This is a genomic window from Pseudomonas sp. ICMP22404 (genome assembly GCF_006227205.1).
Taxonomy (GTDB): domain Bacteria; phylum Pseudomonadota; class Gammaproteobacteria; order Pseudomonadales; family Pseudomonadaceae; genus Aquipseudomonas.
Genome location: NZ_VCNG01000007.1, coordinates 228,824 through 286,281 on the forward strand (window position 1 = coordinate 228,824; position 57,458 = coordinate 286,281).

52 protein-coding genes (1 of these 52 cut by a window edge) are annotated in these 57,458 nt (G+C 61.6%); 36 read left to right on the top strand and 16 right to left on the bottom strand.

Features of this window, described 5'->3' with window-relative positions; genetic code table 11:
• The 9 genes from treC to tadA form a co-directional block, all read left to right on the top strand.
• On the top strand, positions 1 to 1,042 hold the 3' portion of the coding sequence (gene treC / locus FGE05_RS14790; protein WP_139646003.1) for an alpha,alpha-phosphotrehalase. Its footprint begins 602 nt before the window's first position; the window shows 1,042 of its 1,644 coding nt (coding positions 603-1,644); its start codon lies beyond the left edge, outside the window; its stop codon occupies positions 1,040 to 1,042.
• A gap of 139 nt (positions 1,043 to 1,181) precedes the next feature.
• Positions 1,182 to 2,405: a carbohydrate porin gene (locus FGE05_RS14795; RefSeq protein WP_139646005.1), complete on the top strand. Its 1,224-nt coding sequence runs from the start codon at positions 1,182 to 1,184 to the stop codon at positions 2,403 to 2,405.
• Between the two features lie 72 nt (positions 2,406 to 2,477).
• Positions 2,478 to 5,012, top strand: a complete 2,535-nt coding sequence (gene ptsP, locus FGE05_RS14800) for a phosphoenolpyruvate--protein phosphotransferase (RefSeq protein ID WP_139646007.1) — start codon at positions 2,478 to 2,480, stop codon at positions 5,010 to 5,012.
• Between the two features lie 2 nt (positions 5,013 to 5,014).
• Positions 5,015 to 5,302 carry a PTS transporter subunit EIIB gene (locus tag FGE05_RS14805; protein WP_139646009.1) on the top strand — a complete coding sequence of 96 codons (288 nt, stop codon included), beginning with the start codon at positions 5,015 to 5,017 and terminating at the stop codon, positions 5,300 to 5,302.
• Between the two features lie 105 nt (positions 5,303 to 5,407).
• A complete protein-coding gene (locus FGE05_RS14810) occupies positions 5,408 to 5,815 on the top strand; it encodes a DUF6632 domain-containing protein (protein WP_139646011.1) in 408 nt (135 codons plus the stop codon).
• A 234-nt stretch (positions 5,816 to 6,049) separates the two neighbouring features.
• Positions 6,050 to 6,325 (top strand): hypothetical protein, encoded by a 276-nt coding sequence (locus tag FGE05_RS30120; RefSeq protein WP_139646013.1) that lies wholly within the window; start codon positions 6,050 to 6,052, stop codon positions 6,323 to 6,325.
• Positions 6,326 to 6,329: 4 nt separating this feature from the next.
• Positions 6,330 to 6,854, top strand: a complete 525-nt coding sequence (locus FGE05_RS14820) for an AlpA family transcriptional regulator (RefSeq protein WP_139646015.1) — start codon at positions 6,330 to 6,332, stop codon at positions 6,852 to 6,854.
• 153 nt (positions 6,855 to 7,007) lie between these two features.
• Complete coding sequence (locus FGE05_RS14825) at positions 7,008 to 8,384, top strand: multicopper oxidase family protein (RefSeq protein WP_139646017.1); 1,377 nt, start codon at positions 7,008 to 7,010, stop codon at positions 8,382 to 8,384.
• Entirely contained in the window at positions 8,384 to 8,881 is a 498-nt protein-coding gene (gene tadA, locus FGE05_RS14830) for a tRNA adenosine(34) deaminase TadA (protein WP_139646019.1), read from the top strand. The genes FGE05_RS14825 and tadA overlap by 1 nt, the downstream gene beginning before the upstream one ends.
• A 126-nt stretch (positions 8,882 to 9,007) precedes the next feature.
• On the opposite strand, the gene cmoB is transcribed toward tadA, so the two are convergent.
• Positions 9,008 to 9,964: a tRNA 5-methoxyuridine(34)/uridine 5-oxyacetic acid(34) synthase CmoB gene (gene cmoB / locus FGE05_RS14835; RefSeq protein WP_139646021.1), complete on the bottom strand. Its 957-nt coding sequence runs from the start codon at positions 9,962 to 9,964 to the stop codon at positions 9,008 to 9,010.
• Positions 9,961 to 10,704, bottom strand: a complete 744-nt coding sequence (gene cmoA, locus FGE05_RS14840) for a carboxy-S-adenosyl-L-methionine synthase CmoA (protein ID WP_024778935.1) — start codon at positions 10,702 to 10,704, stop codon at positions 9,961 to 9,963. Before cmoA ends, cmoB begins: the two co-directional genes overlap by 4 nt.
• A gap of 301 nt (positions 10,705 to 11,005) precedes the next feature.
• On the opposite strand from cmoA, the gene FGE05_RS14845 reads away from it, so the two are divergent.
• On the top strand, positions 11,006 to 11,965 hold the full coding sequence (locus FGE05_RS14845; protein ID WP_139646023.1) for an omptin family outer membrane protease: 960 nt from the start codon (positions 11,006 to 11,008) through the stop codon (positions 11,963 to 11,965).
• A 65-nt stretch (positions 11,966 to 12,030) separates the two neighbouring features.
• On the opposite strand, the gene FGE05_RS14850 is transcribed toward FGE05_RS14845, so the two are convergent.
• From FGE05_RS14850 to FGE05_RS14870, 5 genes are all read right to left on the bottom strand, one after another.
• Positions 12,031 to 12,423 (bottom strand): protease inhibitor I42 family protein, encoded by a 393-nt coding sequence (locus tag FGE05_RS14850; RefSeq protein WP_139646025.1) that lies wholly within the window; start codon positions 12,421 to 12,423, stop codon positions 12,031 to 12,033.
• A 204-nt stretch (positions 12,424 to 12,627) separates the two neighbouring features.
• Positions 12,628 to 15,042, bottom strand: a complete 2,415-nt coding sequence (gene lon / locus FGE05_RS14855; protein WP_139646027.1) for an endopeptidase La — start codon at positions 15,040 to 15,042, stop codon at positions 12,628 to 12,630.
• Between the two features lie 168 nt (positions 15,043 to 15,210).
• Entirely contained in the window at positions 15,211 to 16,524 is a 1,314-nt protein-coding gene (locus tag FGE05_RS14860; protein WP_139646028.1) for an MFS transporter, read from the bottom strand.
• A 208-nt stretch (positions 16,525 to 16,732) separates the two neighbouring features.
• Positions 16,733 to 17,974: a CNNM domain-containing protein gene (locus tag FGE05_RS14865; protein ID WP_139646030.1), complete on the bottom strand. Its 1,242-nt coding sequence runs from the start codon at positions 17,972 to 17,974 to the stop codon at positions 16,733 to 16,735.
• A gap of 12 nt (positions 17,975 to 17,986) precedes the next feature.
• Positions 17,987 to 18,799 carry an inner membrane protein YpjD gene (locus tag FGE05_RS14870; protein WP_139646032.1) on the bottom strand — a complete coding sequence of 271 codons (813 nt, stop codon included), beginning with the start codon at positions 18,797 to 18,799 and terminating at the stop codon, positions 17,987 to 17,989.
• Between the two features lie 196 nt (positions 18,800 to 18,995).
• On the opposite strand from FGE05_RS14870, the gene ffh reads away from it, so the two are divergent.
• The 11 genes from ffh (at position 18,996) to FGE05_RS14930 (ending at position 29,533) form a co-directional block, all read left to right on the top strand.
• Complete coding sequence (gene ffh, locus FGE05_RS14875; protein ID WP_024778942.1) at positions 18,996 to 20,372, top strand: signal recognition particle protein; 1,377 nt, start codon at positions 18,996 to 18,998, stop codon at positions 20,370 to 20,372.
• A 228-nt stretch (positions 20,373 to 20,600) separates the two neighbouring features.
• Positions 20,601 to 20,852 (top strand): 30S ribosomal protein S16, encoded by a 252-nt coding sequence (gene rpsP, locus FGE05_RS14880; protein WP_007927680.1) that lies wholly within the window; start codon positions 20,601 to 20,603, stop codon positions 20,850 to 20,852.
• A gap of 5 nt (positions 20,853 to 20,857) precedes the next feature.
• Positions 20,858 to 21,394 carry a ribosome maturation factor RimM gene (gene rimM / locus FGE05_RS14885; RefSeq protein WP_047702127.1) on the top strand — a complete coding sequence of 179 codons (537 nt, stop codon included), beginning with the start codon at positions 20,858 to 20,860 and terminating at the stop codon, positions 21,392 to 21,394.
• Complete coding sequence (gene trmD, locus FGE05_RS14890) at positions 21,376 to 22,149, top strand: tRNA (guanosine(37)-N1)-methyltransferase TrmD (protein ID WP_175385127.1); 774 nt, start codon at positions 21,376 to 21,378, stop codon at positions 22,147 to 22,149. Before rimM ends, trmD begins: the two co-directional genes overlap by 19 nt.
• A 44-nt stretch (positions 22,150 to 22,193) precedes the next feature.
• Positions 22,194 to 22,544 carry a 50S ribosomal protein L19 gene (rplS, locus tag FGE05_RS14895; RefSeq protein ID WP_003175895.1) on the top strand — a complete coding sequence of 117 codons (351 nt, stop codon included), beginning with the start codon at positions 22,194 to 22,196 and terminating at the stop codon, positions 22,542 to 22,544.
• Positions 22,545 to 22,675: 131 nt separating this feature from the next.
• On the top strand, positions 22,676 to 23,572 hold the full coding sequence (xerD, locus tag FGE05_RS14900; RefSeq protein ID WP_139646036.1) for a site-specific tyrosine recombinase XerD: 897 nt from the start codon (positions 22,676 to 22,678) through the stop codon (positions 23,570 to 23,572).
• Between the two features lie 315 nt (positions 23,573 to 23,887).
• Positions 23,888 to 24,619, top strand: a complete 732-nt coding sequence (gene dsbC, locus FGE05_RS14910; RefSeq protein ID WP_139646040.1) for a bifunctional protein-disulfide isomerase/oxidoreductase DsbC — start codon at positions 23,888 to 23,890, stop codon at positions 24,617 to 24,619.
• A 132-nt stretch (positions 24,620 to 24,751) separates the two neighbouring features.
• Entirely contained in the window at positions 24,752 to 26,056 is a 1,305-nt protein-coding gene (locus FGE05_RS14915; protein ID WP_041024826.1) for a homoserine dehydrogenase, read from the top strand.
• A 104-nt stretch (positions 26,057 to 26,160) separates the two neighbouring features.
• Complete coding sequence (gene thrC, locus FGE05_RS14920; protein WP_041024825.1) at positions 26,161 to 27,570, top strand: threonine synthase; 1,410 nt, start codon at positions 26,161 to 26,163, stop codon at positions 27,568 to 27,570.
• Between the two features lie 121 nt (positions 27,571 to 27,691).
• Positions 27,692 to 29,062 carry a transporter substrate-binding domain-containing protein gene (locus FGE05_RS14925; protein ID WP_139646042.1) on the top strand — a complete coding sequence of 457 codons (1,371 nt, stop codon included), beginning with the start codon at positions 27,692 to 27,694 and terminating at the stop codon, positions 29,060 to 29,062.
• 183 nt (positions 29,063 to 29,245) lie between these two features.
• Positions 29,246 to 29,533, top strand: a complete 288-nt coding sequence (locus tag FGE05_RS14930) for a DUF3509 domain-containing protein (RefSeq protein ID WP_139646045.1) — start codon at positions 29,246 to 29,248, stop codon at positions 29,531 to 29,533.
• Positions 29,534 to 29,749: 216 nt separating this feature from the next.
• Here the strand turns inward: FGE05_RS14930 and FGE05_RS14935 are convergent, their stop codons facing one another.
• Positions 29,750 to 30,949 carry a CaiB/BaiF CoA-transferase family protein gene (locus tag FGE05_RS14935; protein ID WP_139646047.1) on the bottom strand — a complete coding sequence of 400 codons (1,200 nt, stop codon included), beginning with the start codon at positions 30,947 to 30,949 and terminating at the stop codon, positions 29,750 to 29,752.
• A gap of 146 nt (positions 30,950 to 31,095) precedes the next feature.
• On the opposite strand from FGE05_RS14935, the gene FGE05_RS14940 reads away from it, so the two are divergent.
• From FGE05_RS14940 to FGE05_RS14950, 3 genes are all read left to right on the top strand, one after another.
• A complete protein-coding gene (locus tag FGE05_RS14940) occupies positions 31,096 to 31,638 on the top strand; it encodes a YaeQ family protein (RefSeq protein ID WP_024778953.1) in 543 nt (180 codons plus the stop codon).
• A 147-nt stretch (positions 31,639 to 31,785) separates the two neighbouring features.
• Positions 31,786 to 33,495, top strand: a complete 1,710-nt coding sequence (gene recJ / locus FGE05_RS14945; protein WP_139646049.1) for a single-stranded-DNA-specific exonuclease RecJ — start codon at positions 31,786 to 31,788, stop codon at positions 33,493 to 33,495.
• 228 nt (positions 33,496 to 33,723) lie between these two features.
• Positions 33,724 to 34,830 (top strand): NADH:flavin oxidoreductase/NADH oxidase, encoded by a 1,107-nt coding sequence (locus tag FGE05_RS14950; RefSeq protein WP_139646051.1) that lies wholly within the window; start codon positions 33,724 to 33,726, stop codon positions 34,828 to 34,830.
• A gap of 183 nt (positions 34,831 to 35,013) precedes the next feature.
• Here FGE05_RS14950 and FGE05_RS14955 read toward each other — a convergent pair whose 3' ends face one another.
• A complete protein-coding gene (locus FGE05_RS14955; RefSeq protein WP_139646053.1) occupies positions 35,014 to 36,639 on the bottom strand; it encodes a glucan biosynthesis protein D in 1,626 nt (541 codons plus the stop codon).
• Positions 36,640 to 37,006: 367 nt separating this feature from the next.
• On the opposite strand from FGE05_RS14955, the gene FGE05_RS14960 reads away from it, so the two are divergent.
• The 3 genes from FGE05_RS14960 (at position 37,007) to FGE05_RS14970 (ending at position 37,953) form a co-directional block, all read left to right on the top strand.
• The gene (locus tag FGE05_RS14960; RefSeq protein ID WP_041024818.1) at positions 37,007 to 37,192 is read left to right on the top strand and encodes a hypothetical protein; all 186 of its coding nucleotides are present in this window, start codon (positions 37,007 to 37,009) and stop codon (positions 37,190 to 37,192) included.
• A 114-nt stretch (positions 37,193 to 37,306) separates the two neighbouring features.
• Positions 37,307 to 37,552, top strand: a complete 246-nt coding sequence (locus tag FGE05_RS14965) for an AbrB/MazE/SpoVT family DNA-binding domain-containing protein (RefSeq protein ID WP_139646055.1) — start codon at positions 37,307 to 37,309, stop codon at positions 37,550 to 37,552.
• Positions 37,552 to 37,953 (top strand): type II toxin-antitoxin system VapC family toxin, encoded by a 402-nt coding sequence (locus FGE05_RS14970; RefSeq protein WP_047702114.1) that lies wholly within the window; start codon positions 37,552 to 37,554, stop codon positions 37,951 to 37,953. Before FGE05_RS14965 ends, FGE05_RS14970 begins: the two co-directional genes overlap by 1 nt.
• A 58-nt stretch (positions 37,954 to 38,011) precedes the next feature.
• On the opposite strand, the gene FGE05_RS14975 is transcribed toward FGE05_RS14970, so the two are convergent.
• The 7 genes from FGE05_RS14975 to FGE05_RS15005 form a co-directional block, all read right to left on the bottom strand.
• Positions 38,012 to 39,436 carry a gamma-aminobutyraldehyde dehydrogenase gene (locus tag FGE05_RS14975; protein ID WP_139646057.1) on the bottom strand — a complete coding sequence of 475 codons (1,425 nt, stop codon included), beginning with the start codon at positions 39,434 to 39,436 and terminating at the stop codon, positions 38,012 to 38,014.
• A gap of 129 nt (positions 39,437 to 39,565) precedes the next feature.
• Complete coding sequence (locus FGE05_RS14980; protein WP_139646059.1) at positions 39,566 to 40,384, bottom strand: ABC transporter permease; 819 nt, start codon at positions 40,382 to 40,384, stop codon at positions 39,566 to 39,568.
• A complete protein-coding gene (locus FGE05_RS14985; protein ID WP_139646061.1) occupies positions 40,374 to 41,318 on the bottom strand; it encodes an ABC transporter permease in 945 nt (314 codons plus the stop codon). Before FGE05_RS14985 ends, FGE05_RS14980 begins: the two co-directional genes overlap by 11 nt.
• Position 41,319: 1 nt before the next feature.
• Complete coding sequence (locus tag FGE05_RS14990) at positions 41,320 to 42,357, bottom strand: ABC transporter ATP-binding protein (RefSeq protein WP_139646063.1); 1,038 nt, start codon at positions 42,355 to 42,357, stop codon at positions 41,320 to 41,322.
• A 231-nt stretch (positions 42,358 to 42,588) separates the two neighbouring features.
• Complete coding sequence (gene ydcS / locus FGE05_RS14995; RefSeq protein ID WP_139646065.1) at positions 42,589 to 43,740, bottom strand: putative ABC transporter substrate-binding protein YdcS; 1,152 nt, start codon at positions 43,738 to 43,740, stop codon at positions 42,589 to 42,591.
• A gap of 85 nt (positions 43,741 to 43,825) precedes the next feature.
• Positions 43,826 to 45,283 carry a gamma-aminobutyraldehyde dehydrogenase gene (locus tag FGE05_RS15000; RefSeq protein ID WP_139646068.1) on the bottom strand — a complete coding sequence of 486 codons (1,458 nt, stop codon included), beginning with the start codon at positions 45,281 to 45,283 and terminating at the stop codon, positions 43,826 to 43,828.
• 202 nt (positions 45,284 to 45,485) lie between these two features.
• Positions 45,486 to 46,400: a LysR family transcriptional regulator gene (locus tag FGE05_RS15005; protein ID WP_139646070.1), complete on the bottom strand. Its 915-nt coding sequence runs from the start codon at positions 46,398 to 46,400 to the stop codon at positions 45,486 to 45,488.
• 186 nt (positions 46,401 to 46,586) lie between these two features.
• Between FGE05_RS15005 and FGE05_RS15010 the strand changes: the two genes are divergently transcribed.
• The 9 genes from FGE05_RS15010 to prfB all read left to right on the top strand — a co-directional run bounded on the left by FGE05_RS15010 (position 46,587) and on the right by prfB (position 57,423).
• Positions 46,587 to 47,306, top strand: coding sequence for a tellurite resistance TerB family protein (locus FGE05_RS15010; protein WP_139646072.1), 720 nt, complete (start codon positions 46,587 to 46,589; stop codon positions 47,304 to 47,306).
• 342 nt (positions 47,307 to 47,648) lie between these two features.
• Positions 47,649 to 49,271, top strand: coding sequence for a methyl-accepting chemotaxis protein (locus FGE05_RS15020; RefSeq protein ID WP_139646076.1), 1,623 nt, complete (start codon positions 47,649 to 47,651; stop codon positions 49,269 to 49,271).
• Complete coding sequence (locus tag FGE05_RS15025) at positions 49,271 to 49,807, top strand: chemotaxis protein CheW (RefSeq protein WP_139646078.1); 537 nt, start codon at positions 49,271 to 49,273, stop codon at positions 49,805 to 49,807. Before FGE05_RS15020 ends, FGE05_RS15025 begins: the two co-directional genes overlap by 1 nt.
• A complete protein-coding gene (locus FGE05_RS15030) occupies positions 49,804 to 51,066 on the top strand; it encodes a protein-glutamate O-methyltransferase CheR (protein ID WP_139646080.1) in 1,263 nt (420 codons plus the stop codon). The genes FGE05_RS15025 and FGE05_RS15030 overlap by 4 nt, the downstream gene beginning before the upstream one ends.
• Entirely contained in the window at positions 51,066 to 51,737 is a 672-nt protein-coding gene (locus FGE05_RS15035; protein WP_139646082.1) for a chemotaxis protein CheW, read from the top strand. The genes FGE05_RS15030 and FGE05_RS15035 overlap by 1 nt, the downstream gene beginning before the upstream one ends.
• Complete coding sequence (locus tag FGE05_RS15040; RefSeq protein WP_139646084.1) at positions 51,734 to 53,986, top strand: hybrid sensor histidine kinase/response regulator; 2,253 nt, start codon at positions 51,734 to 51,736, stop codon at positions 53,984 to 53,986. Before FGE05_RS15035 ends, FGE05_RS15040 begins: the two co-directional genes overlap by 4 nt.
• Positions 53,983 to 54,993: a chemotaxis response regulator protein-glutamate methylesterase gene (locus tag FGE05_RS15045; protein WP_139646086.1), complete on the top strand. Its 1,011-nt coding sequence runs from the start codon at positions 53,983 to 53,985 to the stop codon at positions 54,991 to 54,993. Before FGE05_RS15040 ends, FGE05_RS15045 begins: the two co-directional genes overlap by 4 nt.
• 45 nt (positions 54,994 to 55,038) lie before the next feature.
• Complete coding sequence (locus FGE05_RS15050; protein ID WP_139646088.1) at positions 55,039 to 56,040, top strand: PleD family two-component system response regulator; 1,002 nt, start codon at positions 55,039 to 55,041, stop codon at positions 56,038 to 56,040.
• A gap of 287 nt (positions 56,041 to 56,327) precedes the next feature.
• Positions 56,328 to 57,423 (top strand): peptide chain release factor 2 gene (prfB, locus tag FGE05_RS15055; protein ID WP_139646090.1). Its coding sequence is split into 2 segments (ribosomal slippage): positions 56,328 to 56,399 and positions 56,401 to 57,423, totalling 1,095 coding nucleotides; the frame shifts between segments, so codons are not numbered across the junction.
• Positions 57,424 to 57,458: the final 35 nt, after the last annotated feature.

Genomic DNA, 57,458 nt, shown 5'->3' on the forward strand with positions numbered 1-57,458 from the left:
GGATTTTCCTGATGACCACACCGATGGCCGGCGTTTCTATACCGACGGCCCGAACGTACATCATTATCTGCAGCAAATGCACCGGGAGGTCTTTGAAGGTTTCGACCTGATCAACGTGGGCGAGATGTCGTCCACCACTCTCGAACACTGCATTCGTTATTCGTGTCCGGATTCGCGCGAGTTGTCGATGACCTTCAATTTCCACCATCTGAAGGTGGATTATCCGAACCTGCAGAAATGGGTGCGAGCCGACTTCGATTTCTTCCAGCTCAAACGCATCTTGTCCGACTGGCAGACCGGCATGCAGGCCGGTGGCGGTTGGAACGCGTTGTTCTGGTGTAATCACGACCAGCCGCGGGTGGTCTCTCGCTTCGGAAATGACGGCGAGCACCGGGTGGCTTCGGCGAAAATGCTGGCCACCGCGTTGCACTTCCTCCAAGGCACGCCCTTCGTGTATCAGGGCGAAGAGCTGGGGATGACCAATCCGGGCTTTGATCACATCGACCAGTACCGCGACGTCGAGACCTTGAATATCTTTCGTCTCCAGCGTAACGCCGGGGTGCCCGAAGCCGAGGCCATGGCGGCGATCATGCAGAAGTCGCGGGACAACGGGCGTACACCAATGCAATGGACGGCCGGACCGAACGCGGGTTTCAGCCAGGCCGAGCCCTGGATCGGCGTGCCGGCCAATGCTGCCTTCATCAACGTTGAACACCAACTGCAAGACCCGACATCAATACTGCATTTTTATCGACAGCTGATCACCCTGCGCCGTAGCGAAGCCTTGATCCAGGAGGGCGTCTACCGCCTGTTGTTGCCCGACCACCCCTTCGTGTGGGCCTACCTGCGCGAGGGGCAGGGGGAACGTCTGCTGGTCATCAGTCATTTCCACGGCGGTGACTGCGAGGTTGAGTTGCCCGATGGGATCATCACCTCCGACATGAAGCAACGATGGGTGATCGGTAATTACGACCGAGAGCACCGTGATCGACGGTTGCGCCTGCGACCCTACGAGTCGTTCGTACTGCACCTGAGCGATTGAATCAAAACCCTTTCCGACCCAGGCATCGCCTGACAGCGACCACGTTGCGTTCGACGCACCGTGCGGCTCTCTATCGCCCATTCGTTGGCAGGGAAAGGGGAAAGCGCAGCAAAAAACAATAAAAAACAAGGAGCGGCATATGAGAACAACAATAAATCGAGGCCTCGCGGTGTCCTGCATCTGCCTGGCATTGCCATTTCCAACCCAGGCGCTGGAGTTTTCCGGTTACTTGCGCAGCGGCGTCGGCAGTGCAACCAATGGTCGATCGCAATCCTGTTTCCAGTTGCCAGGAGCGCAGAGCAAGTACCGATTAGGCAACGAATGCGAACAATATGGCGAGTTGGAGCTGCGCCAGGACCTTTTCACCCTCGATGATGGTTCGGTGTTGAGCGTGGATGGCATGGCGTCGCTGTACAACCGCTACGATCGCACGCCGACTTTCCAGGGTGACAACGGCGCCGCGCGGATGCCGCAGATGTATGCCCAGTGGTCGAACATGCCCAGCCTGAACGGCGGGTCGCTATGGGCCGGTCGGCGTTACTACAAACGTAACGACATTCATATTTCCGATTTCTACTACTGGAACCAGAGTGCCACCGGGGGCGGGATCGAGGACGTACTCATTGGCGGCCTGAAATACAGCTACGCCTTCTCGCGCAAGGACAACCTGTATCAGAAAGACCCGGTCAGTCGACATGATTTCAACGTGGCCGGTTTCAGGACCAACCCCGGTGGTGAGTTGGAACTGGGCTTGAGCTTCATCGATCAGGCGGACCGTCGTGATGCCCATCGTGGCTGGGCCCTGACCGCCCAGCATGTGCAGCAGGCCTTTGTGGGTGGCAAGAATAAACTGGCTTTGCAATATGGCGAGGGGCCCGGCACCGGGCTGGGGTATACCGGCGATACGGGCCTGGACGACAGCAACAAGAGTTATCGTCTGGTTGAATTCTTCGATTGGCAGGTCACGCCGCGTTTCGGCGGGCAGGTAGAGGCGGTTTATCAGAAGGATATCCGCCGCGATGGCGGCGACCAGGACTGGGTGTCGCTGGGGGTTCGCCCGGCCTACGCCATCACCGACCAGTTCAAGCTGGTGGCTGAACTGGGCCACGACCAAGTGCAGGCGAGTGACGGCACGCGCAAGCTGAGCAAGTTTACCTTTGCACCCACCTGGTCGCCCAAGGGGCCGGAATTCTGGGCCCGACCGGAGATACGGCTTTATTACACCTACGCCAGCTGGAACGAAGCGGCCCAGCGTGCAGCCAACCAACTGGCGGCGGGGTCGGCATTGTCCGACACCGGCGCATTTGACAGCGCGCGACATGGCTCCAACGTGGGCGTGCAGATCGAATACTGGTGGAAGTGACCCGTGTAGTGCGTGTCGGCGGGCCCTTCATAGCCGCGATGCCAACAAGAATAGACAGCAGCAGGTGAAGTCATGAACACAACGCAACCCTTGCAATTGCTCGCGCCGTTATCCGGGGTCCTGATGCCTTTGGACAATGTGCCGGATCCGGTCTTCTCCAGCCGTATAGTGGGAGATGGGATCTGCATCGACCCGACTTCCCAGACCCTCTGCGCACCGTTGGCTGGTGTCGTCGGCACGCTCCAGGGCAGCGGCCATGCGCTGAGTATCACTGGGGACCACGGCGTTGAGGTGCTGATGCACATTGGCCTGGACACGGTGAACCTGGCGGGCAAGGGCTTTACTCCCCGGGTGGAGGCGGGTCAACGCGTCGAGGCGGGGCAGCCCCTGATCGATTTTGATGCCGACTACATCGCCCTGCATGCACGGAGCCTGTTGACGTTGGTGCTGGTGGTCAGCGGCGAGCCTTTCAGCGTGTTGGCAGACCAGGCTGCCTGCGTCGAGAGTGGCGACCCGCTGCTGCAAGTCAGCCTGGATGAATCAAGACCTGCCGAGGATGCACAACAGGGCTCGGCGCTGTTTTCCAGGCCATTGATCGTGCCCAACGAATGTGGCTTGCATGCTCGCCCTGCCGCGGTGTTCGCCGAGGCGGCCAAGGGATTCGACGCAGACATCTGCCTGCATCGGCAGCAGGCCGGCGCCAATGCCAAGTCCGTGGTGGCGATCATGGCGCTGCAGACGGCCAAGGGCGACAGCGTGCAGATCAGTGCCGCCGGCCCCCAGGCCAGGCAAGCCATCGAAGCCTTGGAACACCTGTTGCTTTCGGGGTGCGGCGAAACGGTTGGCGTGCCATTGGCGCTGGTGTCGTCCCACGTCTCCGAACCGTCGATGTCGGGCCGGCTGCGAGGTGTCTGCGCTTCGCCCGGCCTGGCGTTTGGCGAGGTGGTTCAAGTTGCCTCGCAGGTGCTGGACATCGACGAGGCGGGCCTCGGGATTCAGGCTGAACAAGCGGCTCTGGACCAGGCGCTGGGCCAGGCGGCTGAAGCGTTGAGGACTTTGCAAAGCGAAGCGGCGGGCAGTGTCCAGGCGCAGATTTTTCGAGCTCATGAAGCGTTGCTGGAGGACCCCACCCTGCTGGAGCACGCCCAGGCCCTTGTCCTCGAAGGCAAGAGTGCGGCATTCGCCTGGAACGCGGCTACAGAAGCCACCGCTGCACTGTTCCAGCAATTGGGTAGCGCGTTGCTGGTCGAACGGGCAATGGACCTCGCCGATGTCGGGCAACGGGTGCTCAAGTTGATCCTGGGGGTGCAGGAACGCGCCTGGACATTGCCCGAGCGTGCGATCCTGGTGGCTGAGCAACTGACACCCTCCCAGACCGCCAGCCTGGATACCTCGCGAATAGCCGGTTTTGTCACGGTCGATGGCGGTGCGACCAGCCATGTGGCAATCCTTGCCCGAGCGCTGGGCTTGCCGTCGTTGTGTGGCATGCATGGACAGGTGCTGGCCATCGCCAATGGCACCCAGGTGTTGCTGGATGCCGACGGCGGCGAATTGCATTTGAATCCTGATCAGGCCCGGATCGAACAATTCCGCGCCCAGCGTGACGAGCAGCGTCAGCGCCGCCAGCGAGACCTCGAACAATCGGCCCTGCCGGCCCGAACCCTCGACGGTCATCGAGTGGAGATCAGCGCCAATGTCGGTTCGCTACGGGACGTGGAGCAGGCCATGACCCTGGGAGGTGAAGGGGTGGGGCTGCTTCGCTCCGAACTGCTTTACCTGGATCGCTCGCAACCACCGGGGCATGACGAACAAGCAACGCTGTACAGCGCCGTCGCCCGAGCGCTGGGCCCGGAGCGCAACCTGGTGGTGCGCACCCTGGACGTGGGTGGGGATAAGCCATTGGCCTATGTACCGATGGAGCGCGAGGCCAATCCGTTCCTGGGCATGCGCGGGATTCGCTTGTGCCTGGACCGGCCACAACTGTTGCGTGAGCAGTTCCGGGCGATACTCGCCTGCTCCGGAATGGCGCGCCTGCACATCATGCTGCCCATGGTCACCCAATTGTCGGAGTTGCGTCTGGCGCGGCGGATACTGGAGGAAGAGGTTGGCAGCCTCGGCCTGAAAGAGCAGCCGAAGCTGGGGATCATGATCGAGGTCCCGGCGGCGGCCCTGATGGCTGATCTGTTTGCCCCCGAAGTGGATTTCTTTTCCATCGGCACCAACGACCTGACCCAGTACACCATGGCCATGGACCGAGACCATCCACGCCTGGCCAGCCAGGCCGACAGCCTGCATCCCTCGGTGCTGCGGCTGATCGCTCGTACCGTCGATGCCGCGCATGCCCAGGGCAAATGGGTCGGGGTGTGTGGCGCACTGGCATCGGAACCCCTGGCGGTACCGGTGTTGCTGGGGCTTGGTGTGGATGAACTCTCGGTCAGCGTGCCGTTGATTCCGACAATAAAAGCGTGCGTGCGTGAATGGGACCTAAGTGAATGCCGCAGGCTTGCCCAACAGGCCCTGGGGCGGGAAAGCGCCGAACAGGTGCGCGCTATCCTGCGTACGCATTCATCCACGGTCGACCCGGCCACACTGGTCATGGAGCACTGAACATGTTTGACAAACTGCAGCGGACATTCTGGAAAGCCCTGACCCCGGACCTGGTGCCGGATGAGCCCAAACTGGCGACATCGGTTGCTGGTGTCGCACCGGCTATCGTCGCCGCATTGGGCGGCGCGGATAATCTCAAGCGCCATCAGGCCGTGGCATTGACGCGACTGCGAGTGGAGTTGCGGGATGTTGCCCGGATAGACCGGTCGGGGTTGAAGGCCGCCGGGGTGGCTGGGGTGTTGTCGCTGGACAACGGCGTGGTACACCTGATCACCGGTTTGCCATCCTGAGCCGCCAAGACGGCTGGCGGTAGGCTCGGGCACGTAGCCGAGGCGAGATCTATACTGACGCACGTCCAGTTTTGGCGACGGTCCCGCCGCCATAAGGAGCCCGTCATGAACGACACCCAAAGACTCGCCGCCCTGCGCATGGTTTTGATCGTGGTAGGCCTGATCTCCGTGTTTGCGATCGGGCCGCTGATGTTGCTATGGCCGTCCGGTTGGACATGGCACAGCGGTCATTCCGACTATCCGCTGATGATCGTCGGCCTCTACGCGACCCTCGGCGTGTTCCTGCTGAGAGCTTCACGGGATCCGCTGAAGCACCTGAGCCTGATCTGGTTCACGGTCTGGTCGAGCGTCGTGCATGGCGCGATCATGGCCGTGCAGTCCTTTGGTGTCGGGATGGACGGCATGAGCCATTACGGCCACTTGCTCGGCGATGTGCCTGCGCTGTTCGTGGTCGCGGCGGCGCTGGCGTTCTTCACACCCCGTGGCGAGAAGGCGCGTTTACTGGCGGGGTGATCCTTGTGTTGCGGTGTACCTGAAAAGCCCTGTGGATAACCTCTCCAGGGCTTTTTAGTGGCCGTACTGTTTTTCCACAGCGCTCTTCTGCACCTGACAGCGAAGCCGTCCGGTACCGTCACCTTTCGCTACGATTCGACCCTCATCGGTGCGCCGGGAATGCCTATCATCCAAGGGAATGATCTGGTTGTCATTTGACAACCAGGCAGGTCATGCGAATACTGGAGAGCACTGATGATTCGTCCCTCGCATCCGAAAAAGGAAGTCGAAGAAACGCTGAAGCATGCCGAAGCGTTGGGGTGGCGCATAGAGGTCGGTGGTGGTCACGCCTGGGGGCGGGCTTATTGTCCGTATAACGACGAGGAGTGTCGTTGCGGTGAGTTCTGTATCACATCGATATGGAGCACGCCGAGAAACCCTGGCAATCATGCGCGAGCATTACGACGCGTCGTGGACAATTGCACTACCCATCGCAATCGTTGCGAGGCTGATGACGATGCTGAGGAGTAAGACAATGGAATATACCTTTACCCTGAAATATCAGCTTGCTGACGATGACCGTACCTCGGATGAACTGGTGGAGCGGCTGGGGGTAGCGGGCTGCGACGATGCCCTGGTAGGCATAGGACAGCCGGGACGGTTGGCTCTCGAATTCACACGCGATGCTCCTGATGCGATTAAGGCTGTGCTCAGCGCTTTGAGCGACGTGCGCCGTGCGGTGCCATCGGCCAGGCTGATTGAGGTTGCTCCTGATCTGGTTGGGCTAACCGACGTAGCCGAGATCGTCGGCGTGTCTCGGCAGAACATGCGCAAGTTGATGTTAGCCCACCCGAGCAGCTTCCCGACGCCCGTACACGAGGGCAGCGCGTCTATCTGGCACTTGGCGGACGTTCTGACCTGGCTGCAGAGCAAGGGCAGCTATTCGCTTACCCGGAATGTGTTGGACGTGGCCCAAGCAGCCTTGCAGGTCAACGTTGCGAAAGAAGGCCGACGCTTACCAGGATTGGTTTTCAAGGACTTGGAAGCTTTGGTTGGCTGACAACCTGGGATGAGGGCGCCGTGAGGCGCCTTCATCCCATCTGGCGGGGCCGACGCGACAATCCTTCACTTAATCTTTCTCAATTGCAGGTGTATCGTATTCGCCTTTTGCGGACCTGTCGGTTCGCCGCGGATTCAATAGGTGGTTGCATTCATGTCGTTTACCCGTCGCCAAATACTCGGTGGCCTGGCCGGTCTTGTTGTCGTGGGCGTTGGCGCGGGAGGCGCATCGCGGTATTGGTTGGGCAAGCGGGCGGATGCCGAGGCTGGCCATGACTATGAATTGATTGCGGCGCCTTTGGACGTCGAGCTGGTGGCCGGGCACAAGACCCAGGCCTGGGCCTTTGGGCCATCAGCGCCGGGTACCGAGTTGCGGGTGCGACAGGGCGAGTGGTTGCGGGTGCGTTTCATCAACCACCTGCCGGTTGCCACCACCATTCACTGGCATGGGATCCGCCTGCCGCTGGAGATGGACGGTGTGCCATACGTCTCGCAACTGCCGGTGCTGCCGGGTGAATACTTCGATTACAAATTTCGCGTGCCGGACGCCGGCAGCTATTGGTACCACCCCCACGTCAACAGCAGCGAAGAGCTGGGGCGTGGATTGGTAGGGCCGCTGATCATTGAAGAGCGCGAGCCCACCGGTTTCAAATACGAAAAGACCCTGAGCCTGAAGAGCTGGCACGTGGATGAGCAGGGTGAGTTTGTAGCGTTCAGCATCCCTCGCGAGGCGGCCCGTGGCGGGACGGCCGGGCGACTGGCGACCATCAACGGCGTGCCGGAGGCGGTGATCGACCTGCCGGCCGGGCAGATCACCCGGGTGCGCCTGCTCAACCTCGACAACACGCTGACTTACCGGATCAACATTCCCGGTGTCGAAGCGCAGATCTATGCCCTGGACGGTAATCCCATCGAACCGCGCCCGCTGGGCAAGGAGTACTGGCTTGGCCCGGGCATGCGCATCTGCCTGGCGATCAAGGCCCCGCCGGCCGGGGAAGAGTTGTCGCTGCGCAACGGCCCGGTGCGCCTGGGCACCCTGCGCTCGGTGCCCAACGATGACGCGCCGACCCCATGGCCACCCGCGTTGCCGGCCAACCCGGTGTCCGAGCCGGACCTGGCCAATGCCGAGAAACTCAACTTCAATTTCGAGTGGGTCGGTTCGGTGTCGGTTGACACGGACAACGGCAAGCCGCCGAGCCTGTGGCAGATCAACGGCAAGGCCTGGGATATCACCGACAAGACCTGTGCTGACCGGCCGATTGCCACGCTGCAAAAGGGCAAGAGCTACATTTTCGAATTGAAGAACATGACCCAATACCAACATCCGATCCACTTGCACGGCATGAGCTTCAAGGTGATCGCCTCCAACCGGCACAAGGTCATTCCGTATTTCACCGACACCTACCTGCTGGGCAAGAACGAGCGGGCCCAGGTAGCGCTGGTGGCGGATAACCCGGGCGTGTGGATGTTCCACTGCCATGTGATCGACCACATGGAAACCGGCCTGATGGCCGCCATCGAGGTGGTGTGATGCGCCAGATTCGTCCTGCCCGGATCATCGACCGCAGTCGCGACCAGGACTTCATGCGCGAAGCCCTGGCGCTGGCCGCGCAAGGGGCGGCCCTGGGCGAGGTGCCGGTGGGCGCGGTGCTGGTGCAGGACGGCGAGATTATCGGGCGCGGCTTCAACTGCCCGATCAGCGGCCACGATCCCAGCGCCCACGCGGAAATGGTCGCCATCCGCGCCGCCGCCCAGGCCGTGAGCAATTATCGCCTGCCCGGCAGCACCCTCTATGTGACGCTCGAACCGTGCAGCATGTGCGCCGGCCTGATCGTCCACTCCCGCGTCGCCCGGGTCGTCTACGGCGCCCTGGAGCCCAAGGCCGGCATCGTGCAGAGCCAGGGGCAGTTTTTCAGCCAGGCGTTCCTGAACCATCGGGTAATGTTCGAGGGCGGGGTATTGGCGGAGGAATGCAGCACGGTGTTGAGCGAGTTCTTCAAGGCGCGCAGGGCCAAATCCCAGGATTGAACACCCCCCGCCTTTGTGGGAGCGAGCCTGCTCGCGATAGCGGAGCGTCAGTTAACACACCTTTGACTGATTCACTGCTATCGCGAGCAGGCTCGCTCCCACAGGGATGGGGGTTGTTTGATCTATTTATTTACGCGCCACAATCACCGCCCGCATCGGCGCCGGCAAGCCCTCGATGGTCTTGCTGTGGTCGTCGGGGTCGAGAAAATCGCTCAGCGACTGATACTTCATCCATTCCGTGCTGCGTTGTTCTTCCACGGTGGTCAGGCTCACGTCCACGCAGCGCACATCGCTGAAACCAGCGCGGCGCAGCCAGCGTTCCAGGGCTGGCACCGAAGGCAGGAACCAGACGTTGCGCATCTGCGCGTAGCGGTCCTCGGGCACCAGCACCTGGTGCTCGTCGCCCTCGATTACCAACGTTTCCAGCACCAGCTCACCACCCTTGACCAGGCAGTCCTTGAGGGCCAGCAGGTGTTCGATGGGGGAGCGGCGGTGATAGAACACGCCCATGGAAAAAACCGTATCGAAGCCTTCCAGGTCCGGCGGCAGGTCTTCGAACGGGAATGGCAGGTGCCAGGCATTGGGTTGGGAAAGGTAGCGTTGCACCGCCTGGAACTGGCAGAAGAACAGCCAGTTGGGGTCGACGCCGATTACCGTGTCGGCCCCGGCACCAAGCATCCGCCACATGTAGTAACCGTTGCCGCAGCCCACATCGAGAATGCGCTTGCCCTTGAGATCCAGGTGCGGCGCCACACGCGACCACTTCCAGTCCGAGCGCCATTCGGTGTCCACGTGCACGCCAAACAGGTCGAACGGCCCCTTGCGCCATGGCGACAGGCCCATCAGTGCGGTGCGCATCTGCGCGCGGGTTTCATCGCTGCAATCGGTATCGAGGGTCAGCCCGTTCAACAGGTCGATTTCGCTCGGCTGCAACACCGGCAAGGCGTCGAGGGCGCTTTGCCAGCGTTCCAGGTCGCCATGGCCCTTTTCCATTTTGGTGTCGAGTTGCATCTGCAGCGTCGCGGCCCAATCGGCCAGGGGCGTGCCGGCCAGGCGGCGGGCGAGGGGGGACAGATCAATCATGGCAAGGCTATCAACGAGGCGAAGTTAAGACATTGGAACCACGGCACGACTTTCGAGAACCCGGCCGCCAACAGGCGTTCGCGGTGTTCTTCGAGGCTGTCGGGCTTCATGACGTTTTCGATGGCGCTGCGTTTCTGGGCAATCTCCAGCTCGCTGTAGCCGTTGGCGCGTTTGAACGCCACGTGCAGGTCGGTGAGCAATGCGTGCTCCTGCGCATCGTTGAAGCGCAGCTTTTCCGACAGGATCAGCGCGCCACCGGGCAGCAGGGATTGGCGAATGCGGCTCAACAAGGCCGTGCGCTGATCCGGTGCGATGAACTGCAGGGTGAAGTTCAGCGCCACCACCGAGGCCGGCTGGAACTCCAGGGCCAGGATGTCGCCCTCGATCACCTCCACCGGCAGAAGCTCCTGGAACATCGAGTCCTGGCCGTTGAGGTATTCGCGGCAGCGCTCGACCATGGCCGCCGAGTTATCCACAGCGATCACCCGGCAACCGTCGGTGCGCACATGGCGGCGCAGGGCCTGGGTCACAGCGCCCAGGGAGGAACCCAGGTCATAGAGCACGCTGCCCGGCTGGGCGAATTGCGCGGCAAGCACGCCGAGGTTTTCGACAATGGTCGGGTAGCCTGGCACCGAACGCTTGATCATGTCCGGGAACACCCGCACCACGTCCTCGTTGAAGGCGAAGTCAGGCACTTGGGCCAGGGGTTGGGCGAATAGGCGATCAGGGTCGTTGCTCACGGCGGTTCCAGCGGTAGGGTGAAAAGGCGGGCATTTTAGCCAATTAATGCGCTAAAGCGTGATCTTTGATCGACGCCCGGACCCGCCCTCATGCTCATTGGCTCCACGGGGGCCTGCGACAGTCCGGTCGAGATGAATAGCGTGCAACTTCCAGGCACATTTTGTTTAGCGGTGTTTTCGATTCGTTTCTTGCTGAATAAAGTTGCGTTGATATAAAAAGCGCAACTTCAAAAGCGACTGTCGATGTGCATGCAATTGCAAGAGGCGGCGGAACTAAATTAACTCATCAGGGAAGTTGTAGATGTTTTTACAAGGGGCGAAAGCAGCTGGGCGAATTCATTTTTTTATATTTGCAACAGTCGCGACGGTTGCGCTTCCAGTCGCTGCTGATAGCACGAGGGATTTGTACGTAAATGAGAAAGTTACGCTTGGCATCAATGCAGGCGTTCTGAGCGGTCAGACCCACGAGCGGGTCTACGCGCCCGAGGAGGGCGGGAGGAGGATCAGCCAGCTCGACTGGAAGTACAACAATGCTGCGGTCATCAAAGGCTCTCTCGATTGGAACGTGCTGCCTTGGATGTCACTAGGGGCGTCGGGTTGGACGACCGTCACCAGCACGAACGGTTACATGAATGACGATGACTGGGTCGATGCCTCCCAGAGCCAATGGACAGACCGCGCCGTCCACCCCAACACAACCCTGAGGCATGCCAACGAATTCGATGTTAATCTCAAGGGGTGGCTATTGAACGAACCTGTTTATCGCCTGGGCCTGATGGCTGGGTACCAGGAACGCCGCTTCAGCTTTACCTCCGAGGGGGGATCCTTTAGTTACAACAGCGGTGCATACACTGGCGAGTTCCCAGCGGACGTAACGATCATTGGCTACAAACAGCACTTTAAAACTCCGTATGTTGGATTGGTCGGCAGCTATCGATACAAGCGTTTCGATATGGAGGGGGTGTTCAAGTACAGTCGCTGGGCTTCTGCCACTGACATTGATGAGCACTACCTGGCTGATAAGACGTTTGTCGGCAAAACAAAGCATCAACAGTATTATTCGTTGGGAGGAAAGTTGGGCTATGACATGACCGCCAACACGAATGTTTTCGTGGAGAGCGCGTGGAGTCGCACACGGAATAAAAAAGGCAGCCTTACCGTCAAGAATCGTTCCGATAACTACCGCGATAGCTACACCGACTCCGCAGGCATCGAAAGCTCCAGCGTCATGACCACCATCGGGCTGAAATACGTTTTTTGAACAAGACGCGGCGCTGCATCGTGAAGCCAGGCGCGCCCATCAGCACGAGGGCGGCCGGGCCGTTCTCACTTCACCGCAATGGCACAGTCGAAGGTTTCCACGGGCGGTACTTCGGGGGCCCAGGGCTGTTGATAAGTCAGGCGCAACCGCCCGGTACCGGTGGCGAATGCCTGGAAGCGCCAGGTCGACACACCAGCGGCGCCGACGATGCCGGCATCTTCCGGATTGCGGTAGACCTCGGGCCCCAGCGTTTTCAACACGCCGCCCGCTGAATCCTGGATGGCCCAGCGGTACCCGGTGGTGGGGTTGCTGGGCAAGCTGAGGATCATGTTCTGCCCGTTGTTGAGCCGCACCGGGCATTCGCTGAGTTTCTCCACGGTCACGTTGTTTTTCGGTTGCGTGGCGCAAGCGCTCAGCAGGGCAAGGCTGACGGGGATAAGCAGGCGGGTGAGAGACATGGGGGCTCCGGCATTCACGACGAATGGGGAGCATAACCGAGATGCTACGGGGTGTGTCAGGTGGGCATAGGTTGTTGCTGGTGACATCATCGCGGGCAAGCCTTGCTCCCACAGAACAGAGTGTGGGTCACAATTTCTGTGAACAACACCCATCCCCTGTGGGAGCAAGGCTTGCCCGCGATGGGGCCAGGGCAGACATAACCCTCAGAACAACACCTTCGCCACATCCGCAAAGCGCTTGGCAAAGTGCACCGTGACGCCTTCCTTCAGATAGTCCGGCAGTTCTTCGAAGTTGCCCCGGTTGGCTTCCGGCAGGATCAACTCGAGGATTTTCTGCCGGCGCGCTGCGATGACTTTTTCACGCACCCCGCCAATCGGCAGTACATGCCCGGTGAGGGTCAGCTCGCCAGTCATGGCGACACCTTTCTTCGGTGGCTGGTTGCGGGCCAGGGACAGCAGGGCGCTGGCCATGGTCACCCCGGCGCTCGGGCCGTCCTTGGGCGTGGCGCCTTCCGGCACATGCAGGTGGACGAAGGCTTCGTCGAAGAACTTCGGATCGCCGCCGAATTGCTGCAGATGCGAACTGACATAGCTGTGGGCGATTTCCGCCGACTCCTTCATCACGTCGCCCAGTTGCCCGGTGAGCTTGAAGCCGCGATTGTGGGTGTGGATGCGCGTCGCTTCGATCGGCAGGGTGGCGCCGCCCATGCTGGTCCAGGCCAGGCCGGTAATCACGCCGATGCCGGACAGTACCTGCTCGTTGCGGAACACCGGTTTGCCCAGGGACGCCTCAAGGTCTTTCGGCCCGAGCTTGATCACGGCGTTTGGCTCGTCGATCAGCTTCATCACCGCCTTGCGCACCAGTTTGCCCAGTTGCTTCTCCAACTGCCGTACCCCGGCTTCGCGGGCGTAGCCGTCGATCAGGGCCTTCAAGGCACTGTCGCTGATGCTCAGGCTGCCTTTGGACACCCCGGCCTTGGCCAGTTGCTTGGGCCACAGGTGGCGCTTGGCGATGGCGACCTTTTCTTCGGTGATGTAGCCCGACAGGCGAATCACTTCCATCCGGTCCAGCAGCGGGCCGGGGATCGAATCCAGGGTGTTGGCGGTGCACACGAAGAGCACTTTGGACAGGTCCAGGCGCATGTCCAGGTAGTGATCGAGAAACTCGACGTTCTGCTCCGGGTCGAGGGTTTCCAGCAAGGCCGAGGCCGGGTCGCCCTGGTAGCTCTGGCCCATCTTGTCGATCTCGTCGAGCATGATCACCGGGTTCATCACTTCGACGTCTTTGAGCGCCTGCACCAGTTTGCCCGGCTGGGCGCCGATGTAGGTGCGCCGATGCCCCTTGATCTCGGCTTCGTCGCGCATGCCGCCCACGCTGAAACGGTAGAACGGCCGGCCGAGGGATTCGGCAATGGACTTGCCCACGCTGGTCTTGCCCACGCCCGGTGGGCCCACGAGCAGCACGATGGAGCCGCTGATCTCGCCTTTGTAGGCACCCACGGCGAGGAATTCGAGGATACGGTCCTTGATGTCGTCCAGGCCGGCGTGGTGCTGGTCGAGCACCTTGCGCGCGTGCTTGAGGTCGAGCTTGTCCTGGCCGTATACGCCCCACGGCACCGAGGTTGCCCAATCGAGGTAATTGCGGGTGACGGCGTATTCCGGCGAACCGGTTTCCAGGATCGAGAGCTTGTTCATTTCCTCTTCGATGCGCTTCTGGGCCTGGGCCGGCAGCACCTTGCCTTCCAGCCGCTGCTCGAACTGCTCGAGGTCGGCGCTGCGATCATCCTTGGTCAAACCCAGTTCCTGCTGGATGACCTTGAGCTGTTCCTTGAGGAAGAACTGGCGCTGATGTTCGCCGATCTTGCTGTTGACCTCAGCCGAGATCTCTTTTTGCAGCCGCGCGACTTCCACTTCCTTGCGCAGCATCGGCAGCACTTTTTCCATGCGCTTGAGCATGGGCACGCAATCGAGCACTTCCTGCAGTTCATTGCCGGTGGCGGAGGTGAGTGCGGCGGCAAAGTCCGTCAGCGGCGACGGATCGTTGGGGCTGAAGCGGTTAAGGTAGTTCTTCAGTTCTTCGCTGTACAGCGGGTTGAGCGGCAGCAGTTCCTTGATCGCATTGATCAGCGCCATGCCATAGGCCTTGACCTCGTCGGTCGGCTCGCTGGGCTGGTGCGGGTATTCGACTTCCACCAGGTACGGTGGGCGGTGGTGCTTGAGCCAGGTGCGGATACGCACGCGGGTCAGCCCCTGGGCGACGAACTGCAACTTGCCCGCTTCGCGACTGGCGTGGTGCACCTTGACCAGCGTGCCGTACAGCGGCAGCGCCGACGTATCGAAATGGCGCGGGTCTTCCTGGGGCGTATCCATGAAGAACAGCGCCAGGGAATGATGTTCGGACTTGGCCACCAGTTCCAGGGTTTCGGCCCAGGGTTCTTCATTGACGATAACCGGCAGCACCTGGGCCGGGAAGAACGGGCGATTGTGGATGGGGATGATATAGACCTTGTCCGGCAGGTTCTGGCCGGGCAGGGCCAGGCCGGTGCCGGAGGCGGTGTGCTCGATATGTTCGGGGTCAGCGTATTCGTTCGTGGCTTCTGTAGAGTGCTGGTCGCTCATGGGGCACCTGCGCAATGGAGTATGGAGCTTAGATGGGGCAGGTGGGGGGTGGTTTCAATGGTAGGCGATTGTTAGCGGCTATTTCATGGTGTGCTGTTCAGCGTTGTGACAGGTGCTGTGGCGAGGGCGCAAGCTCCCCCGCCACAGTGGATCGTATGTCCGTTGGCTTCAGGCAACCCGATTCAAATCGTTATGGCGGGTTTCCTTCAAGCACAGCACCGCGATCACGCTGAGTACAGCGGCAGCCGATACGTAGCCGCCGACATAGCTCAAGCCGCCCATGGCCACCAGTTTCTGGGCAAAGAACGGGGCGGCGGAGGCGCCGACGATACCGCCCAGGTTATAGGCCGCCGAGGCGCCGGTGTAACGCACGTGGGTCGGAAACAACTCCGGCAGCAAGGCACCCATGGGGGCGAAGGTCACGCCCATCAGGAACAGCTCGATGCACAGGAACAGTGCCACGCCCGCAGTCGACCCCTGGGTCAGCAACGGCTCCATGAGAAAGCCCGAGGCAATCGCCAGCAGACCACCGGTGACCAGCACCGGCTTGCGCCCGAAGCGGTCGCTGGCCCAGGCGGACAACGGTGTGGCGGCGGCCATGAACAGCACGGCAAAACACAGCAGGGCAAGGAAGGTTTCGCGGCTGTAGCCGAGGGTGGCGACGCCGTAGCTCAGGGAGAACACCGTGGAGATGTAGAACAGCGCATAACACACCACCATCGCCGCTGCGCCCAGCAATGTCGGCGCCCAATACTGGCTGAACAGCTCGACCAGCGGCACTTTCACCCGTTCCTGACGGGCCACGGCGTTGGCGAAGACCGGGGTTTCATGGAGCTTGAGCCGCACATAGAGGCCGACGATCACCAGCACGGCGCTGAGCAGGAACGGAATTCGCCAGCCCCACGAGCGGAACTGCTCGTCATCCAGGGTCATCGCCAGGCTCAGGAACAGCCCGTTGGCCGCCAGGAAGCCAATGGATGGGCCTAGTTGGGGAAACATGCCGAACCAGGCGCGCTTGCCCTTGGGGGCGTTCTCGGTGGCGAGCAGCGCGGCGCCACCCCATTCACCTCCCAGTCCCAATCCCTGGCCGAAGCGCAGCAGGCACAACAGGAACGGTGCCCAGGCGCCAATGCTGGCATAGCCTGGCAGCACGCCGATGAGGGTGGTGCACACGCCCATCAGCAGCAGCGACGCCACCAGCGTGGACTTGCGGCCGATCCGGTCGCCAAAGTGGCCGAACAGCGCTGAACCCAGCGGGCGGGCGAGAAAGGCGATGCCGAACGTCAGGAACGACGACAGCATCTGTGCCGTGCCTGACGTCTGTGGGAAGAACACCGGTCCGATTACCAGGGCCGCAGCCGTGGCGTAGACGTAAAAGTCATAGAACTCGATGGCGGTGCCGATGAAACTCGCGGTCGCCACGCGGGTGGTGGAGTTCGTCGGCTGGGCAGGCACGGCGTCGTTGCAGGTCGTGGTGGTCATGCAGTTATCCCTGACAGTCATGTGCTCCGTTGGAGCGAATTATTATGGTTGAAGACGACTATTTTGCTGCTCCGTGCTGGTGCAAGGGCACTATGGGATCGAACTGTGGGAGCAAGGCTTGCCCGCGATGAACGATAACGCGGTTCTAACTGTTGCACTGCGGTGGGGCCTTCGCGGGCAAGCCTTGCTCCCACAGGTGTTGCGTACGCTAGGTAGCTGTCGGCACCGAACTGTTATGCCACACCAGCACCTGGCTGACGCGGTTGTCCACGGTTTCGATGATTTCCAGGCGATAACGGCCGATTTTCAGGCAGACCGGGCTTTCGGGAATGGTTTCCAGCGCTTCGGTCACCAGCCCGTTAAGGGTCTTGGGTCCGTCGCAGGGCAGGTGCCAGCCCAGGGTCTTGTTCAGTTCGCGAATCGACGCCGCGCCATCGATCATCAGGCGCCCGTCCGGCTGTGGATGCACGTGAGGGTTGTCGAGGCTGTGCTCGCTTTCGAACTCGCCGACGATTTCTTCGAGGATGTCTTCCAGGGTAACGATACCCAGCACTTCGCCGTATTCGTCCACCACCATGCCCAGGCGCCGCTGCTGCTTGTGGAAATTCAGCAGTTGCAGTTGTAGCGGCGTGCTTTCAGGCACGAAGTAAGGTTCGTGGCAGGCGGCCAGCAGCGCTTCCTGGGTCAGGCTTGCGTCCGCCAGCAGATGGCGGATCTGGCGGGTATTGAGCACCGCCTCGACCTGGTTGATGTCGCTGTGGAACACTGGCAGGCGGGTTCGGCGATTCAGGAGCAACTGCTCGATGATCTCCCCGATGGGGTCGTCGAGGTTGATGCCGTCGACTTCGCTGCGGGGAACCAGGATGTCGTTGACGGTGATGTTGTCGAGGGCATGGATGCCGGAGATCGGATGCGCACGCCCGGTGTTCTGCTCATGTTCATGCTCGACGCGTGCCGGTGCGGGCATTTCGTCGTCGCTTTGCTGAACTGCACTGGTCTTGCGTGCAAAGGGTCGCAGCAGCAACTCACTCAGGTTGTTCAACAGCCAGGCCAAGGGGTAAATCAGCTTCAATGGTACGCCAAGCAGAGTGTTGCCCAGCGCCAGTATCGCGTCCGGGTAACGGGTGGCCAGGGTGCGTGGCAGGTAGTCGGCGAACACCAGGAGCGCCGCGCTGATGGCGAGCCAGGCGATCCAGGGGCCGTTTTCCAGCCAGGTGAAGATCGCCAGCAAGGTGCCGATCACCAGTGCCAGGGCGCGACACAGCGTATTGCACAGAATCAGGCTGGTCAGGGGGAAGTCCAGCTTCGCCAGCGGCTTGTCGCCGGCGCGCGAAGCCTTGCGCTGGGCCAGCAGGTGGTGCCGGGCGGCTTCGATGGCGGTAAACAAGGCCGCCCAGAGGATCAGCACGACCAGTACAGCGAGCAGCGGCCCCGCGGGCAACCTATCCATCAGCGCCGTCCGTCAGATATGCAGGATGTATTCACGGACCAGTTTGCTGCCGAAGTAGGCCAGCATCAGCAGGCAGAAACCGGCCAGGGTCCAGCGAATGGCTTTATGGCCGCGCCAGCCGAGACGGTTGCGGCCCCACAGCAGCACGCTGAACACCACCCATGCCAGACAGGCCAGCAGGGTCTTGTGCACCAGGTGCTGGGCGAACAGGTTCTCGACGAACAGCCAGCCGGAGATCAGCGACATCGACAGCAGGGCCCAGCCGGCCCAGAGGAAACCGAACAGCAGGCTCTCCATGGTCTGCAGCGGCGGGAAGTTGCGGATCAGTCCGGACGGGTGCTTGTTCTTGAGCTGATGGTCCTGCACCAGCAGCAGCAAGGCCTGGAATACTGCGATGGTGAACAGGCCATAGGCGAGGACCGACAACAGGATGTGGGCGAGGATACCCGGCTCTTCGTCGATAACCTGCACCGTGCCCGACGGCGCGAACTGCGCCAGGAGCACCGTTGCCAGCCCCAGCGGGAAGAGCAGCACCAGCAGGTTTTCCACCGGGATGCGCGAGCAGGCCAGCAGCGTCAGGGCGATCACCGCGACGGCGATCAGGCTGGCGGCGTTGAAAAAATCCAGGCCCAGGCCAATCGGTGTCATCAGGTGGGTATAAAGGCTGGCCGCGTGGCCAAGCACCGCCAGCACGCCGAGCGTGACCAGCAGGCGTTTGTTCGCCTTGGCACCGGTGGCCAGGCGGGTGCCTTGATAGAGGGTCGCAGCGGCATAAAGGCAAGCGGCGGCGAGGGAGGCAAGCAAGCTGGGTGACAAGGGGAGCATAAATCCTGTTAGGCAAGCCCGAAAGGCGCTGAGTTTGGCATAGAACCCATCCTGCACGAAAGACCGCCGCGAGGTGTACGCGGCACGCTTCTTCGCTATAATCCGCGACCTGCCCACGCCGCAGGCTCGCCGAGCACATTTTTCACGGTCTGGGCCGCCATTATCCCGGCCTCATACGGGCCTGAAAGGATCGCGCATGTTTGAAAACCTAACCGACCGTCTCTCGCAGACGCTGCGCCATGTCACCGGCAAGGCGAAGCTGACCGAGGACAACATCAAAGACACCCTGCGCGAAGTGCGCATGGCGTTGCTCGAAGCCGACGTCGCCCTGCCGGTGGTCAAGGACTTCGTCAATTCGGTCAAGGAACGCGCCGTCGGCACCGAAGTGTCGCGCAGCCTGACGCCGGGCCAGGCGTTCGTGAAGATCGTCCAGGCCGAACTCGAAAGCCTGATGGGCGCCGCCAACGAAGACCTGAACCTGAGCGCCGTGCCGCCCGCGGTGGTGCTGATGGCCGGTCTGCAGGGCGCGGGCAAGACCACCACCGCCGGCAAGCTGGCGCGCCTGCTCAAGGAGCGCAAGAAGAAGTCGGTGATGGTGGTGTCCGCGGACGTCTACCGTCCGGCGGCGATCAAGCAGCTGGAAACCCTGGCCAACGACATCGGCGTGACGTTCTTCCCGTCCGACCTGAGCCAGAAGCCGGTGGACATCGCCCAGGCGGCCATCAAGGAAGCGAAGCTCAAGTTCATCGACGTGGTCATCGTCGACACCGCCGGTCGCCTGCACATCGATGAAGAGATGATGGGCGAGATCAAGGCGCTGCATGCCGCGGTCAACCCGGTGGAAACCCTGTTCGTGGTCGATGCCATGACCGGCCAGGACGCGGCCAACACCGCCAAGGCCTTTGGCGATGCGCTGCCACTGACCGGCGTGATCCTGACCAAGGTCGACGGTGACGCCCGTGGCGGTGCCGCGCTGTCGGTACGGGCCATCACCGGCAAGCCGATCAAGTTCATCGGTATGGGCGAGAAGAGCGAAGCGCTCGAGCCGTTCCACCCTGAGCGCATCGCATCGCGCATCCTGGGCATGGGCGACGTGCTCAGCCTGATCGAGCAGGCCGAGCAGACCCTCGACAAGGAAAAAGCCGACAAGCTTGCGAAGAAATTAAAGAAGGGCAAGGGCTTCGACCTCGAAGACTTCCGCGACCAGTTGCAACAAATGAAGAACATGGGCGGCCTCGGCGGGCTCATGGACAAGCTGCCGAACATCGGCGGCGTGAACCTGGCGCAGATGGGCAACGCCCAGGGCGCGGCTGAAAAGCAGTTCAAGCAGATGGAAGCCATCATCAACTCCATGACCCCGGCCGAGCGCCGCGACCCTGACCTGATCAGCGGTTCGCGCAAGCGCCGTATCGCCATGGGTTCCGGCACCCAGGTGCAGGACATCGGTCGCTTGATCAAGCAGCACAAGCAGATGCAGAAGATGATGAAGAAGTTCTCCACCAAGGGTGGGATGGCCAAGATGATGCGCGGCATGGGCGGTATGTTGCCCGGCGGCGGCATGCCCAAGATGTAAGAATCCAGGCACCGGCAGTCATGCCGGTGCAACCCACGGGGACGTGGGATCCCCAGCCAACCCGTCATTCGCGGGCGCTGATCGTCGCAGATCTGAATGGCAGCCCGGCACTCGCCGGAAAAAGTCATTTGCAAAAGTCTGGATATTCCTTAGAATATGCGGCCTTTCGGGCACCCATGCCCGCTGTGCATTTAGATTTGCAGCACCGACTACAGGAACGATGTTCACATGCTAACAATCCGTCTTGCCCTTGGCGGCTCCAAAAAGCGCCCGTTTTACCACCTGACCGTAACCGACAGCCGCAACCCGCGTGACGGTTCCCACAAAGAGCAGGTTGGTTTCTTCAACCCTATCGCCCGTGGTCAGGAAGTTCGTCTGTCCGTGAACCAAGAGCGCGTTGCCTACTGGCTGAGCGTTGGTGCACAACCTTCTGAGCGCGTTGCTCAGTTGTTGAAGGAATCGGCTAAGGCTGCGGCCTGAGCAATATGAACGCGACGCCAAAAGATGCTGATGATCTGATCGTTGTCGGCAAAATCTATTCTGTACATGGCGTTCGCGGCGAAGTGAAGGTGTATTCCTTTACTGATCCGATCAAGAACCTGTTGGACTACAAAGCCTGGACGCTCAAGCGCGAAGGCAGCGTGAAACAGGTTGAGCTGGTCAGCGGACGCGGGAACGACAAGTTCCTGGTCGCAAAGCTCAAGGGTCTCGATGATCGTGAAGAAGCGCGTCTTCTGGCCGGTTATGAGATCTGCGTGCCGCGCAACCTGTTCCCTGAACTGACCGACGGCGAGTACTACTGGTACCAGCTGGTGGGTCTGAAGGTCATCGACCACCTTGGGCAATTGCTCGGGAAAATCGATCACCTGCTCGAGACCGGTTCGAACGATGTCATGGTGGTAAAGCCTTGCGTCGGCAGCCTGGATGATCGCGAACGCTTGTTGCCCTATACGGAGCAGTGCGTGTTGGCCGTTGACCTGGAGGCAGGCGAGATGAAGGTGGAATGGGATGCGGATTTCTGAACGTGGCCAATTTGCGCGTTGAAGTCATCACATTGTTTCCCGAGATGTTTTCCGCCATCAGCGAGTACGGCATAACCAGCCGCGCGGTGAAACAGGGGTTGTTGCAACTGACCTGTTGGAATCCGCGGGACTACACCACGGATCGGCATCACACTGTGGACGATCGCCCGTTTGGCGGTGGTCCGGGCATGGTGATGAAGATCAAGCCCCTGGAAGATGCGCTGGTTCAGGCCAGGGCGGCAGCCGGGGAGGGTGCGAAGGTGATCTACCTGTCGCCCCAAGGCCGCCAGCTGACTCAGTCGGCGGTACGCGAACTGGCGAATTCGGATGCATTGATCCTGATTGCCGGTCGTTATGAAGGCATTGACGAGCGTTTCATTGAAGCTCATGTCGATGAAGAGTGGTCGGTTGGCGACTATGTACTGTCTGGCGGCGAGCTGCCGGCGATGGTCCTGATCGACGCGGTTACACGACTGCTGCCTGGAGCTTTAGGGCATGCGGATTCCGCTGAGGAAGATTCCTTTACGGATGGTCTGCTGGATTGCCCGCACTACACCCGACCGGAGGTGTATGCGGATCAGCGTGTTCCCGACGTGTTGCTAAGTGGCAACCACGCGCACATCCGGCGTTGGCGTTTACAGCAGTCCCTTGGTCGGACCTGGGAACGACGCGCCGATCTTCTGGAAAGCCGCTCGCTTTCTGGAGAAGAGAAGAAGCTGCTCGAGGAATACATCCGCGAGCGGGACGATAGTTAACAACGTATCGATGGTAAGTCCGAGACTTGCCTTAGGAGCACAGCATGACTAACAAAATCATCCTTGCACTCGAAGCAGAGCAGATGACCAAAGAAATCCCTACCTTTGCCCCGGGCGACACCATTGTCGTTCAGGTGAAAGTGAAGGAAGGTGACCGTTCCCGTCTGCAAGCGTTCGAAGGCGTCGTTATCGCCAAGCGTAACCGTGGCGTGAACAGTGCTTTCACCGTTCGTAAAATCTCCAACGGTGTTGGCGTAGAGCGTACTTTCCAGACCTACAGCCCGCAAATCGACAGCATGGCTGTGAAGCGTCGCGGTGACGTGCGTAAAGCCAAGCTGTACTACCTGCGTGACCTGTCCGGTAAAGCAGCTCGCATCAAGGAAAAACTGGCCTGAGTCCAGCTTCCGATGCAAAAAAAGCAGCCTGAGGGCTGCTTTTTTGTTGCCTGCGATTTGCTCTTTGAGCACCCTGCGTACTTTCTTTATCGTATGGATGCAGCGTGCATGCGCATCCGCCAAGAGTGTTTATGCCAGCCATCGATCATCCGCTGATAGACCAGTTTCTCGACGCCCTGTGGCTGGAGAAGGGGCTTTCCGACAATACCCGTGACGCTTATCGCAGCGACCTGGCGCTGTTCAACGGTTGGTTGCAGGAGAAGAACCTGGAACTGGCCAATGCCGGACGGGAGCTGATCCTCGATCACCTGGCGTGGCGCCTGGAGCAGAACTACAAACCGCGCTCAACCGCACGATTTCTCTCCGGGGTGCGTGGGTTCTATCGTTATTTACTGCGGGAAAAACTGATCGCGGTGGATCCGACCTTGCGGGTGGAGATGCCCCAGTTGGGGCGCCCGCTGCCCAAATCCCTGTCCGAAGCCGATGTGGAGGCGCTGTTGGCGGCGCCGGACCTCAGCGAAGCCATCGGCCAGCGTGACCGGGCCATGCTGGAGGTCCTGTACGCCTGCGGCTTGCGCGTCACCGAGTTGATCAGCCTGACGCTGGAGCAGGTCAACCTGCGCCAGGGGGTCTTGCGGGTGATGGGCAAGGGCAGCAAGGAACGTCTGGTGCCGATGGGCGAGGAGGCAATCGTCTGGGTCGAGCGCTACCTGCGTGACGGTCGCCATGAACTGCTGGGTGGGCGCCCCAGCGACGTATTGTTCCCGAGCCGTAACGGCGATCAGATGACTCGCCAGACGTTCTGGCACCGCATCAAGCACCAGGCCAAGGTCGCCGGGATCGGCAAATCCCTATCGCCCCACACCTTGCGCCACGCCTTTGCCACGCACCTGCTCAACCACGGCGCCGACCTGCGGGTGGTGCAGATGCTGCTGGGTCACAGCGACCTGTCCACCACCCAGATCTACACCCATGTCGCCCGGGCGCGGTTGCAGGAACTGCACGCCAGGCATCATCCGCGGGGTTGAGGGGGAGATGCACCGCCCCACAGCGTTATGGGGTTTTCACCGCCTCGATGGTCCGCCGAGATCCGCTGTGGGAGCAAGGCTTGCCCGCGATGGCCACACCGCAGTGCATCGGATGAACAGCGTTATCGTTCATCGCGGGCAAGCCTTGCTCCCACAAGCCCGCTCCCACAAAAATGCACTGCCAATGCCTTGCATCAACGGCATTCGGCCCCGCCGGCCTTATGTGGTAGGCTTGGCCGGTTTGCACAGTGGGCGGCCGGAACCGGATCTGCGGGTTGGCGTTCTCCGTCCCATTTGTTCGCCTCAGGAGTTCCCATGCGTTTGATCCAGATGTTCACCGCCGCTGCCATTGCGTTGGCCAGCACCTTTGCCATCGCCGACGACGCGGCGGACAAGGCTATTCGCAAGAGCCTGGAAAACCTTCAGCTCGAAGTACCGATCGAAGCCATCTCCGCCAGCCCGATGGCCGGCCTGTATGAAGTCAAGCTCAAGGGCAGCCGCGTGCTCTATGCCAGCGCCGACGGTCAGTACATCGTCCAGGGCAACCTGTTCGAGCTCAAGGACGGCAAGCCGGTCAACCTCACCGAGCTGACCGAGCGCCAGGGCGTTTCCAAGCTGATCAATGGTATTCCCGTTGCCGAGACCGTGGTCTACCCGGCGGTGGGCGAGACCAAGTCCCACATCACGGTGTTCACCGACACCACGTGTCCGTACTGCCACAAGCTGCACGCCGAAGTGCCGGAGCTGAACAAGCGCGGCATCGAAGTGCGCTACGTCGCGTTCCCGCGCCAGGGCCTGGGCTCGCCGGGCGATGAGCAATTGCAGGCCGTGTGGTGCTCCAAGGACAAGAAAGCGGCCATGGACAAGATGGTCGATGGCAAGGAAATCAAGGCCGCCAAGTGCGATAACCCGGTTTCCAAGCAGTTTGCCCTGGGTCAGTCAATAGGCGTGAACGGTACGCCGGCAATTGTTTTGGCGGATGGTCAGGTAATTCCGGGCTACCAGCCGGCGCCGCAAGTCGCCAAACTGGCCCTCGGCGCGAAATAATCATGGGCCATGTGCTGATGAAGAGCATGGCTCGACGAAAACCTTCGTCGGGCCGTTAAACGCAGAGCCGCGTTGCTGCGCGGCTGTATTTCACGGCCGACCTTGTGTCGGCCGTTTCATGGGGAGTCAAGAGTGAATCCGGTCAAAGTAGGCATCTGTGGGTTAGGTACCGTCGGTGGCGGCACCTTCAACGTACTTCAGCGTAACGCCGAGGAGATTGCCCGCCGTGCCGGGCGTGGAATCGAAGTGGCACAAATTGCCATGCGTACGCCAAAGCCTCAGTTCCAGACGACCGGTATTTCGATTACCAACGATGTATTCGCCGTGGCGGCCAACCCTGAGGTCGATATCGTCATCGAGCTGATGGGCGGCTACACCGTGGCCCGTGAGCTGGTGCTCAAGGCCATCGAGAACGGCAAGCACGTGGTCACCGCCAACAAGGCACTGATCGCCGTGCACGGTAACGAAATTTTCGCCAAGGCCCGTGAAAAGGGCGTGATCGTGGCGTTCGAAGCCGCCGTGGCCGGTGGCATCCCGGTGATCAAGGCCATCCGTGAAGGCCTGTCGGCCAACCGCATCAACTGGGTCGCCGGTATCATCAACGGCACCGGTAACTTCATCCTCACCGAAATGCGCGAGAAGGGCCGGACCTTCGAGGACGTGCTCACCGAAGCCCAGGCCCTGGGTTACGCCGAGGCCGACCCGACGTTCGACGTGGAAGGCATCGATGCGGCGCACAAGCTGACGATCCTGGCGTCCATCGCCTTTGGTATCCCGCTGCAGTTCGACAAGGCCTACACCGAAGGCATCACCCAACTGACCACCGCTGACGTGAACTACGCCGAAGCCCTGGGCTACCGCATCAAGCACCTGGGGGTTGCCCGCAGCACCGCCAGTGGTATCGAGCTGCGTGTGCATCCGACCCTGATCCCGGCCGATCGCCTGATCGCCAACGTCAACGGTGTGATGAACGCCGTGATGGTCAACGGTGACGCCTCTGGCTCGACCCTGTTCTACGGCGCTGGCGCCGGCATGGAACCGACCGCCTCGTCGGTCGTGGCCGACCTGGTGGACGTGGTGCGTGCCATGACTTCCGACCCGGAAAACCGTGTGCCGCACCTGGCGTTCCAGCCGGACTCGCTGTCGGCTCATCCGATTCTTCCGATCGAAGCGTGCGAAAGTGCCTACTACTTGCGCATCCAGGCCAAGGACCACCCAGGTGTACTGGCCCAGGTGGCAAGCATCCTGTCGGAGCGCGGCATCAACATCGAGTCGATCATGCAGAAGGAAGTCGAGGAACACGACGGCCTGGTGCCGATGATTCTGCTGACCCACCGCGTGGTCGAGCAGCGTATCAACGACGCGATTGCAGCGCTGGAAGCGCTCCAGGACGTGGTAGGCCCTGTGGTCCGTATCCGCGTCGAACATCTGAATTAATTCAGCTGCAAGCGGCAAGCCACAAGCTACGGGTTGAAAGCGGATCGGCTTTCACTCGTAGCTTGTAGCTTGAAGCTCGAAGCTCAAACCGAAGGTTTGCCCTTATGCGCTATATCAGCACCCGCGGCCAGGCACCGGCCCTGAATTTCGAAGATGTCCTGCTGGCCGGCCTGGCCACGGACGGCGGCCTCTATGTGCCGGAAAACCTGCCGCGTTTCACCCAGGAAGAAATTGCCTCCTGGGCCGGCCTGCCGTATCACGAGCTGGCCTTCCGGGTCATGCGTCCGTTCGTCACCGGCAGCATCCCGGACGCCGACTTCAAAAAGATCCTGGAAGAGACCTATGGCGTCTTTTCCCACAACGCCATTGCCCCGCTGCGTCAGCTCAACGGTAACGAATGGGTGATGGAGCTGTTCCACGGCCCGACCCTGGCATTCAAGGACTTCGCCCTGCAATTGCTCGGTCGTCTGCTGGACTACGTGCTGCAAAAGCGTGGCGAGCGCGTGGTCATTGTCGGTGCAACCTCTGGCGACACCGGTTCGGCCGCCATCGAAGGCTGCAAGCACTGTGAGAACGTCGACATCTTCATCCTGCATCCGCACAACCGTGTCTCGGAAGTGCAGCGCCGGCAAATGACGACGATCTTCGGTGATAACATCCACAACATCGCCATCGAAGGCAACTTCGATGACTGCCAGGAAATGGTCAAGGCCAGTTTCGCCGACCAGGGCTTCCTCAAGGGCACGCGGCTGGTGGCAGTGAACTCGATCAACTGGGCGCGGATCATGGCCCAGATCGTCTATTACTTCCACGCAGCCCTGCAATTGGGCGGTCCGGCCCGTTCGGTGTCGTTCTCGGTGCCCACCGGCAACTTCGGTGACATCTTTGCCGGCTACCTGGCGCGCAACATGGGCCTGCCGATCAATCAACTGATCGTCGCCACCAACCGCAACGACATCCTGCACCGCTTCATGAGTGGCAACCAGTACGTCAAGGAAACCCTCCACGCCACACTGTCGCCTTCCATGGACATCATGGTGTCGTCGAACTTCGAGCGCCTGTTGTTCGACCTGCATGGTCGCAACGGCGCGGCGATTGCCGGCCTGATGGACAGTTTCCGCCAGGGTGGTGGTTTCAGCGTCGAGGCCGAGCGCTGGACCGAAGCCCGCAAGCTGTTCGACTCTCTGGCGGTGGATGACGCGCAAACCTGCGAAACCATTGCCGAGGTGTTCGGACAGAGCGGCGAGTTGCTCGACCCGCACACCGCCATCGGCGTGAGGGCTGCACGTGAGTGCCGTCGCAGCCTGGACATCCCCATGGTGATTCTGGGGACCGCTCACCCGGTCAAGTTCCCGGAAGCGGTGGAGAAAGCTGGTGTAGGAAAAGCGCTTGAACTACCTGCACATCTTTCGGATTTGTTTGAGAGAGAAGAGCGCTGCACAGTGCTGCCTAATGACCTGAAAGCCGTACAGGCCTTTGTCAGTCAGCATGGCAACCGCGGCAAGCCCCTCTGATCGCTGAAACCTGTCACATTTTGAAGCCCGTCTCCTGACGGGCTTTCTTGTTTCTGCATGCCAAAATGATCGGGTTTTCGCCCCTTGGAGGGACGGGCGAGTCATCTCGAAGGAAATGCAGATGTTGTTTTTTATCAAATGCAAACCAGCGCTGAGCTGGATGACAGGGCTGGCCTTGATGTGCTGGATGCAATGGGGCGGGGCGGCACAACTGGCAGCCTTTGAAGCGCCACCGTTCCAATCCGGCGAGCGGCTGGTACTGGACGCTCAGGAGTTGCAGTGGATCCAGGAGCACCCCAGGGTCGTCGTGGCCTCGATGCAGTTTCCGTTGTACCTGTTCAAGAATGAACGTGGGCAGTGGAACGGGCTGAACAACGATATTCTCCTGCGCATTGCACGCATGACGGGCCTCGAGTTCGTGCACCGGGAGTCGTTCTCCCCCGACCAATTGCTGGCGATGCTGGAGCGGGGCGAGGCCGACATGACGACCACCATGGCGATGAACGACGAACGCCGGGATTTCCTCAACTTCAGTCACGCATTTGGCGGTTCCGGCTGGGTATTCGTCGGTCGCGACGGGGAGCCGGCGCTCCATTCGCTGGAACAGCTGAAGGGGAAGGTCCTGGCGCTGCCTGCACGGCATGCGCTGGAGACGGAGATCCGCCGTGATCACCCCACCGTCGAGCTGCGCACGGTCAAGACCTACGCGGAGGCGAGGGCGCTGGTGGAAAGTGGGGAAGCCCATGCCACCATCGAAAACGAAACCGGAGTGCATCTCTATCCGGCGGGACAGTTGAAGGTAGGAAAAAATCTTGATGGCAAGTGGGAACCGGACTATCTGGCTGTACGTCAGGATCTACTGCCGCTGCTGAGTATCCTGAACAAGGCACTGGAAGCGTTTCCGGCCGAGGAAATGCGTGCCCTGCGTTCCAAGTGGATGGCGGGTGTCGTTCCCAGCAAGGCGCCCTCGCTTTGGCTGCGAGTGTCCCAATGGGGTTATTGGTGTGTCGTCGTGCTCGGGGTATCCGGTCTTCTGTCGCTGCTGTGGAGCCGACGCCTGCAGATACAGATCGATCAACGCCACAAGGCCGAAGCGGTCCTCAACGACCAGTTGATGCTCCAGAAAGCCTTGATGGACGCCATTCCCGATCCGATTTTCATCCGAGATCTGGAAGGGCGTCTGCTCATGTGCAACAAGAGCTACGAAGAGCAGTTCGCGACCCGCTTCGAAAAGATGCGCGGCACACGCTTGACCGACTCTCCCACTTTTCCGGCGACCACGGCCGAGTTGCTGCATGGGGAGATGATGGAGCAGTTGCGAACAGGGCAGTCCCGCTTCAGCGACCGCCAGGTGATGTTCAACAGTGGATTACGGGATATCTACCATTGGTCGGTGCCGTTCTACGGTGCCGATGGACAGTTGCGAGGTCTCTTGGGGGGCTGGAGCGACGCGGGGCGGCGTTGGCGGCGCTCGCAAAGGCTCCTGGCCTGATGCAGGCGCATGACAAACGCGGCTGCCCGCGAAGGCTGTTGTTTCTCTGTCATATTGAACGCGCATGCTCGGTTGAACAGGTTCGGGGGACGCCGGTTCGGTACGCTGACGAACTTTCTGCTGCGGCCCACGGTCACTTAATGTGCACATGCAGTTGTTTTCGGACTATTGAAGGGTGATCGAATGGAAAGTATCAGCCTATTGCTGGGTGAGGCTTTGAGCCCGTATCAGGTCACGCTGACCCCCTCCGGCGCCACTGGCGAATGCCTGGTGACGCTGAAGAATGCTTCTGGAGCCATCATGGTTGAGCGGGTGTTCAATCAGGCGCAGTTGACCGATAAGCGTCAACTGACGGATGTGGTCGATGGTCTGCATCGGGATGTATTGATCGCCGAGGGGCGCCTGGAGCCCTGTGTGATCGCGGCACTGCGTAATGTGGCGCGTGACAAGGTCATGACCGCCGCGAATTGAATGGCAGGCTGTGGGAACCTTCCTACCACCTGGTGAGTCAGACCTTTTACCAACAAGATCAAGCATTGTGCTCCGGTGCTTGTCGCTTGTTGCACGGACCTCGAATGGTCACGTTTAACCCCGAGTCGTCTCCCCACTTCTCGGGGTTTCTTTTTGCCTGCCGTTTACCTGCCCAGCGTGGAAACACCTCGACGGACGGTGTCACGTTCGAACCTTTTAAATCGCCCCCTCCGTGCGCAGGCGAGCGATTTGCTGCGCATCGTAGCCAAGCTCGCCAAGCACCTGGGCATTGTGTTCTCCAAGCGTTGGCCCGACCCATTCGGCGCTGCCCGGCGTGTCGGACAGTTTTGGCACGATGCCTGGCATCTTGAACGCCTTGCCGTCCGGCAGCTTGGCTTGCAGGAACATTTCACGGGCCAGGAATTGTGGGTCGCTGAACATGTCTTCGGCGCTGAAGATCCGGCTGGCCGGTACTTCGGCCCGGTTCAACTGTTCGATAACGGTATCGAGCGGCAGTGAATTGACCCAGCGATCGATGACGCCGTACAACTCGTCACGGCGGCTGTCACGGCCGTCATTGCTGGCGAGTTGCGGGTCATTGGCCAGGTCGTCACGGCCGATGATCTGCATGAAACGCTTGAAGATCGCGTCGCCATTGGCACCAATCTGCACATGCTTGCCATCGGCGCTGGTGTGGATCGACGAGGGGGTGATGCCAGGCATGATATTGCCGGTGCGCTCGCGGATGAAACCGAACACGTCGAACTCCGGCACCATGCTTTCCATCATGGCGAATATCGCCTCGTACAACGCCACGTCCACCACTTGTCCTCTGCCGCCGTTGACCTCGCGGTGACGCAGGGCCATCAGCGCGCCGATCACGCCCCAGAGGGCGGCAATGGAGTCACCGATGGAAATCCCGGTGCGCACCGGTGGGCGGTCTTCGAACCCAGTGATGTAGCGCAGGCCGCCCATGGATTCGCCCACTGCGCCAAACCCGGGCTGATCTTTCATCGGTCCGGTCTGACCGAAACCGGAGAGACGCACCATCACCAGTTTCGGGTTCAGCGCGTGCAGCACATCCCAGCCCAGGCCGAGTTTTTCCAGTACGCCGGGACGAAAGTTCTCGATCAGGATGTCGGCCTCGCCAATCAGCTGCTTCAGAATCGCCAGACCGTCGGGGTGTTTCAGGTTCAAGGTCAGGGATTTCTTGTTACGCGCCTGGACGAACCACCACAGGGAAGTGCCTTCATACAACTTGCGCCACTTGCGCAGCGGATCGCCGCCGTCAGGCGACTCGACCTTGACCACTTCGGCACCGAATTCTGCACAGATCCGCGAGGCAAAAGGCCCGGCGATCAACGTGCCGAGTTCGATGACTTTGACCCCGGCAAGGGGTTTGGCTGTGAGCGACATGAAAGATCCTGTAGGACAAAACGGAACGAATGGAGGGTTTTATCATAGGCCAGCGCCAGTCGCCGCAGGTTGATGGTCGGCAATTCGTGGATTTGCCGTTTCATCGGTTAGACTTGCCGCCTTTCCACGTATCAAGAAGCCCGTTCATGGCCCAGCCGTCCACGACCTACAAGTTTGAACTGAACCTCACCGACCTCGACCGCAATGTCTACGAGAATGTGAAGCAGACCATTGCCCGCCATCCTTCGGAAACCGAGGAGCGCATGACCGTGCGGCTGTTGGCCTACGCACTCTGGTACAACGAGCTGCTGTCGTTTGGTCGCGGTCTGTCAGACGTCGATGAACCGGCACTGTGGGAAAAAAGCCTGGATGACCGCGTGCTGCATTGGATTGAAGTCGGTCAGCCTGACGTCGATCGCCTGACCTGGTGTTCGCGTCGTACCGAACGCACCAGCCTATTGGCTTATGGCAGCCTGCGGGTCTGGGAGGGCAAGGTGATCCCGGCGGTGAAAGGCCTGAAGAACGTCAACATCGCCGCGGTGCCCCAGGACGTGCTGGAAACCCTGGCCCAGGACATGCCTCGCGTGATCAAGTGGGATGTGATGATCAGCGAGGGGACGATGTTCGTGACCGACGACCGTGGCCAGCATGAAGTTCAGTTGCAGTGGTTGCTGGGCGAGCGCGGTTGATTCCTGTGGGAGCGAGCCTGCTCGCGATAGCGGTGGATCATCTCGCTACCCAGAGACTGACACAGCGCTATCGCGAGCAGGCTCGCTCCCACATGCAGCTCTTTTGCCGATAGTTTCAATGACCCATAGAAGAATGTCTGTCACCCCATGCGCATAGAACCCCGCCAGCTCCCCGACACCCTGCCGTTCCTCGGTGACTTGCCCCCTCTGCTGACCCGCCTGTACGCGGCGCGTGGCGTGCAGTCCGAGGCCGAACTGGACAAGAGCCTGGCGCGCCTGATTCCCTACCAGCAGCTCAAGGGCATCGATGCGGCGGTGGATCTCCTGGTGGTGGCCCTGGAGCAGCGCCAACGGATCCTGATCGTCGGCGACTTCGATGCCGACGGCGCCACGGCCAGCACCGTGGGCCTGTTGGGGCTACGCCTGCTGGGGGCGGCCCATGTCGATTATCTGGTGCCCAATCGCTTCGATTACGGCTACGGACTGACCCCGGAAATCGTCGACGTCGCCCTGACCCGCGAGCCGCAACTGCTGATCACGGTGGACAACGGTATTTCCAGCGTGGAAGGCGTGGCGGCGGCGAAAGCGGCAGGGCTCAAGGTGCTGGTGACTGACCACCACTTGCCGGGCACCGAATTGCCGGCGGCCGATGCCATCGTCAATCCGAACCAGCCGGGCTGTGAATTCCCGAGCAAGGCGCTGGCGGGTGTCGGGGTGATTTTCTACGTGCTGATGGCCCTGCGCGCGCGGTTGCGCAGCCTGGGTTGGTACGCCAGCAAACCGCAGCCGAACATCGGTGAGCTGCTGGACCTGGTGGCCCTGGGCAGCGTGGCCGACGTGGTGCCCCTGGACGCCAACAACCGGATTCTCGTGCATCAGGGCCTTGAGCGCATTCGCGCCGGGCGTGCGCGCCCTGGCATCAAGGCCATTCTGGAAGTGGCCCGGCGCGATCATTCGCGCATTACCTCCACCGACCTCGGGTTCATCCTAGGTCCGCGCCTGAATGCGGCGGGGCGCCTGGACGACATGAGCCTGGGCATCGAATGCCTGCTCACCGATGACGCGGCATTGGCCCGGGAGATGGCCGCGCAACTGGATGGCATGAACCAGGACCGCAAATCCATCGAGCAGGGCATGCAGCGTGAGGCGCTGGCCCAGCTCAAGGAGCTGCCGGTGGAATCGATGCCGTTCGGTCTGTGCCTGTTCGATCCGCAGTGGCACCAAGGCGTCATCGGCATCCTCGCCTCCCGTATGAAAGAGCGTTACTTCCGTCCGACCATTGCCTTTGCCGACGCCGGGGACGGCATGCTCAAGGGCTCTGGCCGATCGGTGCAGGGCTTTCATATTCGCGACGCCCTGAGTGTCGTGGCGGCGCAGCATCCGACCCTGATCACCAAGTACGGCGGTCATGCCATGGCGGCAGGGTTGTCATTGCCCGAGGCGAACTTCCCATTGTTCGCCGAGGCGTTCGACGCGGAAGTGCGCAGGCAGTTGCGTGAAGAAGACCTGACCGGACGCCTGCTGTCGGATGGCACCCTGGCGGTGGAAGAATTCCACCTGGAACTGGCCCGGGCCCTGCGCCATGCCGGCCCCTGGGGCCAGCATTTTCCGGAGCCGATGTTCCACGGTGTGTTCCAGTTGGTCGAGCAGCGGGTGGTAGGCGAACGACACCTGAAGGTGGTACTCAAGAGCGAGTGCGGTTCGGTGAAGCTCGATGGCATCGCCTTTGGCATCGACCGCGATGTCTGGCCGAACCCGACCGTGCGCTGGGTCGAACTGGCCTACAAACTCGACCTCAACGAGTTTCGTGGCCAGGAAACGGTGCAGTTGATGATTGCCCATATCGAGCCGCGGTAGGCCCACAGATTTGCCAAGGCGATGATTTCCCCTCGCCACACGAACTTGTTTTAACCGCGGAACCCTGCCTTATCCCAGGTTGTCGACTAGGCTCTAAACACTGGTTGATAGCCCTTGTGACGTCTTGACCATTTTCTTTGCCCGCGGGGGCGGGTGCTGCACCTTTTGTCACTCGTCGACTTTTCAAACAGAACCTGGAGCCTGCCCACTGATTCGAAGAGGTGCCCCATGAGTCTGCTGCTTGAACCCTATACCGTACGTCAATTGACCCTGCCCAATCGCATCGCGGTATCACCGATGTGCCAGTATTCGAGCGTCGATGGCCTGGCCAATGACTGGCACCTGGTGCACCTCGGCAGTCGTGCCGTGGGTGGTGCCGGCCTGGTATTCACTGAAGCCACCGCTGTCACCGCCGACGGCCGTATCACCGCCCAGGACCTGGGGCTGTGGAACGATGAACAGATCGAACCCCTGCAACGCATCACCCGTTTCATCACCGCCCAAGGCTCCGTGCCAGGCATTCAACTGGCCCATGCCGGGCGCAAGGCCAGTACCTGGCGGCCCTGGCTGGGCAAGCATGGCAGCGTAAAACCCGCGGATGGCGGCTGGGTGCCGGTGGGGCCCTCGCCGATTGCCTTCGATCCGCAGCACACCCAGCCGGCCCAACTGGACGAGGGACAGATCAACGGCGTCATCCAGGCGTTCGTGGAGGCGGCCAGACGCGCCTTGACGGCCGGGTTCAAGGTGGTCGAGGTCCATGCGGCCCACGGCTATCTGCTGCATCAGTTCCTGTCTCCGTTGAGCAATCAGCGGCGCGATCAATATGGTGGTTCGTTCGAGAACCGTATCCGGCTGGTGCTGCAGGTCACCGAAGCGGTCAGGGCCATATGGCCCCAGGAGTTGCCGGTGTTCGTGCGCGTCTCGGCCACCGATTGGGTCGAGGACGGCTGGAATCCTGATGAAACCGTTGAACTGGCGCGGCGATTCAGGGCTCTGGGGGTGGACCTGATCGATGTGTCATCGGGCGGTACCGCGGCGAATGCGGAAATCCCCACTGGTCCGGGTTACCAGACACGCTTCGCTGAACGAGTGCGCAAGGAGTCGGAAATCGCCACCGGCACCGTTGGCATGATCACCGAACCGGCCCAGGCCGAGCACATCCTGCGAACCTGTCAGGCTGACATCATTTTCCTGGCCCGCGAGTTGTTGCGCGATCCGTACTGGGCGCTGCATGCCGATGATGACCTGGGCGGGCGCAAGGCGATATGGCCGGCGCAGTATCAGCGGGCGACCCATCGGGACCAGCCGATCCATGAGTCCGATCTGCGGGACTGACTGTTCCTGTCAAAACAAAGCCCCGGTCGTTCAGGCCGGGGCTTTTCTTTAGTTGAAATTTTCTCTGCTTGCACCGGCCTCATCGCGAGCAGGCTCGCTCCCCCAAGAAATCCCTATGCAATGAGATCACTGTGTGGGAGCGAGCCTGCTCGCGATGGGGCCAGCCCGGACGACCAATAACTATCAGGGATACTTGCGCTTATCCGGCGCCGGCGGGAAGTACTGGTACAGCCAGGTCTCGCTCAGGGTCCGGTCCTTGGTGCGAATGAACAGGCGCATTTCCACCGGGTCCACGCGGTCGTCGGTCGGGTACCAGTCGAAGGTGATGCGATAGCCCTTGATCGCATCCACCACCAGCACGTTGAAGTCTTTCACCTCGCCATGGGAGCAGGTCACCACCGGTTCGATGCCAGTCCCAGGGGGTAGCTGGTCGAGACCGCCGCCACTGAAGTCCACTGCAAAGCGTCGGGCCCAGACGGTCGGGTAATGCTCGCCCGGTGCCCAACCTTCGATGAAACCACCCATCCCGGAACGGCTCGCGTGGACCTGGGCCAGCTCGGTGCTCACCGGCGGCAGGGCGCTCCAGTAGAGTTTGTAGCCATAGTTCAGCGAGTCGCCGGCCGCGACCGGTTTCTTCGGCGACCAGAACGCGACGATGTTATCCAGGGTTTCGCCGGTCGTAGGAATTTCCAGCAGATCCACAGAGCCTTCGCCCCAGGCCGTTGTCGGCTCGACCCACAGGCTTGGACGCTTGCTGTACCAGTCCACGGTGTCCTGGTAGCTCTCGAAGCTATGGTCGGTCTGCACCAGGCCGAAGCCTTTCGGGTTCTTGTCGGCAAAGGCGTTGAATTGCAGAGTGGCGGGGTTGTTCAGCGGGCGGCAGACCCATTCGCCATTGCCGCGCCACATGGCCAGGCGATCGGAGTCGTGGATCTGTGGGTGAATGGTGTCGCACATGCGTCGCTCGACGGTGCCGCAACTGAACATGCTGGTCATCGGCGCAATGCCCAGTTGCTCGATGGCGGTCCGAGCGTTGATGTGGGCGTCGACTTCCATCACGACCCGGGTGGGCTGGCAATCGATGTCAAAGCGGTAGGCCCCGGTGGCGCTGGGGGAGTCGAGCAGGGCATAGACCACGAAACGGGTGCTGTTCTTGTCCGGGGTTTCGAACCAGAACTGGGTGAAGTCCGGAAACTCCTCGCGGTGCTTGGCATACGTATCGATTGCCAAACCGCGGGCCGAGAGCCCGTACTGGCCGCTGGCGTCCACGGCGCGGAAATAACTGGCGCCCAGAAACGAAACGATGTCGTGCCGGTCCAGCTCCGGCGCCTTGAAGGCCCGGAACCCGGAGAAGCCCAGGTCACCCTTCAGTTGCGCGGTGTTGACCGTGGTTTTCTCGTAGTTGAACAACTCCGGGCGGAAGTGCACTTCACGGGCCAGGCGGGTCTTCGGATCGACGCTGTGCATGCGCACCGGCTGTTTGAAACCCATTCCAACGTGGAAAAACTGTACGTCCAGTTGGCCATCCAGCTCATTCCACAACGAATGGTTGGCGTCATACCGGATCGCGTTGAACTGCAGTGGCGACATCATCGCCAATGTTTCTGGCAAGACTTGCTTGGTGTCGACGTAACGTTGCCCGGCCAGCCGTTTGGCCTGGTCCTTCAGGTTCTTGAAGTCGAAGGGGCGGGCTTCGCCGTCTGCCGTCTGATCGGCGGCCCAGGCCCGTGCTGCCATGAGACCCGAAGCCGAAAGCCCGGTATAGGCGGCGAAAGCCATGGAGGCCTTGAGCAGATTCCTGCGATGCATAAATACGACCTTTCTCGAAACAATCCCCAGCCGTTCCTGGCAACAAGGACTGATAAAACTGATAAAGGAGTTCGGACATGCCTTTGGCCAAACAACGTTAGAACAGATGCTTGATAACCGGATCGGTTCACCGAGGCGCAAAATCATAGGGGATACGTCGACGGCTGAGAAAGGAAAGCGTGGCCTGGTTAAATTTTCTTACAGATATTTCTTTTTTCTCGGAGACATCTGCATTTTTTTGACTAATTACTCTAAAACTGCCTCCTCGCTGTGTGAATCGCCCCTATTCTTTAGCTTGGCAAAGGGGTTCCGTCCGCGGGCCCGGCAGGCTCCGGGAATCAATTCGACGTACACAAGGACACTGTTCATGACGAAACTACAGGGCATTGCCGAAATGCTGGGGCTCTTTCCATGCCTGCACAACGCGCGCCGGACGCGGCGCCTTAGCCTGGAGGAACTGCGACTGGTGGAACGCTACCGCGAGCTGTCGGAAAACGACCGGATCGCCATGCGTTACCTGGTGGATGCGATGAGGAGTGTTTCGCGGTTTTGAAATGCCGCATTTTCCCAAGAGGCAAAGCGCGTTTGCCTACGATCAGCGGCGGTTGCAGGTTCGTACTTGAAGTATTACTTTTCTTGTTGAGGTAATACATCGAAGGAGAAGACAGTGTCGACGACAATGACAAGTAAGGGGCAGGTCACCATTCCCAAGCCCATTCGCGATGCGTTGCACCTGATTCCAGGTTGTGCGGTCGAGTTCAGTGTTAACGCACAGGGAGAAGTGGTGCTGCAGGCCGGTAAGCCTCGAACCGCAGAAAAAGCGGTTCGCGATCGCTTCGAAGCTGCCCGTGGCAAGGCGGATATCAAGTGGCGCACCGATGAGCTGATGGCGCTGTTACGAGGTGACGATTGATGGTGTTGGTCGACACCAACGTGTTGATTGATGTTCTGGAAGACGACCCTGTTTGGGCTGACTGGTCCATCCAGCAGTTGCGTGCCCAATCCCAGATCCATGACCTCGCCATCAACCCGATTGTCTATGCCGAACTCTCCCAGACTTTTTCCACTTTTGAAGCATTGGATGAGGCTGTTACTGAACTGGGTCTGTTGATGCTGGAGATACCTCGACCGGCGTTGTTTTTGGCCGGCAAGGCTTTTGTGCGCTATCGCAAGGTAGGTGGCGGAAAGACTAATGTACTGGCCGATTTTTTCATTGGCGCCCATGCCGCTGTGAAGGGCCTGACTTTGTTGACCCGGGATGCCAAACGTTACCGCAACTATTTCCCCTCGGTCGAATTGATAGTGCCTTACTGACCCTCGCCTGACCACGACCAGGTTTGTTGCCCGGTCGTGGTGTGATGGGCTCTTCGGATCAATGTTTGAACATCACATGCCGCACCACCGTGTAGTCCTCCAGCCCATACATGGACATGTCCTTGCCATACCCGGAATGTTTCTGACCGCCATGGGGCATTTCGCTGACTAGCATGAAGTGGGTATTCACCCAGGTGCAGCCATATTGCAAGCGTGCCGACAGGCGATGGGCCCGGCCGACGTCTCGGGTCCATACCGATGAGGCCAGGCCATAGTCCGAATCGTTGGCCCAGTCCAGTACCTGCGCTTCATCGAGGAACGGGGTGACGGACACCACCGGGCCGAAGACCTCCCGGCGCACGATCTCATCGTCCTGCTGGGCATCGGCCAGTACCGTCGGTTCGAAGAAGAACCCGTTGCCGTCCACGGCCTTGCCACCGGTGATCAAACGGATATGTGGCTGGGCGATGGCGCGTTCGACGAGCCCGGCCACGCGGTCGCGATGCTGGGCGGTGATCAGCGGGCCCATCTCGGTGTCCGGTGCGGTTTGCAGACCGTACTTGATACTGCCCACCGCGGCGCCGAGTTTTTCGACGAACTGCTCATAGATACCTCGCTGGGCATAGATGCGGCAGGCCGCAGTGCAATCCTGGCCGGCATTGTAGAAACCGAAGGTGCGGATGCCTTCCACGGCGGCGTCGATGTCGGCGTCGTCGAAGATGATCACCGGGGCCTTGCCGCCCAGTTCCATGTGGGTGCGTTTGACGCTGTCGGCGGTGCTGGAAATGATGTGCGAACCGGTGGCGATGGAGCCGGTCAGCGAAACCATGCGCACTTTCGGGTGCGTGATCAGCGGCTGGCCGACGGTCTGCCCACGACCGAACACCACGTTGAGTACGCCCGCCGGGAAAATCTCCGAGGCCAGTTCCGCCAGACGCAGCGCCGTCAGGGGCGTCTGTTCCGACGGCTTGAGCACAACAGTATTGCCGGCGGCCAGGGCCGGGGCGATTTTCCAGGCAACCATCATCAGTGGATAGTTCCAGGGCGCGATGGAGGCAATGACGCCCACCGGGTCGCGACGGATCATCGAGGTATGCCCCGGCAGGTACTCGCCCCCCGCCGAGCCGTTCATGCAGCGACTGGCGCCGGCGAAGAAACGGAACACGTCGGCAATGGCCGGAATCTCGTCGTTCAGGGCGGCGCTCAGGGGTTTGCCGCAGTTGTCCGATTCCAGCTTCGCCAGTTCTTCGCTATGGGCTTCAATGGCGTCGGCGAGTTTGAGCAATAGCAGGGAACGGTCCTTGGGGGGGACCTGCGACCAGGTGTCGAAGGCGTCATCGGCGGCGCGCACGGCGGCGTCGACCTGGGCTTCGCTGGCTTCGTTGATTTCCACCAGCACCCGACCCAGCGCCGGATTGAACACGGCCTGTCCGGGACCCTCGCCGTTCACCAGGCGACCGTTGATCAGCAGTTTGGTTTGCATGTCCATGTCCTCTCAAGTTGTTGTTTTTTGTGGGAGCGAGCCTGCTCGCGAAGGCGTTCCATCAGGCAACCCTTGCACTGACTGGACCACCGCTTTCGCGAGCAGGCTCGCTCCCACATGGGGTCATCGCTATTTCCCCCCGCTCCCCGCCACGCTCTCACCCCCACGGGTCAGGTAATAGGCGCCCAGTATCGGCAGCATGGTCACCAGCATCACGAGCATGGCGACGACGTTGGTCACCGGCACGTCGCGGGGGCGGCTGAGTTGGTTGAGCAGCCAGAGCGGCAGGGTACGTTCGTGGCCGGCAGTGAAGGTGGTGACAATGATTTCGTCGAACGACAGCGCGAACGCCAACATGCCGCCGGCCAGCAGTGCCGAGCCGAGATTGGGCAGGATGATGTAGCGGAAGGTCTGCCAACCATCGGCCCCCAGGTCCATCGAGGCCTCGATCAGGCTGTGGGAGGTGCGGCGCAGCCGGGCGATGACGTTGTTGTAGACGATCACCACACAGAAGGTCGCGTGACCGACGACGATGGTGAACATGCCCGGTTCGATTCCCAGGGTCTTGAACGTGGCCAGTAACGCAATACCGGTGATGATCCCTGGCAGGGCAATGGGCAGGATCAGCATCAGCGAGATGCCCTGCTTGCCGAAGAAGTCGCGGCGATACAGCGCTGCCGAGGCCAACGTGCCGAGCACCATGGCGATCAGTGTGGCGATGGTCGCGATCTGCAACGACAGCTTGATCGCCTCCAGCACGTCCGGACGGGCGAAGGCCACGCTGAACCATTTCAGGGTCATGCCCTGGGGCGGGAAGCTGAACGCGGCATCCTCAGTATTGAAGGCATAGAGGAAGATGATCAGGATCGGGAAGTGCAGGAACACCAGCCCGCCCCAAGCCGCGATGCGCAAACCCCATGAAGCCCGGGATGAAGAATCAGAGTGCATCGAAAGCCCCCAGGCGCTTGACGATAGACAGGTAAATGGCGATCAGCACGATGGGCACCAGCGTGAAGGCGGCGGCCATGGGCATGTTGCCGATGGCGCCTTGCTGGGCGTAGACCATGCTGCCGACGAAGTAGCCCGGCGGGCCCACCAGCTGGGGCACGATGAAATCCCCCAGGGTCAGCGAGAACGTGAAGATCGAACCGGCGGCGATGCCCGGGACCGACAGCGGCAGGACCACTTGCATGAACGTCTGGCGTGGCTTGGCACCCAGGTCCGCCGAGGCTTGCAGCAGCGAGGGCGGTAGGCGCTCCAGGGACGCCTGGATCGGTAGGATCATGAACGGCAGCCAGATATAGACGAATACCAGGAAGCGTCCCAGGTGCGAAGTGGATAGCGTGCTGCCGCCGACGCCGGGGATTTCCAGCACGAACTGCAACACCGGCCCCAGGCCCAGGTGCTGGATGAACCACTGCGCCACGCCGCCCTTGGCCAGCAACAATGTCCAGGCATAGGCCTTGACGATGTAGCTGGCCCACATGGGCAACATCACCGCGATGTAGAAAAACGCCTTGGTCTTGCCGCTGGTGTAGCGCGCCATGTAATAGGCGATGGGAAACGCGACGACGGCGCTGGCGATGGACACCGCGATGGCCATGCTCACGGTGCGCAGGATGATGTCGAAGTTCGACGGTTGGAACAGTGCCGCGAAATTCGCCAGGGTCAGGTCCGGCGTGACCGCCATGGTGAAATCGTCGAAGGTGTAGAAGCCTTGCCACAGCAAGGTCAGCAGCGAGCCCAGGTAGATCGCGCCGAACCAGATCAGCGGCGGTACCAGCAGCATCGACAGGTACAGGTTGGGCCGTCGGTACAGCAGGTTGGAAAACCGTCGCAGCGAACCCGGTGCAGGTGTCCGGGGGAGAGCCAGTGTATTCATCTCAGGCCTCGCCGCCGACAGTGTCGTGCAGGGTAATCATCGCCTCGCGGGCCCAGCGGACCCTGAGCTGCTGGCCGGTCTGGTGCTGAGCGCTGCTGTCGGCCCACTGAGTGTTGGCCTGACTGAGGTTCAGGATCTGGCCGTTTTCCAGCTTCAGCTCGTAGCGGGTGGCGCTGCCCTGGTATTGAATGTCGTGAAGCCGCCCTTGGACTTCGATCTCATTGCCGCTCAACGGGCCCTCGGCGAAACGCACGTGTTCCGGGCGGATCGAAAACGGCTGTGGATAACCGCTCAGCTGTCGTGCCAGTTCACCACGAATCACGTTGGAGGTGCCGACGAATTCCGCGACGAAGGTGGTCGCCGGTTTCATGTACAGGTTGCGCGGCGTATCCACCTGTTCGATGCGGCCCTTGTTGAACACCGCCACCCGGTCGGACATCGACAAGGCCTCGGTCTGGTCATGGGTGACGAAAATGAAGGTGATGCCCAACTGGCGCTGCAGTTTCTTCAATTCGCCTTGCATCTGTTCGCGCAGCTTCAGGTCGAGGGCGCCAAGGGGTTCGTCCAGTAGCAAGACCCGCGGGCGATTGACCAGCGCACGGGCCAGGGCGACGCGCTGGCGTTGGCCGCCGGAGAGCTGCACCGGTTTGCGTTCGCCATAGCCGCCCAGGGCCACCATCTCCAGCGCTTCGTCGGCACGTTTGATTCGCTCGGCCTTGGCGACGCCTTTGACTTTCAAGCCGTAGGCCACGTTGTCGCGTACGTTCATGTGGGGAAAGAGGGCGTAATCCTGGAACACCGTGTTGACGTCCCGTTGATAGGGCGGCAGCCCGGCGGCCTCCTCGCCATGGATGCGGATGGAACCGGCGCTCGGCTGTTCGAAACCGGCAATCAGCCGCAGGCAGGTGGTCTTGCCCGACCCGGAGGGGCCCAGCATGGAAAAGAACTCGCCGTCCTCGATGTCGATGGAGACCCGGTCAACGGCCTTCACCTCGCCGAATTGACGGGAAACCTGGGTGAACTGGACTGCGAGTGTCATGGGGCGGTGCTCCATAAAGCGGTGCGGCATGAAATTTCAATGATGGGAACACTGTCCTGTGGCGAGGGGATTCATCCCCGCTGGGCTGCGAAGCAGCCCCTGAATCCCACCAACTCGGTTTGTCAGGTGAATTCAGTAGACTGCTTTGGGGCTGCTTCGCAGCCCAACGGGGATGAATCCCCTCGCCACAAAGGCAGTGTTCATCGCCACTTTCGTGGCGAGAGACTGACCTTACCGCCCGCCCATGATCGCGATGTAATCCTGGGTCCAGCGGCTGTACGGCACGAACTTGCCGCCCTCGGCCTGTGGGGTTTTCCAGAAGGCGATCTTGTCGAACTGGTCGAAGCCGTTGGTCTTGCACCCTTCGGCCCCCAGCAGCTCGCTGCCCTGGCACGCCGCAGGCACTGCCGGCAAGGAGCCGAACCATGCTGCCACGTCACCCTGGACCTTCGGTTGCAACGACCAGTCCATCCATTTATAGGCGCAGTTGGGGTGCTTGGCTTCGGCGTGGAGCATGGTGGTGTCCGCCCAGCCGGTGGCGCCTTCTTTCGGAATGGTCGAGGCGATCGGTTGTTTTTCGTTGATCAGGCCATTGACCTGGTACGGCCAGGCCCCGGAGGCCACCACGCCTTCGTTTTTGAAGTCACTCATCTGCACGGTGGTGTCATGCCAGTAGCGATGGATCAACGGTTGCTGGGCCCGCAACAGCTCCAGCACGGCCTTGTACTGGGCTTCGTCGAGTTGATACGGATCCTTGATGCCCAGCTCGGGCTTGGCGGTCTTGAGGTACAGCGCCGCATCAGCGATGTAGATCGGCCCGTCGTAGGCCTGCACGCGGCCCTTGTTCGGCTTGCCATCGGGCAGGGCCTGGGCGCTGAACAACACGCTCCAACTGGTGGGGGCCTGCTTGAATACGTTGGTGTTGTACATCAACACGTTCGGTCCCCACTGATATGGCGTGCCGTAGGTCTGCTGGTTGACCACGTACCACGGCGCGTCCTTGAGGCGCGGATCGAGGTTCTTCCAATTGGGGATCAATGCAGTGTTGATCGGTTGCACCCGCTTGCCGGCGATCAGTCGCAACGAAGCATCGCCCGAGGCCGTGACCAGGTCGTAGCCACCCTTGCTCATCAGGCTGACCATTTCGTCGGAGGTCGCGGCGGTTTTCACATTGACCTTGCAGCCGGTTTCCTTCTCGAAACCGGTCACCCAATCGTAGGCCTTGTCGCTTTCGCCTCGTTCGATGTAACCCGGCCAGGCCACGATATCCAACTGGCCTTCGCCCTTGCCAACGGTCTTGAGCGGTTCGGCGGCCTGGACGCTGAGGCTGGTCAGCAGCGCCAGGGTGATTGCACTGAGCAATACGGTGTTGTGCGCGTACATGGGAATCCCTCTTGCTTTAATTATGGTCGGGGCAGTTTTTCAATGGTGAAGCGCCATGGATGGCCTGTTATCAGCGTAGTGCTGTTTATAGATGCTGGCCGTGACGGGCCATGATGTGGCGTACCACGCTGTAGTCCTGGAGCGAGTCACTGGACAGGTCCTTCCCATAGCCCGAGCGCTTCAGGCCGCCGTGGGGCATTTCGCTGACCAGCATGAAGTGGCTGTTGATCCAGGTGCAGCCGTATTGCAGGCGCGCCGCCACCTGCATCGCCTTGTCCAGGTTCTGGGTCCATACCGAGGATGCCAGGCCGTATTCGGAATCGTTGGCCCAATCCACCGCCTGGCTGAGTTCGTCGAAGCGGGTCACGGTGACCACCGGGCCGAACACTTCGCGCTGGACGATTTCATCGCTTTGCTTGCAGCCGGCCAGCAAGGTCGGTTGGTAATAGAAGCCGGCACCGGAATGCACCGCCGCGCCGGTGATGCGTTCGATGTGCGGTTGGCCGAGGGCGCGTTCGACGAAACTGGCGACGCGGTCGCGCTGGCGGGTGCTGATCAACGGGCCGATTTCGTTGTCGGCGTCGCGTTTGCCGGCAAAACGCAGGCTGCTGACTGCCGTACCGAGTTCGGCCACCAGCCGGTCGTGAATGGCGCCCTGGGCGTAGATCCGGCAGGCCGCGGTGCAATCCTGGCCGGCGTTGTAATAGCCGTAGGTGCGCACGCCATCGACCACCGCCTGGATGTCGGCGTCGTTGCAGACGATCACCGGGGCCTTGCCTCCCAGCTCCAGATGCGTGCGCTTGAGGGTTTTCGCCGCAGCCTGGAGGATTTTCTGGCCGGTGACGATATCGCCGGTCAGCGAGACCATGCGCACCTTGGGATGGCTGACCAGATGGCTGCCGACCCCTTCGCCGCCTCCGCAGATGACGTTGATGACACCCCGGGGCAGGATCTCGGCCAGCAGCGGCGCCAGGGCGAGGATGGACAGCGGCGTGTGTTCCGAGGGCTTGAACACCAGGGTATTGCCAGCGGCCAGGGCCGGGGCGATTTTCCAGGCGGCCATCATGATCGGGTAATTCCACGGGGCGATGGACGCGACCACGCCGATAGGGTCGCGACGCACCATGCTGGTGTAGCCGGGCAGGTACTCACCGCTGAGCTGGCCGGTCTGGCAGCGCACGGCGCCGGCGAAGAAACGGAAAACATCCACTGTGGCACTGAGGTCGTCCTGCCGCGCCAGGTGCAATGGCTTGCCGCAGTTCAGCGATTCGAGACGGGCCAGGTGATCGGCATGCTTTTCGACGGCGCCGGCGATCTCCAGCAGCAGGTTCGAGCGTTGTTGCGGGGTGGTGCGCGACCATCCGTCGAAGGCGTGGTGGGCGGCCAGGATCGCTGCCTCGACCTGCTCGATGCTGGCCTCGGCGATATGGGCCAGTACCTCGCCGGTGGCCGGGTTGAGGATTGGCTCGACAAATCCCTCGCCGGAGACAAGCTCCCCATCGATCAGCAACGCGGTGCACAGTGGAGTTTGCGTGCCAGCCATGTCCGATTTCTCTTTTTATCGGTTGAAACACAGAACCTGTGGGAGCGAGCCTGCTCGCGATGGCGGTCTATCTGTCGACAGCGGCTTTAATGACACTCCGCCATCTCGAGCAGGCTCGCTCCCACAGGGATCGTGGTGATGCCGCAAGACTAGTGCGCGGCCTCCGGGTCGACAAATTCTAAATACTCAAGTCTGCATTCGATTAAATAGATGGCTTGCGTCCGCCCTGGGGTTGCTCCCGGGCGACGGTCAGGAATGGATCGACCAGCGCCGGTCGTGACGTGCCGCGGCGCCAGGCCAGCCCGACGTCGAGGGTCTGGTTGAGGTCGGCGATCGGACGCGCTTCGATGATGTCGCCCTCCAGTGACCAAGGGCGGTACGTCATGTCCGGTTGGATCGACACCCCCAGTCCCGCCGCTACCAGGCTGCGTACCGCTTCGGTCGAGGCGGTGCGCAACGTGATCTTCGGTTGCAGGCCTGCGCCACGCCACAGGCGCTGGGCGTTGCGCTCCATCTCATCGACGTTCAGTTGGATCAACGGCTCGCAGGCGACATCCGTCAAGTTGATGCTGTCATGCTCCAGCAGCGGGTGCTGCGCCGGTAGCCACAAGCGGTGCGGAGAGTGGGTCAGTACTTCGGTCTGCAAGGCATGGCGGTCTTCGAGGTTGGACAGGATGAGCACGCCGACGTCGATTTCACCGCTGACCAGCAGATGTTCGATATAGGGCCGTTCGTCTTCCATCACGCGGATCACCACATTCGGGTAGGCACGTTGGAAGCGGGTCAGCAGATCGGCCAGGTAATAGCCGGCGACCAGGCTGGTCACTCCGACGGTCAGATGGCCGGCTACCTGGTCGGTGCTTTGCTGCAGGCTGCGCTTGGCGTTGTCGACGGTGGCGAGGATCAGGTGGGCCTGGCGCAGGAACTGATGCCCTTGATGGGTCAGGGTCATGCCCTTGGCATGGCGGTTGAACAGGCTGACACCGATCTCCTGTTCCAGTTGCTGGATGGCCAGGGTCAGGGTGGACTGGGAAATGAACGCGGCTTGCGCAGCGGCGGAAATCGAGCCGGTCTCGGCTACGGCGATGAAATGGCGGATCTGACGCAGGGTCATCATGGGCGAATACCCGGTGGGCTGTTTTTATCGATGTTCTGCAGTGTATATCGTTTTTTCTGAAGGGTTGCCGAAGCGCTCTGAGAGGCGAGCAACATCTCGAAGCACTCTCGCCGCCGACTTCGGGCACTTTCGATTTAGGCTGGTGGCCTTGCGAATCCGGTTACCCGAACACGTGGAGGCAGCGAAATGAACACCCGTGGACTACTCGATCAGTTACTCAGGTCCGGCCAGGACCTGTTGCAGAACAAGGCGGGCGGCGCGCAGAACAAGCCGGCCGGTGGGCTTGGTGACCTGCTGGGGGGCAAGGCCGGGTCGGGCGGGCTTGGCGGCCTCCTTTCCGGTGCCGGCGGCGGTGCATTGGCGGCGGGTGCCATGGGGTTGCTGCTGGGTAACAAGCGAGTCCGCAAGACCGGCGGCAAGGTTGCGCTCTACGGCGGTCTCGCCGCGCTGGGCGTGATCGCATACAAGGCCTACGGCAACTGGCAGGCACAGCAGGGCCGCGCGCCGCAAACGGAACCCCAGACCCTGGACCGCATCCCTCCGGCACAGGTCGAGCAACACAGCCAGGCCATCCTCAAGGCTTTGGTGGCGGCGGCCAAGGCCGACGGTCATGTGGATGAGCGTGAGCGGCAGTTGATCGAAGGCGAATTCACCAAGCTCGACAGTGACCAGGAACTGCGGCACTGGCTGCATGCCGAGCTCAACAAGCCCCTGGACCCCACCGACGTCGCCCGCGCCGCCGGCACCCCGGAAATGGCCGCGGAAATGTACATCGCCAGTGTGATGCTGGTGGACGAAGAGAACTTCATGGAAAAGTCCTACCTCGATGAGCTGGCGCGGCAGCTCAAGCTGGAGCCTGGGTTGAAGGTCGAGCTGGAGAATCAGGTGCGACGGGCTGCCTTGTAGATAACGCCTGACAAACACCATTCTCCTGTGGGAGCGCAAACCTGTGGGAGCAAAGCTTGCTCGCGATAACGACAGAACAGTCAACATTGCTGCTGACTGACTTACCGCAATCGCGAGCAAGCTTTGCTCCCACAGGTTTCAAGCTTTGCTCCCACAGGTTTGTGGCTTAACTGACTGGCATCAGGGCTTGCCCGCGATGGCGGCGGCACATTCAATACAGGTGCACGCTGACCCACCGCTTTCGCGAGCAAGCCCGCTTCCACAGTGGTGGCATCCAACATCAGCACACCACGCCCCTCGGCTATACTCCCCAGCATTTCGAAGTCTCCCCGAGGTTTTACTGTGAAGAACTGGACGTTGCGCCAACGCATCCTGGCGAGTTTTGCGGTGATCATCGCCATCATGCTGCTGATGGTGGTTGTCTCGTATTCGCGGTTGTTGAAGATCCAGGACGGTGAAGAGCGGGTACGTACCGATGCAGTGCCTGGGGTGTATTACAGTTCCATGATCCGCGGGGGCTGGGTCGACAGCTACGTCCTGACCCAACAGATCGTCGGCCTCTCGGGCAACCGGGAAATCACCGCCGAGGACAAGGCCCGCTACCAAGGCTTCGAGCAGCATCTGCGTGAAGAAATACAAAACTACCAAAAGCTGATCCAGAACCCGGCCGACCAAGCGTCTTTCGACGAGTTCGAGACCAATCACCAGGCATTCAACCTGGCGATGGCGAAAGTCCTCGACCTCTATCAGCGCAAGGATTACGAAGGTGCGCGGCGGGCACTGGACACAGAGCTGACGGCCGCCTGGATCGGCGGACGGACGCATCTGAATCACATCATCGAACGCAACCGTGAACTGGCGGAGCAGGCCACCGGGACCATAGACAAAGCGGTCTCGGCCGCCAAGGTCGCCATGGGCCTGTCGTTTATCGTCGCGATGGTCGTTGCGGTTCTCTGCGGCCTGCTGTTGATGCGCGCAATCATGGCGCCGATGAACCGCATCGTGGAAATTCTCGAGGTCATGCGCAGCGGCGATTTGAGCGGACGCCTGAACCTGGCGCGCAAAGACGAGTTCGGTGCGGTGGAAACCGGTTTCAACGACATGATGGCCGAGCTGACCTCCCTGGTTTCCCAGGCCCAGCGCTCGTCGGTGCAAGTCACCACCTCGGTGACCGAGATTGCCGCCACCTCTCGCCAGCAACAGGCCACGGCCACGGAAACCGCCGCCACCACCACGGAGATCGGCGCCACCTCTCGCGAGATCGCGGCGACCTCCCGTGACCTGGTGCGCACCATGACCGAAGTCTCCACCGCCGCCGACCAGGCCTCGGTGGCCGCCGGTTCCGGTCAGCAAGGTCTGGCGCGCATGGAAGAAACCATGCATTCGGTGATGGGCGCCGCCGACCTGGTGAATGCCAAGCTGGCGATCCTCAACGAGAAGGCCGGCAACATCAACCAGGTGGTGGTCACCATCGTCAAGGTGGCCGACCAGACCAACCTGCTGTCCCTCAACGCTGCCATCGAAGCGGAAAAGGCCGGCGAGTACGGTCGCGGCTTCGCCGTGGTCGCCACCGAGGTACGCCGCCTGGCCGACCAGACGGCGGTAGCCACCTATGACATCGAACAGATGGTGCGCGAAATCCAGTCCGCCGTGTCCGCCGGTGTGATGGGTATGGACAAGTTCTCCGAAGAGGTCCGCCGTGGCATGGCCGAGGTGCAGCAGGTCGGCGAGCAGCTGTCGCAGATCATCCATCAGGTCCAGGCGCTGGCGCCGCGGGTGCTGATGGTCAACGAGGGTATGCAGGCCCAGGCCACCGGTGCCGAACAGATCAATCACGCCCTGGTGCAACTGGGCGATGCCAGCAGCCAGACCGTGGAGTCCTTGCGTCAGGCCAGTTCTGCCATCGATGAGTTGAGCCAGGTGGCCGTGGGGCTGCGTGGCGGCGTCTCGCGATTCAAAGTCTGATGAGCGAGTTCGAGGCCAGGCGTGGCGCCGCGTCGGCGACCCGTCAAACCTTGTTCCTGATGTTTAGCATCGGCAACGAGCGCTATGCCCTGCAGGCTACCGACGTGGTGGAAGTGCTGCCACGCCTGCCTCTCAAACCGATCGCCCGGGCACCCGCCTGGGTGGCGGGTGTATTCGCCTGGCGCGGGACAGTGGTGCCGGTGATCGACCTGTGCAGCCTGGCCTTCGGCCAACGCGCCGAGGCCCGTACCAGTACGCGGCTGGTGCTGGTGCATTACCGGCCCGACGAGCAATTGCCGGGGCAGGTGCTGGGGTTGATCCTGGAGCAGGCCACCGACACGTTGCGCTGCGATCCGCTGGAATTCCAGCCTTATGGCCTGGATAACCGACAGGCGCCCTACCTGGGCCCGGTGCGCGAAGATGTCCAGGGGCTGCTGCAATGGGTGCGGGTCAATGACCTGCTCGATGAAGCGGTCCGTGCCGTGCTGTTTCCCACGCCACCGTTGAGTCTCGATGACGTTGGGGCTCAGCCATGAACAGCGACCAGCGTTTTTTCGACTTCCTCAAGGAGCGCATCGGTCTGGATGTCACCTCCGTCGGCACCGCCATCATCGAGCGGGCCGTGCGCCAGCGCATCATCGCCGTACCTGGACGAACCTCCGATGAGTATTGGCAAAGCCTGCAGGCATCGACCCAGGAGCAGCAAGCGCTGATCGAAGCGGTGATTGTCCCGGAGACCTGGTTCTTTCGCTATCCGGAGTCCTTCGCGACCCTCGCCCGACTGGCGGTCAAGCGCCTGGCCGAAATCAGGCACTTGCGCGCCCTGCGTATTCTCAGTTTGCCTTGCTCCACCGGCGAAGAACCTTATTCCATCGCCATGGCCTTGCTCGATGCGGGCCTGGAGCCTCATCAATTCAAGGTCGACGGGCTGGACGTCAGCCCCCTGTCGATAGAGCGAGCCAGAGGCGCGCGTTTTGGCAGGAATTCGTTCAGGGGGGCGGACCTCGGTTTTCGCGAGCGCCATTTCACCCTCGACGGGGAGGGCTACTGCCTCAGCGAACGGGTCCGCGAACAGGTACGCCTGCAAGTGGGCAACCTACTGGATCCGGCACTGCTGGCGAGCGAAACACCCTACGATTTTGTGTTCTGCCGCAACTTGTTGATCTATTTCGACCAGCCGACCCAACGGCTGGTGTTCGAGGTGCTCAAGCGCCTGACGCACCAGGACGGCGTACTGTTCATCGGCCCCGCCGAGGGCAGTTTGCTCGGGCGGCTGGGCATGCGCTCGATCGGGGCCGCCCAGTCGTTTGCCTTCAGCCGCCAGGGCGCTCCCGATCCTCAACCGGTGCCAGCCCTGATGCCCACGCCGTTGCCGATTCGCCAGGCACAGCCCCGCGTCGTTCCCCCCGCGGTTCGACCCCGCCCGTTCATGACGAGCGTGACGCCAATCGTCGAACCGAAAAGCAGCGACGCCGCCACCTTGCTGGCCAGCATCGCCGCCCTGGCCAATGGCGGCAAAAGCGCCGAGGCCCGTGCGGCGTGCGAGCAATACTTGCGCAACCACACGCCCAACGCCCAGGTGTTCTATTGGCTGGGCCTGCTCAGCGACATGGCCGGCAGCGCGCTCGAAGCCCAGGGTTTTTATCGCAAGGCACTTTATCTTGAGCCGCAGCACGCCGAGGCCCTGGTGCATCTGGCGGCGCTGCTGGCTTCCCAGGGAGACGCGGCCGGAGCCCGTCGATTGCAGGAACGTGCCGCCCGTAGCGGACGCGCGGCTGACAGTGAGCATAAATGATGAGCGGTTCGGCTTTCCATAACGTCATCCATGACGATGCCCAGGCAATCGACGACTGCTGGAACCGTATCGGCGTGCATGGCGACAAATCCTGCCCGTTGCTGACCGAGCATATCCACTGCCGCAACTGCTCGGTGTATTCGGCCGCGGCCACCCGCTTGCTGGACCGCTATGCCTTGCAGCAGGACGACCGGGACCTGGTCCATGCGCCGGTGGACGTCGATGTGGTGACGCGCTCGCTGCTGATGTTCCGCCTGGGCGAAGAGTGGTTGGCCCTGACCACCCGCAGCCTGGTGGAAGTGGCGCCGTTGCAAGCGATCCATTCGTTGCCGCACCAGCGTTCCCGTGCATTGCTGGGGGTGGCAAATGTGCGCGGGGCGCTGGTGGCCTGCCTGTCGCTGGTCGAGCTGCTGGGACTGGAGCCCGGCCCGACAACGGCCGCCTTCGGGCGGGTCATGCCGCGCATGTTGATCGTCGCCGCCCAGGGCGGGCCCGTGGTGGTGCCGGTGGACGAGGTGGATGGCATTCATGCCATCGACGAACGCATCCTGGCGACTGCTTCGCAGTCCGGCGGCAAGTACACCCGTGGTGTATTGCATTACAAGGGCCGCAGCCTGCGTTGGCTGGATGAGGAACAGCTACTGTCCGCCGTGACCCGGAGCCTGTCATGACCCCCGATCAGATGCGCGACGCCTCGTTGCTGGAACTGTTCAGCCTGGAGGCCGACGCCCAGACCCAGGTGCTGAGCGCTGGCCTGCTGGCCTTGGAGCGTGACCCGACCCAGGCTGACTGTCTCGAATCGTGCATGCGCGCCGCCCATTCCCTCAAGGGGGCGGCGCGGATCGTCGGCGTTGACGCCGGGGTCAGCGTGGCTCATGTCATGGAGGATTGCCTGGTGAGTGCCCAGGAGCGTCGCCTGGTCCTGAGCGCCGAACACATCGACGCCTTGTTGCAAGGAACCGACCTGTTGACGCGCATCGCCACGCCGGGCAACAACGTCGGCACGACGGACGTCGACGGCTACGTGGCGCTGATGGGACGCTTGCTGGATCCCGCCGCGCCACCGGCACCGGTCACGACGCCGCCGATGATCGAGATACCCGCCGAGCCGGTAGCCGTCGAACCGCCGGAGCCGGTCGCGCCGGCGCGCCCCAAGGGCAAGCGGGTCACCGAAGGCGGCGAGCGGGTGCTGCGGGTCACTGCAGAACGGCTCAACAGCCTGTTGGATCTGTCGAGCAAATCCCTGGTAGAGACCCAGCGCCTCAAGCCCTGGCTGGCAACGATGCAACGGCTCAAGCGCCAACAGAGCAATGGTTTGCGCGCTCTGGAAGAATTGAACGTCCACCTCAAGGACCACGCCTTGAGCCTGCAGGCCCAGGAAGCGCTCGGCGATGCCCGCCGCCTGCTCGCCGAGACCCAGCAGTTGCTGGCGCAGAAAACCGCCGAGCTGGACGAGTTCGCCTGGCAGGCCAGCCAACGGGCGCAGGTGCTGTACGACACGGCACTGGCCTGTCGCATGCGGCCGTTCGCGGATGTGCTGTCGGGCCAGGCGCGGATGGTACGGGACCTGGGGCGTAGCCTGGGCAAACAGGTGCGCCTGGAGATCGAGGGCGAGAAAACTCAGGTCGACCGAGATGTGCTGGAAAAACTCGAAGCGCCGCTGACCCATCTGCTGCGCAACGCCGTGGACCATGGCATCGAGTCCCCGGAGCAACGGCTGCTGGCCGGCAAGCCCGCCGAGGGCCTGATCCGCCTGCGCGCGTCCCATCAGGCCGGCCTGTTGGTGCTGGAGTTGGCGGACGATGGCGCGGGCGTGGACCTCGAGCGTGTGCGGCGCAGTGTCGTCGAGCGCGGGCTGTCTCCCGAACAGACCGCCGCCAGCCTGAGTGAAGAGGAGCTGCTGACGTTCCTGTTCCTGCCAGGCTTCAGCCTGCGGGACACGGTCACCGAAGTGTCCGGGCGCGGTGTCGGCCTGGATGCGGTCCAGCACATGGTCCGGCAATTGCGCGGCGCGGTGACATTGGAGCAGACGGTGGGTAAAGGCAGTCGCTTCCACCTCGAGGTGCCGCTGACGCTTTCGGTGGTCCGCAGCCTGGTGGTAGCCGTCGGCGATGAGGCCTATGCCTTTCCCCTGGCTCATATCGAGCGCATGTGCGACCTGGCGCCGGAGGACATCGTGCAGGTCGAGGGGCGCCAGCACTTCTGGCACGAAGGCCGGCATGTCGGGCTGGTCGCGGCCAGCCAGTTGCTCAATCGTCCGGCAACCCAGGACAGTGGCCAGAACCTCAAGGTGGTGGTCATTCGCGAGCGCGAGGCCATTTACGGCGTGGCGGTGGAGCGCTTCATCGGCGAAAGGACCCTAGTGGTCCTGCCGCTGGACGAACGCTTGGGCAAGGTTCAGGACATTTCCGCCGGGGCCTTGCTGGACGACGGCTCAGTGGTGTTGATTGTCGACGTCGAAGACCTGCTGCGCTCGGTGGACAAGCTGCTCGATACCGGACGCCTGGAGCGCATCGCCCGCCAGAACCAGGCCCAGGCTCCGCGCAAACGGATCCTGGTGGTGGATGACTCCCTGACCGTGCGTGAATTGCAACGCAAACTGCTGCTCAATCGGGGTTATGACGTGGCGGTGGCGGTAGACGGCATGGATGGTTGGAACGCGTTGCGTTCGGAGGATTTCGACTTGTTGATCACAGACATCGACATGCCGCGCATGGACGGTATCGAACTGGTGTCGCTGTTGCGTCGCGACAACCGCTTGCAGTCGTTGCCGGTGATGGTGGTGTCCTACAAGGACCGTGAAGAAGATCGCCGCCGTGGCCTGGACGCCGGAGCCGACTATTATCTGGCGAAGGCGAGTTTCCATGACGACGCCTTGCTCGACGCCGTGGTCGAACTCATCGGAGGAGCTCGCGCTTGAAAATCGCCATCGTCAATGACATGCCCCTGGCGGTCGAGGCCCTGCGCCGCGCGCTGGCGTTCGAGCCAGCGCATCAGTTGGTCTGGGTCGCCGCCAACGGGGCCGAAGCGGTGCAGCGCTGTGCCGAGTACACCCCGGACCTGATCCTCATGGACCTGTTCATGCCGATCATGGATGGCGTGGAGGCCACCCGGCGGATCATGGCCGAAACGCCATGCGCCATCGTGATCGTCACCGGTGACAGCCAGCAGAACGTCCATCGAGTGTTCGAAGCCATGGGCCATGGCGCACTGGACGTGGTCGATACGCCGGCCTTGGGCGTGGGGCATCCCGAGGACGCGGCGGCACCGTTGTTGCGCAAGATCACCAACATCGGCTGGCTGATCGGCGAACGTGCCAGCCGTGAGCGTGCCACGCCGGCTGCGCCGCGTCCCGCCGCGTCGCGGAAAAGCCTGGTGGCCATCGGCTCGTCGGCCGGCGGGCCGGCCGCGCTGGAGGTTCTGCTCAAAGGCCTGCCGCTGCACTTCGCCCCGGCCATTGTGCTGGTCCAACATGTGGATGAGGTGTTCGCCGCGGGCATGGCCGAATGGCTGAGCAGTGCGTCGGGGCACAAGGTTCGCCTGGCGCAACACGGCGAACAGCCGCAAAATGGCACGGTGTTGCTCGCCGGCACCAACCATCATTTACGTCTGTTGAAGGACGGCACCCTGGCCTACACGGCCGAACCGGTCAACGAGATCTATCGGCCCTCCATCGACGTGTTCTTTGAAAGCGTCGCGAGCTTCTGGAACGGCGACGCGGTGGGCATTTTGCTCACCGGCATGGGCCGCGACGGTGCACAGGGGCTTAAACTCATGCGCCAGCAGGGCTATGTGACCATTGCCCAGGACCAGCGGAGCAGTGCGGTGTATGGCATGCCCAAAGCGGCGGCGGCCATCGATGCGGCTGCGCAGATTCTTGCGCTGGACAACATAGCGCCACGGTTGATAGAGATTTTTTCACGATGACAGCCCTCAGCAGTCCTGGCCAAAGCCGTACTCAGGTGAGCCTCCATGAATGAATTACAGCTCGACGGTTTCAAGAGCGATGAGAATGCCGCCATGGTCTTGCTCGTCGACGATCAGGCGATGATCGGCGAGGCGGTTCGGCGCGGGTTGTCGAATGAAGAGAACATCGATTTCCACTTCTGCTCCGACCCTCACCAGGCCATCGCCCATGCGATTCGCATCAAGCCGACGGTGATTCTCCAGGACCTGGTGATGCCCGGCCTCGACGGCCTGAGCCTGGTGCGCGAATACCGTAACCATCCGGCCACCCGCGATATTCCGATCATCGTCCTGTCCACCAAGGAAGACCCGTTGGTCAAGAGTGCGGCGTTTGCCGCCGGCGCCAACGATTACCTGGTCAAGTTGCCGGATAACATCGAGCTGGTGGCGCGTATCCGCTATCACTCGCGGTCCTACACGATGCTGTTGCAGCGCGACGCGGCCTACCGCGCCCTGCGGGTCAGCCAGCAGCAATTGCTCGACACCAACCTGGTGCTGCAACGGTTGATGAACTCCGATGGCCTGACCGGGTTGTCCAATCGCCGGCACTTCGACGAATACCTGGAACTGGAGTGGCGCAGGGCGATGCGGGACCAGTCCCAGCTGTCGCTGTTGATGATCGACGTGGATTACTTCAAGTCCTACAACGACAACTTTGGCCACCTGGAGGGTGACGAAGCCCTGCGCAAGGTCGCCACGGCGATCCGCGACGCCTGCAGCCGCCCATCCGATCTGCCGGCCCGCTACGGCGGCGAGGAGTTCGCCTTGGTGCTGCCCGGCACCTCGCCTGGCGGCGCCCGGTTGATGGCCGAAAAACTGCGCCAGAGCGTGGTCGCCCTGAAAATTCCCCATACCACGCCTGAAGAGGGGGCGAGCCTGACGGTCAGCGTCGGCGTCTCGACCGTCACCCCGCAACAGGGCAGCGACAGCCGACAACTGATATCAGCGGCGGATAAAGGGTTGTATATGGCCAAGCACAATGGGCGTAACCGGGTGGGCATCGAGTAAATCCCAAGGCGACAGAAAAGGCTTTTTGTGGCGAGGGGATTTATCCCCGCTGGGGCGCGTAGCGGCCCGGAAATCCGACAGCTCGGTGCGCCTGGCAGATCGAGTTGGCTATTTTGGGGCTGCTGCGCAGCCCAACGGGGATAAATCCCCTCGCCACAGGTCTGTGTTGCCTGTGGGGGCTGTGTTGAATCTCATTACCCTCCCAAGCCGCCAGGCGGGCTGCCGTCGGCGCTTGATTACGTTATACTCGCCGGCTTTCAAAAGTTCGCCAACGAGTGCTGCCCGCCATGGAAATCAACCCGATCCTTAACACCATCAAGGACCTGTCCGAGCGCTCCGAAACTATTCGGGGGTATCTTTGACTACGATCAAAAGCATGAGCGTCTGACCGAGGTCAACCGCGAGCTTGAAGATCCGAGTGTCTGGAACAAGCCTGAATACGCCCAGGAGCTGGGCCGTGAGCGCTCTGCGCTGGCGCAGATCGTCGAGACCCTGGACGAGTTGTCCAGTGGCCTGGCCGATTGCCGCGACCTGCTGGACATGGCTGTAGAAGAAAACGACGAAGGCGCGGTCGGTGACGTGGTCGCCGAGCTGACACGCCTCGACGAGGCCCTGGCCAAGCTGGAATTCCGTCGCATGTTCAGCGGCGAGATGGACATGAACAACGCCTACCTGGACATCCAGGCCGGTTCCGGCGGCACCGAAGCCCAGGACTGGGCCAACATCCTGCTGCGCATGTACCTGCGCTGGGCCGACAAACGCGGTTTCGACGCGACCATCATGGAGCTGTCGGCCGGTGAAGTCGCCGGGATCAAGGGCGCTACCGTGCACATCAAGGGTGAGTACGCCTTTGGCTGGCTGCGTACCGAGATCGGCGTGCACCGCCTGGTGCGCAAGAGTCCGTTCGACTCCGGCAACCGTCGCCACACCTCGTTCTCGGCGGTGTTCGTTTCCCCTGAGATCGATGACAAGGTGGAAATCGAGATCAACCCGGCGGACCTGCGCATCGACACCTACCGCTCCTCGGGCGCCGGTGGTCAGCACGTCAACACCACCGACTCGGCGGTACGGATCACCCACGTACCGACCAACACCGTGGTCAGTTGCCAGAACGAACGCTCCCAGCACGCCAACAAAGACACCGCGATGAAAATGCTCCGGGCCCGCTTGTACGAGCAGGAGATCCAGAAGCGCAACGCGGCATCCCAGGCGCTGGAGGACAGCAAGTCCGACATCGGTTGGGGTCATCAGATCCGTTCCTATGTGCTCGATGCCTCGCGCATCAAGGACCTGCGCACCAACATCGAACGCAGCGACTGCGACAAGGTGCTGGACGGCGATATCGACGAATACCTGGAAGCGAGCCTCAAACAGGGGCTATAACGCGACACCCATGCGGCGGGCGGGCACGCTTTTTC

Coding starts and splice junctions, on each gene's coding strand:
- FGE05_RS14795 (WP_139646005.1), top strand. CDS start 1,182: ATGAGAACAACAATAAATCGAGGCCTCGCGGTGTCCTGCATCTGCCTG.
- ptsP (WP_139646007.1), top strand. CDS start 2,478: ATGAACACAACGCAACCCTTGCAATTGCTCGCGCCGTTATCCGGGGTC.
- FGE05_RS14805 (WP_139646009.1), top strand. CDS start 5,015: ATGTTTGACAAACTGCAGCGGACATTCTGGAAAGCCCTGACCCCGGAC.
- FGE05_RS14810 (WP_139646011.1), top strand. CDS start 5,408: ATGAACGACACCCAAAGACTCGCCGCCCTGCGCATGGTTTTGATCGTG.
- FGE05_RS30120 (WP_139646013.1), top strand. CDS start 6,050: ATGATTCGTCCCTCGCATCCGAAAAAGGAAGTCGAAGAAACGCTGAAG.
- FGE05_RS14820 (WP_139646015.1), top strand. CDS start 6,330: ATGGAATATACCTTTACCCTGAAATATCAGCTTGCTGACGATGACCGT.
- FGE05_RS14825 (WP_139646017.1), top strand. CDS start 7,008: ATGTCGTTTACCCGTCGCCAAATACTCGGTGGCCTGGCCGGTCTTGTT.
- tadA (WP_139646019.1), top strand. CDS start 8,384: ATGCGCCAGATTCGTCCTGCCCGGATCATCGACCGCAGTCGCGACCAG.
- cmoB (WP_139646021.1), bottom strand. CDS start 9,964: ATGATTGATCTGTCCCCCCTCGCCCGCCGCCTGGCCGGCACGCCCCTG.
- FGE05_RS14845 (WP_139646023.1), top strand. CDS start 11,006: ATGTTTTTACAAGGGGCGAAAGCAGCTGGGCGAATTCATTTTTTTATA.
- FGE05_RS14850 (WP_139646025.1), bottom strand. CDS start 12,423: ATGTCTCTCACCCGCCTGCTTATCCCCGTCAGCCTTGCCCTGCTGAGC.
- lon (WP_139646027.1), bottom strand. CDS start 15,042: ATGAGCGACCAGCACTCTACAGAAGCCACGAACGAATACGCTGACCCC.
- FGE05_RS14860 (WP_139646028.1), bottom strand. CDS start 16,524: ATGACCACCACGACCTGCAACGACGCCGTGCCTGCCCAGCCGACGAAC.
- FGE05_RS14865 (WP_139646030.1), bottom strand. CDS start 17,974: ATGGATAGGTTGCCCGCGGGGCCGCTGCTCGCTGTACTGGTCGTGCTG.
- FGE05_RS14870 (WP_139646032.1), bottom strand. CDS start 18,799: ATGCTCCCCTTGTCACCCAGCTTGCTTGCCTCCCTCGCCGCCGCTTGC.
- ffh (WP_024778942.1), top strand. CDS start 18,996: ATGTTTGAAAACCTAACCGACCGTCTCTCGCAGACGCTGCGCCATGTC.
- rpsP (WP_007927680.1), top strand. CDS start 20,601: ATGCTAACAATCCGTCTTGCCCTTGGCGGCTCCAAAAAGCGCCCGTTT.
- rimM (WP_047702127.1), top strand. CDS start 20,858: ATGAACGCGACGCCAAAAGATGCTGATGATCTGATCGTTGTCGGCAAA.
- trmD (WP_175385127.1), top strand. CDS start 21,376: ATGGGATGCGGATTTCTGAACGTGGCCAATTTGCGCGTTGAAGTCATC.
- rplS (WP_003175895.1), top strand. CDS start 22,194: ATGACTAACAAAATCATCCTTGCACTCGAAGCAGAGCAGATGACCAAA.
- xerD (WP_139646036.1), top strand. CDS start 22,676: ATGCCAGCCATCGATCATCCGCTGATAGACCAGTTTCTCGACGCCCTG.
- dsbC (WP_139646040.1), top strand. CDS start 23,888: ATGCGTTTGATCCAGATGTTCACCGCCGCTGCCATTGCGTTGGCCAGC.
- thrC (WP_041024825.1), top strand. CDS start 26,161: ATGCGCTATATCAGCACCCGCGGCCAGGCACCGGCCCTGAATTTCGAA.
- FGE05_RS14925 (WP_139646042.1), top strand. CDS start 27,692: ATGTTGTTTTTTATCAAATGCAAACCAGCGCTGAGCTGGATGACAGGG.
- FGE05_RS14930 (WP_139646045.1), top strand. CDS start 29,246: ATGGAAAGTATCAGCCTATTGCTGGGTGAGGCTTTGAGCCCGTATCAG.
- FGE05_RS14935 (WP_139646047.1), bottom strand. CDS start 30,949: ATGTCGCTCACAGCCAAACCCCTTGCCGGGGTCAAAGTCATCGAACTC.
- FGE05_RS14940 (WP_024778953.1), top strand. CDS start 31,096: ATGGCCCAGCCGTCCACGACCTACAAGTTTGAACTGAACCTCACCGAC.
- recJ (WP_139646049.1), top strand. CDS start 31,786: ATGCGCATAGAACCCCGCCAGCTCCCCGACACCCTGCCGTTCCTCGGT.
- FGE05_RS14950 (WP_139646051.1), top strand. CDS start 33,724: ATGAGTCTGCTGCTTGAACCCTATACCGTACGTCAATTGACCCTGCCC.
- FGE05_RS14955 (WP_139646053.1), bottom strand. CDS start 36,639: ATGCATCGCAGGAATCTGCTCAAGGCCTCCATGGCTTTCGCCGCCTAT.
- FGE05_RS14960 (WP_041024818.1), top strand. CDS start 37,007: ATGACGAAACTACAGGGCATTGCCGAAATGCTGGGGCTCTTTCCATGC.
- FGE05_RS14970 (WP_047702114.1), top strand. CDS start 37,552: ATGGTGTTGGTCGACACCAACGTGTTGATTGATGTTCTGGAAGACGAC.
- FGE05_RS14975 (WP_139646057.1), bottom strand. CDS start 39,436: ATGCAAACCAAACTGCTGATCAACGGTCGCCTGGTGAACGGCGAGGGT.
- FGE05_RS14980 (WP_139646059.1), bottom strand. CDS start 40,384: ATGCACTCTGATTCTTCATCCCGGGCTTCATGGGGTTTGCGCATCGCG.
- FGE05_RS14985 (WP_139646061.1), bottom strand. CDS start 41,318: ATGAATACACTGGCTCTCCCCCGGACACCTGCACCGGGTTCGCTGCGA.
- FGE05_RS14990 (WP_139646063.1), bottom strand. CDS start 42,357: ATGACACTCGCAGTCCAGTTCACCCAGGTTTCCCGTCAATTCGGCGAG.
- ydcS (WP_139646065.1), bottom strand. CDS start 43,740: ATGTACGCGCACAACACCGTATTGCTCAGTGCAATCACCCTGGCGCTG.
- FGE05_RS15000 (WP_139646068.1), bottom strand. CDS start 45,283: ATGGCTGGCACGCAAACTCCACTGTGCACCGCGTTGCTGATCGATGGG.
- FGE05_RS15005 (WP_139646070.1), bottom strand. CDS start 46,400: ATGATGACCCTGCGTCAGATCCGCCATTTCATCGCCGTAGCCGAGACC.
- FGE05_RS15010 (WP_139646072.1), top strand. CDS start 46,587: ATGAACACCCGTGGACTACTCGATCAGTTACTCAGGTCCGGCCAGGAC.
- FGE05_RS15025 (WP_139646078.1), top strand. CDS start 49,271: ATGAGCGAGTTCGAGGCCAGGCGTGGCGCCGCGTCGGCGACCCGTCAA.
- FGE05_RS15030 (WP_139646080.1), top strand. CDS start 49,804: ATGAACAGCGACCAGCGTTTTTTCGACTTCCTCAAGGAGCGCATCGGT.
- FGE05_RS15035 (WP_139646082.1), top strand. CDS start 51,066: ATGAGCGGTTCGGCTTTCCATAACGTCATCCATGACGATGCCCAGGCA.
- FGE05_RS15040 (WP_139646084.1), top strand. CDS start 51,734: ATGACCCCCGATCAGATGCGCGACGCCTCGTTGCTGGAACTGTTCAGC.
- FGE05_RS15050 (WP_139646088.1), top strand. CDS start 55,039: ATGAATGAATTACAGCTCGACGGTTTCAAGAGCGATGAGAATGCCGCC.